This window comes from Vibrio sp. OPT24 (genome assembly GCF_015163545.1).
GTDB classification, from domain to species: domain Bacteria; phylum Pseudomonadota; class Gammaproteobacteria; order Enterobacterales; family Vibrionaceae; genus Vibrio; species Vibrio cyclitrophicus.
The window spans coordinates 342,493-400,163 of sequence record NZ_JADDYI010000053.1 but is presented as its reverse complement, the minus strand read 5'-3'; the positions used below and the strand labels follow the sequence as shown (position 1 = coordinate 400,163).

The following is a 57,671-nucleotide window of genomic DNA, read 5'->3' as shown; positions in this document are numbered from 1 at the left end:
GTTTGGCACTACGAGGGCTCTGTTCTGAGAAATCCATGTAATCAAACTGGTGACAATTACGACACTCAAGTGAATCGTTCTTTTTCAATCGAGCCCACTCGCGTTCAGCTAGATGAGCACGACGCTCTTTGAACTTCTCTTCAGTGTTGATGGTTTTCGCAATAAAGTGTGCATACAATTCTTTAGATGCTTGAACTTTACGAACAATTTTATCTGTCCACTCGTGAGGTACGTGACAATCTGAACAGATAGCACGAACACCCGAGCGGTTGGAGTAGTGGATCGTTTCTTGGATCTCAGCAACAATTGGTGCGTGACAACCAGAACAGAACTCTTCCGTGTTCGTTGCCTCCATACCGGTGTTGAATGCACCCCAGAATAAAAGACCACCCGAGAAACCCAAGAATAAAACAACGCCTACCGCTGCTTTACTTGGCGTCGCCAGTCTTTTCCAAAACGCTTTAAGTAATTTTATCATGTATAGCCTCTCTTACCGTCCGGCTACGATTAACGCAGTGAATCTACAGGTTTGAACTCGTTCTCTACCAATGGTTTAGCATTAGCTTGAGGTACGTGACACTGTAGACAGAAGTAACGACGAGGTGATACGTCTGCAAGTACCGCATCTTCACGGTTCATGTAGTGAGTTACACTTACTTTAGTCGCACCCATTTCTTTTGCGTTTTTCCAACTGTGGCAAGAAAGACACTTGTTCGCGTTCAGAGAAACTTCATAGCTACGAATAGTATGAGGTACTAGAGGTGGTTGGTATACGTAGTCGCTCTCTAACACTTGGTCACGAGGGAACTTTTTGAAGTCATCCGCTGCGCGAGTTGCTTCAAGTTCACTTGCGCCACGTAGAGACTCTACGCCACCAATGCCGCCTGGATTATCAAGCTCAGCTTGAGCTGCACCAGCTAGCAAAAGACCAGCTGATAGTAGGGCAGTAATCAGTTTTTTCATGGTTAATTTCTCCGCCTAAAGGCTAATTCTTTGAGTGGACTACTTCCTTCAAAAAGTGATGAAAAAAGTAGTCGCAATATTAAATACGTTAGATCTTGTATCTAGGTTCCGAAAGCAATTGGCGCTTAAGAAACCTTAGTGATCTTAACTGGACACTTCTTGTAATCCGTCTGTTTAGACAGAGGATCCGTTGCATCCAAGATCAACTTGTTGATCAGAATTCTTGCATCAAAGAATGGTACGAAAACCAAGCCTTGTGGTGGACGGTTACGACCACGAGTTTCAACACGAACGCGTACTTCGCCACGTTTGTTTTCGATAAGAACTTCATCACCACGGCGCAGGCCACGAGCTTTTGCATCAGCAGGGTGGATGTAACAAAGCGCATCCGGTACTGCTTTGTAAAGTTCTGGTACACGACGAGTCATAGTACCTGTATGCCAGTGCTCTAGAACACGACCTGTACATAGCCACATGTCGTATTCATCGTTTGGTACTTCAGGTGGTGCTTCGTATGGTGCGTTGATGATCAGTGCTTTACCATCTGGCTTACCGTAGAAGTCCCAATCAGAACCTTTCTTCGCGTATGGATCTGAACCTTCTTTAAAGCGCCATAGTGTTTCTTTACCGTCAACAACAGGCCAACGTAGACCTCGAACTTGATGGTAGCGATCGTATGGTGCTAAATCGTGACCGTGACCTCGACCAAAGGCAGCATATTCTTCGAATAGACCTTTTTGAACATAGAAACCTTGAGCTTGTGCGTCGTCGTTAAGCTCTTGAGCTTCAGACAATGGGAACGCATCAACGTTGCCGTTTTTGTAAAGCACGTCATACATCGTTTTACCACGGTGCTCAGGTGCTTTAGCTAGAAGCTCTTCGCCCCAAACTTCTTCGACAGTGAAGCGTTTTGAGAATTCCATGATTTGCCATAGATCAGACTTAGCTTCACCTACGGTTTTAACTTGTTGGTACCATGCTTGTGTACGACGCTCTGCGTTACCGTAAGCACCTTCTTTCTCGATCCACATCGCTGTAGGAAGAATAAGGTCAGCCGCTTGAGCTGTTGCTGTCGGGTATGGGTCAGAACATACAATGAAGTTGTCTGGGTTGCGGTAACCTGGCAGACGCTCAGTGTTGATGTTTGGACCCGCTTGCATGTTGTTGTTACACATTACCCAGTACGCGTTGATCTTACCGTCTTTAAGCATACGGTCTTGAACAACAGCGTGAGCACCTGGTTTCGGTGGGATAGTACCTTCTGGAAGTTTCCAGATGTCTTCTGCAATCTTACGGTGTTTAGGGTTAGCAACCACCATATCTGCGGGCAGACGGTGAGAGAACGTACCAACTTCACGAGCTGTACCACACGCAGATGGTTGGCCAGTAAGTGAGAATGGGCTGTTACCTGGAGTAGAAATCTTACCTGTAAGAAGGTGGATGTTGTACACAAGGCTGTTCATCCAAACGCCGCGAGTATGTTGGTTCATACCCATAGTCCAAAGTGACATTACTTTGATGTTTGGATCGGCATATTGCTTAGCCAGCTTGATCAGATCTTCTTGAGAGACGCCTGACATTTCAGAGGCTTTTTCAACTGTGTATTCAGCAACAGAAGCTTTGTACTCTTCGAAAGTGATTGCAGTCATGGCACCTGAGTTAGGGTTTGCTGCTGCTTTCTGTAGAGGATCGTCATCACGAAGGCCGTAACCGATGTCTGTTGTTGCTTGCTTGAAGTTCGTGTGCTTATTTACGAAATCCCAATTTACTGCATCGTTTTGAATGATGTAGTTTGCGATAAAGTTAGCAATCGCAAGATCTGATTGAGGTTCGAAGATGTAACCTGTGTCTGCAAGCTCGAAAGAACGGTGGTAGTAAGTAGACAGTACGTTTACTTTAACGTGTGGGTGGCTTAGACGGCGGTCTGTAATACGAGTCCATAGTACTGGGTGCATTTCTGCCATGTTTGAACCCCACAGTACAAATGCGTCTGCGTGCTCAAAGTCATCATAACAACCCATTGGCTCATCAATACCGAAAGTACGCATGAATGCACCAACCGCTGAAGCCATACAGTGACGAGCGTTTGGATCGATGTTGTTTGAACGGAAACCCGCTTTCATCATCTTAACGGCTGCGTAGCCTTCCATTACTGTCCATTGACCTGAACCGAACATACCAACACCCGTAGGGCCGTTCTTTTTCAGAGAAGCTTTCCATTTCTCAGCCATTACGTCGAACGCTTTGTCCCAAGATACTGGTGTGAAATCACCATCCTTATGGAATTCACCGTCTTTCATACGTAGAAGAGGAGTTTCAAGACGATCTTTACCGTACATGATTTTTGAAAGGAAGTAGCCTTTAATACAGTTAAGGCCTTTGTTTACAGGTGCTTCTGGGTCGCCTTGAGTTGCGACTACTTTGCCGTTTTGAGTACCTACTAGTACTGAACAGCCTGTACCACAAAAACGACAAGGCGCTTTATCCCACGTGATTTTTGTTTGATCAGAGCTAGCAATCAGATTGGTTGCTGTTGCTGGTAGTGTTACACCTGCAACGGCTGCCGCTGATGCAGCTGCGTTTGCTTTCACAAACGCGCGTCTTGTCATTTTCATACTTCACCCTCAAGTTGAGAATTATTGCTTCCAGTTTCTAAATCCGTTTCGTCGAGTTCAGTTTCGATTTGGTGGTAAACCAAAGCTGTCCCTAAAACGTTCTTAATGTTATTTATTGCTTCGATGGTATCCGTTACAAAACCTTGGTTTTCGGTTTCTAGGACCACGATGATCTTGCCTTCAGGGCTGTCTCCGAAAATCTCGGCGTTGTCGAATTGTTCGATTTCAGCTTTGATCTCGTTTAGGTGCTCCGGGCTCACATGCACGACTAAACTTGATATATGCACTTCATTTAGTGCCATAAATTGCTCTCGTTATTTTTGTTTTATGCATTACTCACAAGGATAGCTGAAGTAGGGCAAACTGCTACGCAAGCTCCACAACCGTTACACTCATTTAACTCGATTTTTGGTAGAGCAACACTGCCTGCTCTAAGTTGAAATTGAATGGCCATAGGTTCACACATGTCACCACAGCTTCGGCATTCAACATTTTGTTGGGCTAAGCATTTATCAGAGATATTTGCTTTAGCCAGCCAAGGCGTCTCTTCCTTGGGCTTGAAAATGGGTTCAGGACAAACGTCAGCACACTGATAACAAAACGTGCATTCGTCTTTAGAAAAGTCGACAGTAGGAAAACCACCGTCGCCAACAATGATGATGTGACTCTCGCAACTTTCGATGCATTTACCACAACGTGTACAATCATCTGCGAAGCTTTCTAGGCTTTTTATCCAAGGCAAACGAATCTGGCTTGAATCTACTTTTCGCCTAGAAAATAGGCGGCGTTTCGATAGGTCTACCACTGATTGCCTGCTAATGTTGCTAAGATGTTGTAATTGTAGATCATTGTTTTGTTAATATCTTGTCATTTATCCTCACAAGTAGTGTAGTTTTAGAAATATTTGTATAAATACCCCTTAAGGGCTAAATGGGATCCTATATTGTCTTAGATCAATAAATTACGAAGCGTTTGGTCACATATTGAATGGAGCTCTGTTTTTTGATGTGTGACAATAGGTTTCCGCTAGCCACTAATCTTTACCTAGGACATTGCTTTTGCTTATTAAACCGGTTTCATCTGTAACAAGTACAATAGCGAAATCTCTGCTATTTATATTGCTTCTTTCGGTTGCTACTACAGGTTTTGCAATCTTCACATTGGCGTCTAGTCTCAACGATGCAGAAGCAGTCAACGTGGCAGGCTCTATGCGTATGCAGAGCTACCGTTTAGCGCATGATATTCAAATAGAATCAGTTGATTACGATTCTCACATTCATGAATTTGAAAAATCTTTGTATTCGCCTTCAATGGCTGAATTGGTTAGCTGGGATGTACCAACAGACATAACGGAAGACTATTATTTAATTATTGGTCGTTGGCATGAGCTTAAGCGGGTATTGAATAGTGAAGACAGAAAACATTATTTAGTTTTAGTTGAAAATTTTGTTGCCGAAATTGATGGCTTTGTTTACAAGTTACAAGAGTACTCAGAATACAAATTGATAAAATTGGCGTGGGCTGGGGGAATCGGTCTAGGTGGCATTCTGGTCATATCTCTTTTTGTTGTTCATTTTGTTCGTAAACAAGTTGTTAAACCTTTACACGCGTTGGTTCGAGCAAGTCAGAGAATCAAAAACCGAGACTTTGAGGTTCAGTTAAACATTACGAGTAACAACGAACTGGGTATTTTGACCAAAACCTTTAACTCTATGGCCAAGGATTTAGGTGCTCTTTATCGAAATCTTGAGGATGTTGTTGACGCGAAAACAATAGAACTGCAAAACGCTAACCAATCGTTGCAGGCGCTTTATAATTCTTCACAAGAGTTGACCGTTACGCGTATCGCCCCAGAAAATTTTAGAGCGATTTTGCAGCACCTAGTTAGCCTTGAGGGCATTGAATCATTGAGGCTAGAGATTGTTGATAATTCAGGTCGCTCATTGGTCATGGACGAGGGGTATGACTCGACTCAAGACCATGAAAAGTTCGAAATGAAGCTTGATGATAACGAACTTATTCTCGGTTATCTCTATTGCTCGTATCATCATGGGCATTCTACTAAGGCATTGATTGAGAGCTTTATTCAACTGTTATCGAGAGCTATCTATTATAATCGAGCTCAAAAGAAAGCTGAGCAACTGATTATTATGGAAGAACGGGCGACGATCGCTCGTGAGCTACACGATTCCTTGGCTCAATCATTATCGTATTTAAAGATCCAAGTGACGCTATTGAAGCGTGTTATTGGTAAACTACCCGAACAAAAGCACCGCGAGCAGTCTGAACAAATAGCGTCAGAGATCGGTAATGGCATTGCAGGTGCTTATACTCAATTAAGAGAGTTGCTCACTACGTTCAGGTTAACGATAAAAGAGGGTAACTTTGGAGATGCTTTGAGTACCATGCTTGAACAACTCAGTGAAAGAACGGATGCGAAGATTAACCTAAACAATAATCTTTCATCCATTGAACTTGATGCTCATAGTCAGGTTCATTTGCTTCAGTTGATTCGTGAAGCAACAATAAACGCCATAAAACACGCCAATGCTGACTTGATAGATGTATGCTGTATCGATGAGGGCGGTGAAGTGTTAGTCGTGATTAAAGATAATGGAGACGGCTTTGACTCAAGTAGTTCCAAAATGAACCACTATGGGATGAGCATTATGCAGGAGCGTGCGGCAAGACTGAATGGCGACTTATCGATTGAAGCAGCTCAAGGTGAAGGCTGTACAGTCATATTGAAATATAAAAGTTTGAAGGAAGTTAAAGTTGACGATTTGTAAAGTAATGCTGGTTGATGATCATCCATTGATGCGCAGAGGTATAAGCCAATTACTGAGCTTTGAAGACGAATTCGAAGTGATTGCAGAAGCGAGCAACGGCACTGAAGCAGTTGCTCTTGCTCATGAAGAAGAACCTGATTTGATCCTTCTTGATCTTAATATGAAGGGCATGTCAGGGTTAGATACCTTGAAAGCACTTCGTACTGATGGCTCTAGCGCTAACATTGTCATTCTAACAGTATCAGATAGCCCCGCAGACATCGAAGCTATCGTAAAAGCGGGCGCTGATGGTTACTTATTGAAAGACACTGAACCAGATGAGCTCATTGAATTGCTTAAGCAAGCGCATAGTGGTGATAAAGCCTACAGCAGTGTTGTATCTCGCTACTTAAATGATGCTGAGAGCCGTAACGACATCTTCGACCAACTAACTGAGCGTGAAATGCAGATCCTTCAAGAAGTTGCGAAAGGTTATCGTAACAAGCAGATCGCAGACCATCTGTTTATTTCTGAATCGACAGTTAAGGTACATATGAAGAGCCTTCTTAAAAAGCTGCAAGTGCCTTCTCGTACTGCCGCGACGGTTCTGTATCTAGAACGTTATGGTGAAATGAAGTAGGGCTTATTCTTTTGAAGTAAAACTATTTCAAGCCGTATTGTTTATTTCAAATGTAGGATCAAATAACATGAGCTTATTACGATAATCTCTCACGATACTTCGAATGATATTGAACTGTGACATTAAAAAAGGCGCTGAACTTACTAAGTTCAGCGCCTTTTTATTAGGGCATTTTATATCCAAATAATCATGTCTGTTTTACTGACAATTAAGCTGCCATTGGTACTAGAACAAGCGTACCGAAGATCACCGTGATAAGACCACAGATTACTGGTACTGAAGTACGTTTAACGACTTCAAACGGGCTGATTTTACCCATGCCAGAAGTCGCTACAATTACACCCGAAACAGGAGAAATTGTACGGCCTAAGTTAGACGCTTGAAGCATTGGGATGATTAGGAACGCAGGGTTCAAGCCCATTTTCGCAGCAAGTGACGGAGCCAGTTCTACGAATGCATAGAATGGCGCGTTACCAGAACCTGTCGCGATAGCAGCAGCAACTGTTAGACCAGTCAGGATAAGCATTAATGCGATACCGCCAGCGCCAGCTGATTCAGCAAGGCCGATTAGGTTATCAATTGCACCGATAGACATTAGGCCCTGAGCAAATACACCCGCCGCAACCAACAGCATTACTACGCCTTTAAATGCTTCGGCCATACCTTGGTAGCAAGAATCTAGGTCTTCTAGTGTTTTTTCGCCGTCAAACTTCTTCACAACGTAATCGATAACAGCGCCCACGAAAATTGAACCTACTACGATGGTGTAGATATCAAGTGAAAGGCCCGGAATGGTACGACCGTTGAATAGAAATACTCCAAAAATAGGTAAGAATGGAAGAGCAGCATAAAAAGCCGGCGCATTAGTTTCAATTTCTGAAACGTCTACTTTTTCCATTGGCGTGTTTTCTTTCTTATCTAGGTACTTGTTCCAGAAGAAAGCGGCACCCGCCATCACAATGATTGCACATATTGAAACAGGCAGTACCGTTTGAACAGCAAACACATCAAGAGACATACCTGATTTTTCTGCTGCGATAACCACATCACCCGACGTTGGTGAAAGAATGATTGCTGCAGGTGATGCACAAACCGCCACCGCTGCTGGACGAGAAATACCCATTGCCGTCATCATTGGGAATAGGGTCGCCATCAATAGCACGCCAAGGCCTGTTGCAGAACTTACTGCTAGAGACATTAGACACGCTACGATGTAAGCCGCAACAAGAAGTACGTATGGAGATTTGATAGCAGCAAGCGGTTTAGAGAATTGTTTTACTACCACATTGTTTGCGCCGATATGCGTCATGTAAGAAGCAAAGCCACAAAGAAGCATGATTTGCATGCCTAGGCCGCCTCCACGGTACTGAAGCATGTACTTAACGAATTCTAGTGAGTCGGTAACCATGTTACCTGTTGAAGCGACCTTAGCGGGTAAGACTGTGTGACCTATAAGGCCAGTAATAAGAAGTAGGGCAAGGCCAGCTGTCAGTAATACACCTGCCGCTTTATAGCCTTTCACAATAAAGTAACCAACAGCGATAGTAATCACTAATCCGATCAAGAGCTCTAACATAGAAATCTCCACAAAGTTTAAAAAAATATAAGAAAGTGTTTCAGAATATGACAATGAATGTACAGAAAACTGCACTGTGGCACGAGGCATAGTTGAGGTTGATATGATCTAAGACAAACATTTTCTTTGATGTTAATTGTGGTTGTAAATCATGAACAACTACTGTTGTTTAGATGTTAATAAACAAATTATCTATCTCAATAGAATATAACTTGGATCACCTTTATAGTGAGGAGTTGTATACAAAGGTGTGGATTTATAAATCTATGACTTTTGGAGCCTAACGTGCAGAACTAAAAAGAAGTGTGTATTTTTACATGATATCGGATTAATTTATGAACTGATGCCTACTGGGAATGGAAAGTTAAGTAGGCTTCAGCGAGAGTTGAATTGATGTGGAAATGCATAGGTCCTAACGTATTGGCTTAAGTACAGCTACTGACCGAAATAGTTGATAGTTAAACGATTAGTTAATGTTCAATTCAGGATCTGCATTCGAGTAAGTGGGCAGGTCGGCGCATATCACTTTTTTACAGAAGTGAATCATTCCGCGCTGAGTGACCAATAATAATTCATCATTATTTAGTGGGATATAAGCCATGGCATCTGAAGAAAGCACTGCACCTTCACTGATCATCACCTTTTCGTAAAATGTGAGCTCTCTATTTGGTATGATTTGTTCATGTTGAGTCTCGTCTAAAGAAATGTCGTGTTGGGTTACCACGTAAGTACCTGACGACGCAAAGCCAACTTCTTTCGTAGAGACATATAACAATTCATAGCTGTTATTCTTCTTAAACTCGATATTAACGGCAGCTTGATTATAAATGACTTTTTCTTGTGGGTTGACCACCGAGGCTGTGTTGGATAAATAATGACCTTTAAGATAACTTTGAGGAATAAAGGTTGTCATCCATCCGGCCATAATACCGATTATGGCGATTGCAACGAAGATCTGTTTTTCTTTATTCACAAGTCACTCCTTTAAATTCACTTGGGAAGCTCAGAGATTTTCCTGAATTATCGATGATGATTTTTCTTCCCTTATATTCGTAAAGCGTCACGTTGAATAATTCATTAAAAGTGAACTCGTCGGATTCGATTTTACAAGAGATAAAATGTTGACCCACGAGATCTTCGCCTAGGCTATTTCTATCTAAATAAGAAAACAGATAATGGGATAAACCTGCAGTCACTACAAATAATACAATCAGTGCTAGTACACTAATTGTTTTTTTCTTAGCCGCGGTTGGTGATCTTTCTGGCGCTGTGTTGTCTTCAGGTTGTTTCGTTTCTTGTATTGGTTGTGATTGAATTATACGCAGCGCGCGTTCTTTGTCTTGTGTCACTTGTCCTGCAAATCGGTAGCCTTTACCGCGCTCAGTGACGATGATCATCCCCCTTTTATCTTCTAACGCTTTTCGGCAAATCGAGATGGTTTGCATTAGGCTGCCATCTTCAACGTAGATACCTTTAGACACCCACACCTGTTCAATAAGAACTTGGCGAGTGATCACCTCATTGGGTCTCGAGATAAAAAACTTAAGTAGCTCTGATTCATTAGAGCCTATTGGGTAGGTACGGCCCGTCTTAAAGTGATGGATTTCACTCTCTTCTAAATTGACCTGTATATCATCATTGATAATAAATTCAGCAGACATCTGGGTTCTCATTGTAATAAGCGTTCTAACCTAAATATAACAAATCTCACAACAAACATAAACTTGCTAACTTCATCGTCTTTGATGTTTAAGTGTCTGAATTTATGTCGATTATTAACGTAATTAGATTTCCTTATATACCTTTTTGAGGTTGTTTCATGCGGTTTCAGGTGCTTGCCGTTAGTAGCTATTGGATCATTAACGGGTGACGCTGATTTAGTGGGTGTGGGTTAATTGCTCAAATTTCTTACGTAGTTTTATCAACGTGTCATTCCAACTCTGTGTTGCCTTGCTCTCTACGAATAAAAAGTCGAACTTACCTTCGACTCAATCGGCAACTCAAATAACGATAAATCGCATGACCACACCAGTTAAATGCGAAAGCTACGAAGGAGCTGTTTTGAAAGAATTCAATAAGCCATATATATGTGGACTAATTACGCTTGCCTTACTCGGCTGTCAGTCTGAAGACTCGGCTCAAGATGCCGTATTGATATTAGTTCCCTACAACATTAATGAATTACCAAAACCAAACGATGGGTATGGGTATGACGACGATGGAACAATATCCGGTGTCGGTGAACACGCTGTGACGATGTCATCTAAGAATGACGCCTATTATCAGGACTACAACAATTCATACGCAGCCCTAGACGGCTGGGGACTTTGTGCGGAACCGATTTTAATTCCTCTACAAAGTGTTAATTCAGATAAGCGTTATCCACTCAATAACGAAACCTTAGCCGGGAATGTTGTATTAATTGATGACCTAACAGGCGAAGAAGTTGTCACTCAAATATCCGCTGATGGTTCCAATATAATTATTCAGTGCGAATCAGGATTAAAAGAGGGGACGACTTATTCGATCGTTGTTACTGACGGGGTAAAAACTGAATTTAATGAGCCTTTAAAAGCAGATGCTAGTTTTGATGAGTTGATTTATTCAGACGTCCCATTAAATAACGAAAAAGAAGAAGTCCTTCAAGATCAAGTATTGAGTGCTATTGAATCATATTATGCGTTATATCCAGAGAAAGGTATTCCCGTTTATGCTGCGCAGTTTAAAACACAGAGTTCGTATTCGTCGCTAGATGCAATGAAAAGAAACCATCTGCAATATGGTAGTTCATTCACCCAAGAAGAGCCTGTAATTGTAGAGGAAAAGCGGGGATATAACCTGTATACAAAAGTGCTAAAAATTCCGTCGTACTTACCTTTTACAAAAGAGAGGGAGGCGGAATGTATCGTCGATGAATTTGACCCGAAAGAAAATTGCCCACCACTGTATGAATGGATTACCAACACTTCCGGTAGTTTTCCAACTGCGGAGAATCCAATGCCTCAAAAAACAGAAGACCTTGAGGTGACGGCAGATATATACGTACCAAAAGAGTTTAACTGGAATAGTTTTATAGAGTTACCTGTCGCTATTTTTATTCATGGTGTTACAGCAGAGCGCGGCACTGCTTCTTTAATGGCTGCGGAATATACGGATAAAGGTTATGCCGTGGTTGCGATCGATATGCCATATCACGGTGAGCGGATACGTTATGACTCAAGCCCTGAGCACGTGGAAATTAGTGCCCGAGCAAACAAAGCCTTCTTCATCAATATTGATTCCCCTTTAGCGCTTCGTTCTAACCTCCAGCAGTCTGTTTCTGATTTTCTGGGTCTACGCTATGCGTTGAGCCAAGAACGTTGGGTTGATAACAATAACGTTCATCTAATCGGACAATCGTTGGGTGGGATCATGTCGGTAATGGTGAGTGAGTTTAGTCAAGCAAGCCCTGATTTTCGCTCGGATACTAATTCTAATTTTGAATTCAATACGGTGAACTTTGTTGTTCCGGGGCAGGGGCTAACCAACTTGGTTCTGTCTTCTCAAACCTTAGGCCCTGAAATGTCTGAAGGTGTTAAGAAGTCTCCTGATGTTCAGCGTGGCATTGCTGAAACTGTCATACCAGATACATGCATAACAGAAGCAACGAATCAGCAGTGCATTGAAGCGCTTCGTGATTTTGTCGCACTTTCAACAGATAACGCGCTGCTTGTTAGTCAGCTAGAGGATGACATCTTCGATTTGGTTGTGACAGACCTTAAACAAGGGGTCCAAGCAACAATTGATAGTGCTGACCCTGCGAGCTTTATCTCTCGCCAAGTCGCTGCTGAACAACCAACTCTTTTGTTAGCTGCCGTTGGAGATTGCGGGGAGACTTGTGACGTTGGTGTTGATTATGTCCCAGATAGCGTAATTCCCAATACCGCGCCAGGTAACATTCGTACTGGTACTGAACCACTGATTACTGCGCTTGGCTTAGACCCAATAACAGGCACATCAGAAAATATTAATGAAAAGCGTGGAGCAGTACGAACCACAACCGGCGGGCATGGTACGTATCTGTTCCCCTATGAAGGTCCCGTTGATGAAAATGGCTTACCGGGCACACCAGGTGAAAACATGTCAGACGTTCGTGAAGCTGTGGACACGCAACAAATTGCCGTTGCTTCTATGGTAATGAGTGACGGTGCAGTAGTCGTCATTAATAACGAAGATCACATCGAAACCGAGGTGCCTCAAGATGAAGAATAAATTCTTACTGGGCATTGCCGCTGCTCTTGTCCCTTGCCTGACTAATGCGGCTGGCTTTCAACTTAACGCGCAGTCTGCAACCGGGTTAGGTCGTGCATTCGCCGGTGATGCAGTGATGGCAGATAGCGCGGCAATTGTTGCTAAAAACAGCGCTGCGATGGCTTACATCGAGCAACCAACACTCTCTGTCGGCGCTATCTATATCGATAGTGGTATTGATGTGTCTAGCGTTAGCTACACACCAATGATTGGTGATACTGAAATGTTAGATGACCAGTCATTAGACGCAGGGACATTAGTTCCGAACATTCATTATGTACATCCAATCGAAGGTTCTAAGATCACTCTGGGGGCGACGGTGCACTCTAATTTTGGTACCGACGTAGAATTTGATAACTCGTTCAAAGCGGATGAGTTTGGAGGAAAAACGGCGCTTTCCAGTATCAATGTGGGTTTCGCTGTGGCTTACGAGTTGTCTGAAAAAATCAATTTGGGTGCAGGGCTAGATGTTATCTACGGTGAAGGTGAAATATACCGCCAAAACTTGTTAAACGTAGATGCAGACGGTTTCGGTTTGGGGGCAAATGTTGGTGCGACCTACCAAGTCAATGAACATAACAAGTTTGGTATTACTTACCGTTACAGCCCAGATATCGAAGTGGAAGGTGACATTACTAAAGGTGGTGTCCCTGCCGACAAGATGAATGTTCCCTTACCAGACACACTCGAGTTTTCTGGGTGGCACCAACTCAACGAACAATGGGCTTTCCACTACAGCTTGCAGTGGGTGAATTGGTCTGAATTTGATTCGTTAACGTCTGATTCTTATGACGATTCTATTAAAGAATACCAATGGAAAGATGCGGGACACGTTTCGGTTGGTGGCACTTACACCATGTCAAAAGAGATCATTCTGAGAGCGGGTTATATGTACGACATTTCCCCAACTGATGAACTTACATCGTTATCAATTCCTGATGTTAACCGTCATTGGCTCACGGTCGGAGGGACATATAACTTCACGGCTGCCAGTTCTGTGGACATTGGTGTCGGATTTATCATCGGAGAATCACAAGATATTGACGAAAGCCTGACGACGATCCCAGGAACGAGTTCCAATATAACTGCTGATGTGACTGCCGATGCTCTCTTGATCGGTGTTCAGTATCAGCATCGTTTTTAACTTTTACTTTGGAGTTCAGAACGTAAAAATTTAGGAATCATATAAAAATTGCAGGGCTCGACAGTGAGTTGAGCCCTTTTCTCATTATTAGCTGTTTTAGCATTATTTAAATAGCTGGAAGCTCATTAAGTAAGAAATAGCTGCTTAGAAAAACGTTTTAATTCAGACGAATTCAACGGTTATGGTTATTAAAAATGAAATTTACAAAGCTTAGTAAAACAATCTGTTTGGCACTGTTTGCCTTACATATCTCTCCATCGTTTGCCCAAGACTCAAACTTAATTCCTGTGACTATCGAAAAAGCGCACAAACAAGCCTTCACTTCTTCAATCAACGAGGTTGGCAAAATCAGGGCAACGGATTCTGCTGCATTGACATTTAGTGCCTCCGACAAAATTCTTAATATCCATTTCAAAGATGGAGATCCAGTTAAAAAAGGCGAACTGATCGCCCAGTTGGACAATACCAAAGCGAAAGCCGATTTAGACAAAGCAAGAAGCTCTCTAGCGTTAGCAAAGTCGAAATTAAAGCGTGTACAAGAATTACTAAAGAAACAGCCTGACTCGATGTCTCAACAAGATGTGGAAGAACTGGGCGAACAGGCGAACCTAGCCGCTGCTGATTTTCGTCAGAAAGAAGCGCTGATGAATGACTATTTGTTGGTTGCGCCATTTGATGGGCAGCTAACAAATTTTACCCACTCAGTGGGTAGTAAGATTGATAGCTCAACTGCGTTGGTGAGTTTGATCAAACTCGATCCTGTCGAAGTTCAGTATTCAATTGGACAGTCTGACTTGGGTAACGCAAAACTAGGGCAGAATGTATCCATACAAGTTGATGCATTTATCGATGAAGCGTTTTCTGGTGTGGTGGATTACATTGCGCCAGCAGTGGACGAGAGCTCAGGCCGTGTAGAGGTGCACGCGCACGTGACTAACCCAGAGCATCGCTTAGTTCCGGGTATGTTTGCTAAAGTAAGTCAGATGACCAGCGAAGATTCAACGCAGATGGTGGTTTCTCAAAACTCCGTTCAAGCCAAAGATACAGAGCGTTTTGTTTGGGTTGTGAATGGTGAAAAAATCGAGCAACGCATTGTCGAATTAGGTGTGAATACTAACGATGGTTACGTTGTTGTAGAGAAAGGCTTGAAGCTTGGCAATGACGTCGTGGTGACGGGACAGCAGAACCTCAAGAAAGCGTCGTTGGTTAAGGTCATGAACCCAAATGCTGAGCAGAAAACCGTTGAGCTAGTACCTGAACCACATCCGATTGAACCCTCGGTTGATTGGACGGAAGCATCGAAAGGTGTAGACGAAGCGATCAAGGAAAACAGCGAGCAAGCAGAGACCCGTGCGACTGTTGAGGATTCATCGAGCGAAACTCACAGCAAGGAAACTCACAGCAAGGAAACTCACAGTAAGGACACACTAAGCAAGGAAGCTGTAGCGAAGGAGAATCTGAATGAAGCTTCCTGAGATTTGTATTAAGCACCCTGTGTTTGCGTCAGTTCTGAGTATCGCAATTGTCTTATTTGGCCTGCTGTCATTTCAGAAACTATCGATCCAATATTTCCCTGAACATAAAACACCTTCAGCCACGGTAACGGCTGCGATCAATGGCGCGAGCGCTGAATTTATGTCGCGCAATGTGGCCGACAAACTGATTACTGCTGCAACCGGCCTCGACAGTGTGAAAACCATGACGACGGACTGTCAGGAGGGCACGTGTAATCTAAAAATCATCTTTGAAGATGACATTGATGACGTCGAATACACCAGTTTGATGAACAACCTGCGCAGCAGCGTGGAAGCGATTGGTGATTTCCCGCCAAGTATGACGGATAAGCCAACGGTCACGGATGACTCTTCTGACACCAGTATGCCGAGTAACATCATCACGTTTGTGAATACTGGCAAGATGTCTAAGCAAGATATGTACGACTACATTAGCCAGCAAGTAGTGCCTCAATTTAAGCATATTCAAGGTGTGGGTGGCATTTGGGGACCGTATGGTGGCAGCGAAAAAGCGGTGCGAGTTTGGTTGCAACCGGATCGCATGATGGCGCTCAATATGAGCGCATCAGACGTGGTAGGTACATTAAGTTCATACAATGCGACGTTTACAGCGGGTACCATCAAAGGTCAGGTAAGAGATTTCTCAATCAACCCAGTCAATCAAGTGACCAGTGTTGATGATGTACGAGACTTGGTGGTCCGTGTTGATGACGGCAAGATCATTCGTGTCGGCGATATTGCAGAAGTTAAAATGGGAGAAGAAAGCTTAACCCCGAGTATTCTTCGAGTCGATGACAACTTAGCAATGTCGATTCAGGTGTTACCGCTAAAAAGTGAAAACCCAGTCACAGTAGCGAATAAAGTTAAGAAACAAATCGATGTGATTCAGCCTCAGTTGCCAGAAGGCATTGAGATGAAGATGGTCTACAACCAAGCGGATTTCATTAAAGCTGCAATTGATGAAGGCTTCATGACTTTAGTTGAAGCGATTGTTTTGGTTTCAGCAGTGGTGGTTCTATTCCTTGGCTCTTTTCGAGTCGCTTCAATTCCGATCATCACCATCCCGGTGTGTGTGATAGGCGTATTTGCCGTCATGCATTTACTTGGGTTTAGTATCAACGTACTGACGATTCTCGCTATCATTCTCGCCATTGGTTTGGTGGTTGATGATGCGATTGTTGTGGCTGAAAACTGCTACCGTCATATCGAAGAGGGTGAAACGCCGTTCAATGCTGCAATTAAAGGGTGTCGAGAGATCGTCTTTCCAGTGATTGCGATGACGCTGACTTTGGCGGTTGTTTACTTACCAATTGGCTTGATGGCAGGCCTAACCGCCGATCTATTCAGGCAGTTCGCGTTCACGCTTGCAGCAGCGGTGATCATCTCTGGGTTTGTGGCGTTAACGCTCTCACCAATGATGAGTGCTTACTTAATGAAGCCGGTATCAACCCCGGCGAAGTGGTATCAAAAAGTTGATGCGAAACTGAATATGTTATCGGATTTATACACCAAAGAGCTAGGCAAATGGTTTGATCGTAAGGCTCTGATGAGTGGTATTGCTTTAGTGCTGATCGCTTTATCGGCCTTAGCGGTTTGGAAAATGCCTCAAGTATTGCTTCCAACGGAAGATACCGGTTTTGTTGAGGTGACCTCTACACCACCAACAGGTGTTGGCCGTCAATACCATCTAGATAACAACGCGCAACTTAACAATGTGTTCAAAGGTGATAGTTCAGTAGAAGCGAATTTATCTTACATCGAAGGGACTCCGACCAATCACGTTTTATTGAAATCATGGGGCGAGCGTGATCAGTCAGCTGATGAATTGGTAAACGAGTTTATCGCTAAGGCACAAAGTTCAGTCTCTGCTTACGGCATGTCCTTCAAGGTTCGCTCAGCAGATAACTTGAACATTGCAACCAACATGATCCTTGAACTGACGACGGTTAACCGTGATACCACTGTGTTGTCTGAAACCGCGAGCGAAGTCGTTAAGGCGCTTGAGGATTACGAGGGCGTGACCAACATTAAGAACTCAATGCTGCGTGACCAGTTACGTTATGACTTGTCGATTGATCGCAATGCGATTGTATTGTCTGGTGTTGATTACGGTAACGTAACCAATGCGTTATCGACGTTCCTTGGTTCTGTTAAAGCCGCAGATTTGCAAGCGGACGACGGTTATACATACCCGATTCAAGTTCAAGTGAACCGAAGTGATCTTGGTGATTTCAAGGTGCTCGATAAGCTGTATGTGGATTCACAGTCGGGTCAAAGGCTTCCTTTATCTCAGTTTGTATCGATTAAACAAGTGACGTCGGAATCTAATTTCAAGACGTTCATGGGTAAAGACAGCGCTGAAATCACCGCGGACTTGATGCCCGGATATACGGCGAGCGACGTGAAGGCATACATTGATGACACGGTACCAAGCCTGTTGAAACCTGCTCAGAGCTACGAGTTCAATGGTGTAGTTAAAGATCTGGTTGATTCAACCGCGGGCGCACAAGTGCTGTTCGTATTGGCGTTGATTTTCATCTTCTTGATCTTGGCGGCGCAGTTTGAAAGCTTTGTTGACCCAATGATAATCTTGCTGACGGTTCCATTGTGTATTGTGGGCGCGATTTTGACGCTTTCGGTATTTGGTCAAAGCCTGAATATTTACTCGAAGATAGGATTGCTGACACTGGTTGGTCTCGTGACCAAACACGGTATTTTGCTGGTGGAGTTTGCCAACGAGAAACGTAAATCTGGCGCGAGTGCGAAAGAAGCGGCGATCAGCAGTGCGCGTTCAAGGTTACGTCCAATTTTGATGACCTCACTGACGATGATCCTCGGTTCATTGCCATTGGCATTGGCGGATGGCCCGGGTTCCTTAGGTCGAATCAATATTGGTTTGGTGTTGGTCGGTGGCTTATCGGTCGGAACTTTCTTCTCATTGTTTTTAGTGCCTGTCGCGTATGTCGGTATGGCGAACCTAAAGCAAATGGATTTGTTGACTCGATTGAGAACTAAACCAGCCTAATCTGGCTAATCGATTACGATTAACGTAATTGAAGATACAAAAAAGCGTCCACCAATATTATGGTGGGCGCTTTGTTATTTACTGTATTAGCCGTCTGAATAAGCTAATCCTAATCGAACCGATTAAAACAGAGCGTACTTATCTAGAATGGAGCAAAGTTATCAGGCACAATCGTAGGGACAGTCCAACGCTGATGAGCGTCTACCGATTCCAACCCTGAGTTGTGCTGTGGAATCTGTCCACGGTCGCCATACAACCACAATACCAAGTTCGAACGTTCACCACTTGTTATCGGCAGTGCCGCATGGGCAACGTTTCCTCTATGAATCATAGCGACACCGGGTGTGAATGTCGTTTCGTTCATCTTACCCGTAGCAGGATCATAAAAGTTAAGTTCTGACCCTGAAAACTCTTCATCTGGCATATTTATATTAATGTTGAGCGTGACAGAAGACGCATCAGTATGCAGGCGTAAAGAGGTATCTTTGTTCGCTTGATACTGAATCGAGAACCCAAAAGTTTGCGTATCGTAACCCATGATTTCAGGGAACAATAAGCGAGCGATAGGGCGCATGTAACTGTCGAGTAAATCTCGGTAAAACGCTTGGAAACTTGGCGCGGCTAAATAACCTTCAGATCGGCTGTCTAACATTGCTCCACCACGGTTAAGCACTATGCCGTATGGTGGGCGCAGCGGGATTTGAGCGTTAGAGACCGCTTCCAAGTAATCACGCAACTCAGCGAGACGTTCAGCATCAAAGAACTGAAACTTAAACACCCCAGGAGAGATCTCTTCGAGTAAGTCTTTTACCGCGATTTCTTTCTCTGGATCTTGCCAAGCTTCTCTAACAGCTTCACGCAGGCGGGCATCTAACAGCGAATCGTCGAAACCCAATTGACTGCCTTCCGCGCTTGCTTCCCATTCTTTCCAAGCCTCGCTGAACAAGCCCTTATTGTTGTCCCAAAACTGTTGTACAGAAGGAGCTCGTTGAAGCATCGCTTCTCGTGTTGGTAAATCGATGGCACGTGCGCGCTCTAGTTGATTAGATAACATAATGTGTTCGCTCCTTTTGTTTGCTTGCAACCAATCTATTACACCAAGGTTTGTAGATAAACGGGCCGCTGGGCAAAACAGAATTAACGTTTTCTATATAATCAGCGTGAAGGAGGGGTTACTTTAAGAAGCTTTCAGTCCTTGCTTAGGCGAGGTCATTTGAACGCAAGTTTAACTTAGCGAGTTGCGATGTCGTGGGCGTATCAGTGATAAAACAGCGTATGGATGAGATACCCACACGCCGTTTTCAAGTATCAGTAGTGATTTTAGACACAACTGATGGGGTGACATTCTATCTATGATCAATATTGATCTTCGAAAAGCTAACCGAGAATACTTGACCAGCAAACTCTCTTGAAGGCTTTATTTGGGCGTAAAGACCGGCTTTAAAGTAGTACTCTTCCTTTAACCATGCTTTTGACAACGTAACCTTGTTACCATCACGATCTTCTGTTTCGATGCCCCAAGGTAAGAAGCGCTCTGATAATTCGTCATTAATGAGTGTTGAAAGGTAAATACCTTGCTCATCGAGGCGAATCGTGTAATCCCAATCCAGGTTTGCAGGTGCGACTCCTAGGTTGACACTGAATGGCTGACAGTCGCTACACATTTTGTTTCCTGGTAGAAATGAATCGTTCAGAACAACACGTACCGGCTTATTTTCACCATCCCACTGCAATTTCACTAGCGCTTGTTTAATGTCTTTACCATGAATTTGGCCGAGAACGACTTTTGGGTCACTGCCTGTCACGTCTTTATTCGGGAACTGATCAACGCTCACTGTCGCTTTAAGTTCATGTGTCCCTGTTACCGCCCAGTTTTGGTCTTTAGTGCTGCATCGATTTTCGGTATTGAACTTATACAATTCACGAAGTTCCGAACGAGCGTATTTTGTGTTTGCTGTAGTTGAAACTTGACCACCAAGATCAACGGTGAATTTTAGACGTTCTTCGCCATTAACAGACTCACGAGAGAACCAAGGAAGATGAGTGTCGTTGGTTAAGTACTCTTTACCATTACATTCTTGGGGAATGAGCTCGGCTGCGCTGCTACGGCCATTGTTGTAGTAATCGTCACCACTGACTGGAAGGGTGATTTTCCATTGCTCGATGTTCCAATTGCAATCTGTGCATGTTTTAAGCTCTGCTTGTTCGCTTTTAGCATTAGCTTCACAGCCAGCGAGTAATAATCCACTAGAGATAAACGCAGCAACTTTGAGGTATTTTAAAGGTTGTTGATAGTTGAACATAAAAATAATTTGTAATACAAAAGGTGAGCAAACTTTATCGATAAACCATGAGGTTTTCATTGGCTAAAGAGCGGTTTTACATTTTGTTGACAGAGCTTTGAGCTACCGATCCCAAAAACACATCTCAATACAATTTTTCTAGTTATGGAGCTAGAGCTAGAGTCAATGAGGTTGGTTTTCGTATACGGCTTAGTAATGATTCTCTGAACGATCATGCAAATCCTTTTGCATGTTCGATGGGGAAGCGTAATTTAGAAATCGTAGTTGAGGTTCATTGAGCTGTAGATTTCGGCGTTACTTTGGTCTGATGCGACAGTGGTGTTGTAGATGTATTCGGTATCAAAAGTCAGAGCTAAATTGCCCATCAATATGTTCTTTAGATAGCCTTTGAGGTTGTAATTGGTGTTCTCTTCACCGTAAGCCATGTTAGCCGTTGCCCCCATAGAAAACGTTTCTGTGATCGTCAGAAAGCCATCAACACTGGCATTCACGATCAGTTCATAGTTCTCTTTGTTCGGGAACTCTTCATCGGAGGATTGCCGTTGACTGATTCGGTAACCCGGACCAGCAGAGCCTTGAAGTTTGATTCTTTCAGTATCATAAAAGTGGCGACCCAATCCTGTAGCCGTTATAAATTGCTTACGATAAGTACCAAAGTGGTCGTGTTCAAAACGTGTTGTTGCGACCAAATAGGTGACTTCGTTCAAGTCATAGCTGATGCCATAGTTGGTGGTATAGCGATTGGTGCCGTCTTCATCGTTTTCAGCATCGGTATAGTAGGTATCAAACTGAACTCGTTGGCCCCAGTTCTCTTTTTTGTATCCAACAGAGATTCCAGAGTTGATCGACAAAGATGAGCTGGTGTTTTGTGAGTAGATAAACCCGAGTTTGGTCAGGGTTGTAAAAGGGGATTCTTGAGCTTCTTCTTGTAAGTCAGAACCTTCGCTTAATACGACGTCGCCCTCGAGTTCTACTTCTTCAACTTCTTCGGCAAATACGGGCATAGAGATAGCGATTAGAACTAAAGGTAGCTTTATTAAGGATCGTGTGTATGAAACTGTGTTGGTTAATGGGCGCGTTGTTTGTGAGATAGCGTGTGTCGACATAATGGTTTGGTATATAAGGTGATTGAACACGATGAACGCAAGGTTAGTCGTGAAGAGTCGTCAATGATTGAATCGAAAATGCGAGTGAGTTACGACGCAATAGGCAAAGGCGAAAAGATCGTTTTTATCGCTGAGAACCCATTACCTCGATGAGGATTAAAATCTTCAATGTGGACAAAGAATTCAAGTGTCTCAGAGGGTTTATCGTCTTCGATTAATAAGAACTCGAGTAGTCCTTGTTCTACATGGCATGAAACGATGGTTTCGCTCGATTGATCTGCTGAAATCTGTTCAACGTTGACCAAGACGCTCGTCTCGGGTAAGACATTGAAAGCATCTTGCGCACATTTAAGAATACAGCTGCACACGTACTCACGATATAAGGTATTGCTTTCAGAAAGAGACATCGTTTCAAGCTTTACTTCGCCTTGGCACAATACCTTTTTTTCTTTAGGGATCACGTTGTGCTTATTAACCTGAATGTTGATTTCTAACAGGTGGCCATTCTTATAGGTATTGAAGTTATGGTTAATCAGTTTGGTGTCGACCACCGCTACGTTCATCAGGTTTTGCTGAGCTTTAGAAAGGGCAGACAACTTTGCTTGGCTATCGTTATTCAAAACGCCTTTCGATAACTGATTGCTTTTTACCCAGTAGCTGTAGTTCTGAACCCAATGTACAAATTCCGTTTTATATTGCTCTATGTCTTTTTCTGCTGCTCGCTCGACATTGCTTGTGAGGGTGTGAAACTTAGACTTGTTACCCAACAGAATATCTAGCCAGTATGGTTTGTATTCATCAAGCGCTTCTATGGCTTTGACTTTATGATCGAAGCGAACCGTTGGCATTGCAGGCGCAGGTTCCATGGCAATCGACTCCCAATTTACTTTTGGTGTCGGAATGGTATGGACGGATTGGATTAAGTGGAGGTGCTGATTGAATAAGCTTACTTCACTAACCGCGTTCTCAAGTTGTTTGGTATTCATCTACATTCCTGTCGACGGTTGTTCTTGTCATTTGGCGCCTAGTTTATGGTCAAAGCGCGAGAACAGTATTTAAATGAATGTGAATGAACTTTCGTGAGATTACTTGATATTGATTTAGGAATATTTGGGGGGAGAAAGTTGGGTTCATTATTGAGCTAACAGCACAGAAACACAGAGAACAAGGCGCTCTCTGTGTTGGTCATCTACTGTTATAGAAACTTGCTGATGAGTATTATCTCTGGCGTCTTGCGACCAAAGTAAATCTGTAATCGTTAGATGTGAAGTAGTTACGGCTGTACTCGAACACCGTGTTATTGGCGAGGTAACCTCGAGTACGTTTTTCAATGATAGGCTGAGTTGGGTCAATCCCTAACTGTTTAGCAACGTCTTCAGGCGGAAGAATCGGCACCAGTTCTTGCTCACTTCTATCAATCACCATGCCTTTGGTGTTCTCAATAAAGTCGTACTTTGATGTCTGCATCACTTGATAGGTGAGATCTGGGAATAGGGCAACAGGTAACCAAGTTTCTTCAACCGTGATTGGATTGTTGTCTATGAAGCGAACACGCTTTACGTAGAAAACTAATTCGCCTTCTTTAATATCTAGATGTTCAGACATCGCCAAAGAACAGGGCTTCATTTCAAAGGCTAGAACATCACTGTGTGTAACCACATCCAAATGCGCCCACTTTTCTTGAAAGCTCGACTGTTTGTAAATGTCGTAATTGATTTTGTTCTCTTTGACATAAGTGCCGCTGCCTTGAACGCTTTCGAGTTCATCATTTTCGATCAGGAGCTTGAGCGCTTGTCTAACCGTTACACGGCTTACAGAAAAAACTTCACGCAGTTGCGCTTCTGTTGGGAGTGCTTCTCCAACCTTATACTCACCAGAACTGATCTTTTCTCTTATTGCATCTGCGATTTGGCGATACATCGGGAGTCTTGCCATTTTTGCCTCGTTTGTGCGCTAGAACAACTAGACTTTGATTAACAACCTGTACCTTAAATACGTAAATTTGCTCTATATAAGCCTTGTTTTACAGGTTAGTGTGAGCGTCGTATCGGCGTTTTGTAGTACATATAATACAAATTAAACGATACATAACAAGCTTTCTTAAAGGATTTACCAATACGATTTAAATACAAATTAAATACAAATATGTATTGGTGAGATCGTGATCACGGATTAAATGTCTTGAAGTTGTATTATCACTATCGTCGGCAGGGACGACTGTCGTACTAATCCGTGACTATGGGACAAAGGTTATGAAACTTACTACTCTAACGAATAAGTCGCTCGTAAATCTGCAAACTACGTTTAGCAGTCGAGAAGAAGCGATTTACGCACTTGCTGACCAACTGGATCAGCAAGGCAAACTGCATAACAAGCAAGAGTACCTTGATGCAGTATTTGCTCGTGAAGAGCAAGGCCCGACAGCGCTTGGCGAAGGCTTAGCAGTACCGCATGGCAAGGCTGACGCGGTTAAAGAAGCTGGCTTCGCTGTAGCAACGCTTAAAGAAGACATGAAATGGAAAGGCTTGGATGAAGACGAAGATGTAAATCTTATCTTCCTAATTGCGATTCCAAATGCAGAAGCGGGTTCTACCCACATGCATCTGCTTACTGCATTGACAACTACATTGGTTGATGACGATGTTCGCGAAGCTGTATTAAAAGCGACAACCGCTGAAGAAATCTTTGCGCTTCTTGATGGCGACAATCAACAAGAAGAAAAACAAGACAAATTAGATACAAATGCGCCGACAATTGTATGTGTTACTGCTTGCCCAGCAGGCATTGCTCACACCTATATGGCGGCTGAGTACCTAGAAAAAGCGGGAAAAAAGCTTGGCTACAAGGTTCATGTTGAAAAGCAGGGCGCAAACGGTATTGAAGATCGCTTAACTGCGGAACAACTTAACAATGCTGTGGCGTGTGTTTTTGCTGCTGAAGTTGCGATTAAAGAATCTGAGCGCTTTAACGGCATTCCTCGAGTTGAAACACCAGTTGCAGAACCGATTAAACACGGTGAGCGCATTCTTAATGAAGCGATTGAAGAGTCGAAAAAAGGTAATGGTGCAGAACGCACAGTGGCTACTGACAACAAGCCTAAAAAGTTGCCACTGAAAACTGAGCTTAAACAAGCACTGCTTTCTGGTATTTCTTACGCAGTTCCTCTGATCGTTGCTGGTGGTACTGTTCTTGCGGTTGCTGTTCTTATCGCACAAATTTTTGACCTGCAAGATCTTTACGCAACAAAAGATTCTTGGCTATGGATGTATCGCAAACTAGGTGGCGGCCTACTGGGTACATTGATGGTGCCAGTACTGGCGGCTTACACAGCTTATTCACTAGCAGACAAGCCCGCACTTGGCCCTGGTTTTGCCGCAGGTATTGCAGCAAACATCATTGGCTCTGGTTTCCTAGGCGGTGTTGTTGGTGGTTTGATTGCTGGTTATGTGATGCGTTGGGTAAAAGAGCATGTTCGCTTAGGTCCTGCGTTTAACGGATTCCTTACTTTCTACCTTTACCCTGTGATTGGTACTTTGGTAGCGGGTAGCTTGATGCTATTTGTTATCGGTAAACCGGTAGCGTTCCTAAACCAAGGTCTAACGGATTGGTTGAACGGTATGTCAGGCACCAATGCGCTGTTATTGGGTGCGATTCTTGGTCTGTTTGTGTCATTCGATTTAGGTGGTCCGGTAAACAAAGCCGCTTACGCATTCTGTTTAGGTGCGATGGCGAACGGTGTTTATGGCCCTTACGCAATCTTTGGTTCAGTAAAAATGGTATCGGCGTTCACTGTAACGGCTTCAACCATGATTGCTCCACGCCTATTCAAAGACTTTGAGATTGAAACCGGTAAATCGACATGGCTACTTGGCCTTGCGGGTATTACCGAAGGTGCAATCCCAATGGCGATTGAAGATCCAATCCGTGTAATCGGCTCATTCTTACTAGGATCAGTGGTTACAGGTGCGATGGTTGGCGCGGCAGGTATTGGTCTATCGACTCCGGGTGCAGGTATCTTCTCTATCTTCTTGTTACACGATTCAGGTTTGGGCGCATTCTCTGCTGCTGCAATCTGGTTCGGTGCTGCGATTGTCGGCACAGTGATTTCAACTGTTACTCTTCTGATGTGGCGTGGTCACGCTGTAAAAAAGGGTAAGTTTGAAGCAAGTACTGCAACACAGAACTAACTGAATTTTGAGCTAGCTTCTAGCTCGCAATTAAAACACCGTATAAAAAATAACGAACAACTTGGCTGTCCTAAATGCCTGTGCTCCTAACGGTTTTATTCACACAGATTCTGGGCGTGGTTTTCTGCACCCTAAATTTAGTGGCAGCCAATTTTAACCCCTTGAAAAACTTTAATTTAGTCGTATTTGGGTTCGAACTTTAGTTTTACTCGAAGCGACACATTTAGGTAAATGATTATGACTACATCACGCGTACACATTACTCCTCACATGCACTGGGATCGTGAATGGTATTTCACAACAGAAGAGTCTCGTATTCTTCTTGTGAACAACATGGAAGAAATCATGAACCGTCTGGAGAGCGATCCAGAATACAAATATTACGTTCTAGATGGTCAAACCGCCGTTCTAGAAGATTACTTTGCTATCAAACCAGAAAACACAGAGCGTGTAAAAGCATTGGTTGAAGCGGGAAAGTTAATTATTGGCCCTTGGTATTCTCAAACCGACACAATGCAAGTTTCTGGTGAGTCAATTGTACGTAACATGATGTATGGCATTCGTGACTGCATGAAGTTTGGCGATGCAATGAAGATTGGTTACCTACCAGATTCATTCAGCATGAGCTCACAGCTGCCAATGATCTACAACGGCTTCGACATCACGCGTGCAATGTTCTGGCGTGGTTGTTCAGAGCGTCATGGCACCAACAAAACAGAATTCTTATGGCAGTCTAATGACGGCAGTGAAGTGGTGGCACAAGTGCTTCCGCTAGGTTACGCGATTGGTAAATACCTTCCACAAGACGAAGAAGGCTTGCGTGCTCGTTTAGATAAGTACTTCCCAGTGCTAGAAAAGCCATCGGTGACTAAAGATATCTTGCTACCGAACGGCCACGATCAAATGCCGATTCAAAAAGATATCTTTGAAGTAATGGACAAGCTTCGCGAAATCTACCCAGATCGCGAGTTCTCAATGAGTCGCTTTGAAGAAGTATTCGAGAAAGTAGAAGCAGCGCGCGACCAACTCGACACAATCAAAGGCGAATTCAACGACGGTAAATACATGCGTGTTCACCGCACGATTTCGTCAACACGTATGGACATCAAACTGATCCATGCGGAAATCGAAAACAAGATTGTAAACATCCTAGAACCTCTAGCGTCTATCGCTTGGACATTAGGTTTCGAATATCACCACGGTTTGATTGAGAAAATGTGGAAAGAGAGCATGAAGAACCATGCTCATGACTCTATTGGTTGCTGTTGTTCAGACAAGGTACACGCTGAAATCCTAAACCGTTACATCCTTGCGGACGACATGGCGACAAACCTAATCCACTTCTACAAACGTAAAATCGTTGACCATATGCCGGATCGCGAAGGTTGCGACAAACTGGCGATGTTTAACCTTTCTCCGTATGAGCGTGAAGAAGTGGTGAACACAACCATCACTATCCGTGCTCAAGAATTTTCTATCTTTGATGAAAACGAAAACCCAGTTGAATACTTCATCCAAGACAAGCGCCAAATCGACCCAGGTAAAGTAGACCGTCAAATCGTTCACTACGGCAACTACGACCCTTTCATGGAGTTTGATATTCAAATCAAACGCACTGTGCCAGCGATGGGTTTCACCACGTTACACATCCAAGGTAATGAGAAGGGCGCAGTTAAAGTCGCAGAGCAGAAAGACTACTTGCTAGAGAACGAATACTACCGAATTAATGTAAACGACAACGGTACTCTGACTATTTTCGATAAAGAGACAGAGCAAGTATTCGACCAAGCACTTCGTTTAGAAGATGGTTCTGATGACGGCGATGAGTACGATTACTCTCCATCTCGTCAAGAGTGGCTGTTGTACTCTGATGAATTCCCGGTAGAAACATCAATTGACCACCAAGGTTTCCAATCGGTAGCAAACATCGCTTTCCGCATGAACGTGCCAGCAAACCTTACAGAGCGTGAAGAACGCACGGGTCAAAATGGATTCGTTGAAGCGCAATGCCAAGTGGTATTGAAGCAAGGTTCTCGCCGCATCGAAGTTCGTATGGAATTGGACAACCAAGCCGACGACCACCGTGTACGTGTATTAGTACCTACGCCATTTATTTCTGAAACTGTGGTAGCAGATAACCAGTTCGGTTGTATTACTCGACCAACCAATGACCCTGCAATGGCGGTTTGGGAAGAAGAGAAGTGGAAAGAAGCACCGGTTCCTGTGTATCAGTTAATGAACTTTGCTGCGCTAGAAAACGGCAAAGCGGGTATGGCTATTATGTCGAATGGTCTGCGTGAATTTGAAGTGATTGCATCTAAAGGTGACGAAAATAGAGATACCTTCGCACTGACACTATTCCGTGGTATTGGCGTGTTGGGTAAAGAAGAGCTATTGCTTCGTCCGGGGCGTCCTTCTGGTATCAAGATCCCGACCCCAGATTCACAAGTGCGCGGCAAGTTAGTGTGTGAATTCACACTGTGTGGCTTCTCGGGTAACCACATTGACGCGAACATCATGGCGCAAGCACGTGACAATGTCACTCAAATCGAATGCTACAACAAGATCCCTTACAACGCGATGAAGCTGAATGTGGGCGAACAAAACCTACCAATGAGCTTCAGCTTGCTATCGAAGCAACAAGCGGGTGCGGTATTAAGTGTGCTTAAGAAAGCTGAAGACGAAGATGCGTTGATCATGCGTGTCTACAACCCAGCAGAAAGTGGTTCAGTATCGGACTCAATCTCTTTCACTCAAGCGGTTTCAAGCTGGAAAGAGACAAGTATGGACGAGCGCGTTCGTGAAGGTGATGTAGCAATTGAAACCTTTGGTGACTTGTCTTTTGGCGAATTATCTTTTGGTGAATTGGCATCTTGCCAAGCGAAAACATTCCAAATCAAATTCTAATTTCAATGACCCGCTCACCTTAGTGGGCGGGAATGGTGAACGACAATGAAAATTGTAATTGCCCCCGATTCATTTAAAGAATCACTCGACGCCCATCAAGTAGCGTCTTGTATTGAGCGCGGATTTGCTGACGTTTTCCCTCACGCAGAGTTTGTGAAAATGCCACTCGCCGATGGTGGAGAAGGCACCGTAGATGTGTTGTTAGCGGCGCTCAATGGCAAGAAGCAGCAGTTGCTAACGACGGATCCAATCGGACGGGATTGCTCGGCTTACTGGGCATCTTTAGAACAGACAGTTGATGGCGACAACGTAAAAACTGCTTTGGTGGAATTTGCTCAAGCATCGGGTTTAGACCGATTAACAGTAGAAGAAAGAGCACCGCTAATCGCATCTTCGTTTGGTACCGGGTTATTGATCAAAGATGCATTAGATCAAGGTGTTGAACAAATCATCATTGGTCTGGGCGGCAGCGCAACTAATGACGCGGGTGCTGGCATCTTACAAGCGTTGGGAGGCAAGTTATTCGACAAAAAAGGCAACGAGCTATCTGGTGGCGGCGCCGAGTTAAGCCAGTTAGCAAGCATCGATCTTGATGGACTGCACCCTAGATGCAAAGAAGTGACGTTCGTGGTCGCATGTGATGTGAATAATCCACTGTGTGGCGAAAGCGGAGCAAGTGCCGTGTTTGGTCCACAAAAAGGGGCTTCACAAGCTCAAGTTGAACAACTTGATACTGCGATCGATCACTTTGCCGATATCGCTCAAACACATACAGGTACTAATCACCGCGACACCGCTGGTTTTGGTGCGGCTGGCGGTACACCTTTGGGGTTAAGTCTGGCATTCAATATCCAAATTAAAGCGGGTATTGAGATGGTACTAGATGCTTTGGATGCAGATAAGGTTCTTGAAGGTGCTTCACTGGTCTTGACCGGAGAGGGACAGATGGACAACCAAACCCTGCAAGGTAAAACACCTTTTGGTATAGCTCAGCGCGCTCAAAAACTGAATATTCCAACCATTGGTATTGCAGGCTCTTTGGGTAAAGAGGTTGAAAAGCTTTACGGCTCAATGTCTAGCTTGTTTGGAACCGTACGTTCTCCTCAGTCTTTGTCTCAAGTGCTTGGTGAATCGGAACAAAACCTGATTCGTACCTCTCGAAACGTCGCAGCGACTCTGCAATTAGGCCAACAAATTTTATCTACTCCAACGCCCATGCAAAGTAAAGGCGATCAGTTAGCAATAAAAGACAACAGTGAGAATTACTATGCAAACTAATCTATTCAAGCTTGATAACGTTATTCAAAACTATGTTTGGGGCAGCCAAGTGGCGATGAATGATCTGTTTGGTATCGAAAATCCAAACAACGAGCCACAAGCTGAAATTTGGATGGGTGCTCACCCAAATGGTTGCTCAAAAATTGCTGAGAATGGCGAATTGCTTTCTGATTTGATCAAGAAAGATCCTATCTCAGTATTGGGTGATTACACCGTTCAGCGCTTTGGTAATCTTCCTTACTTGTTCAAAGTTTTGGCAGCTGATAAAGCACTGTCGGTACAGGTTCACCCTCGTAGAGATAAAGCACAGATTGGCTTCTCAAAAGAGAATGACTTAGGTATTGAATTAGGTGCTTCGAACCGAAACTACCGCGACGACAACCATAAGCCAGAGTTGGTTTACGCGCTGACTTTCTACAAAGCGATGAACGGATTCAGACCTGTTGCAGAAATTATTTCTTTATTTGAACAGGCGAACATTGTAACGCTTAACGAAGATCTAGACGCGCTTAAAGCTCTCCCAACATCCCAAGGTTTGAAACAGTTCTTTACTGTGGTGATGAGCCTTTCTGGAGAAAAGAAAACAACCGCGTTAAACGAGCTAAAAATCGTAATGGAACAACGTCCACGCACAGCAAAAGCACGTGAAGCCTTTGATCTGATTAAGAGCTTCGTTGACGAATATTCAGATGACATCGGCTTGTTCTCACCATTGATTCTTAACGTGATCGAGTTAGAGCCGGGTGAGGCGATGTTCTTGCATGCTGAGACGCCACACGCGTATGTACAAGGCACTGGCTTAGAGATCATGGCGAACTCAGATAACGTACTTCGCGCGGGTTTAACACCTAAGCACATGGATGTGGTTGAGCTGATTGATAACACCAAATTTGAGTCTATCAATCATGAAGACTTACGTTTGGCGCCGACTAAAATGGACGGTAAGTTAGGTTACGCAATCCCAGTCGACGACTTTGGTTTTGAAGTACTTGAGTGTGTTGAAGGAGAAAGCCGTTCGCAGTTTGTTCGAAGTGCAGAAATCTTATTCTGCATGACAGGTGAAGTATCAATTATGTGCGGAGAGAAAGCCGTGAAATTGAAAGCCGGTGAGTCTGCGTTCGTTTGCCACAGCGCAACCAGTTACCAATATCAAGGGAGCGGCACATTGGCTCGTGCGTTTAATTAGTCCCCCCGACATTAGCGCATTAATGTAACGCTTTATTGGTAAATCTCAGAGTTTATGTTCTCTGATTTGCCCATAGGTTCTCTGACCTATGGGCTTTTTTGTTGCTAGTTAAAATCGAGTAATGATTTTAGCTTAGGGGTGGTACGCAGCTACTTTGAAAAGCCTACTTTTACCCAGATCATACGGTGGTCAGATGAAACATCTTTACCGTTACCATAATCACCAATTCGTGAGTCATTGAATAACTGACGTCCTTCTTCATATGAAGCTGACCAATAAACACCAGATTCAATAATACTTAATGTGGCTGATGGAAGAGCGTAATCAACCGCAAGTCCAAATGTTGAAGTGATACGGTTTGGTTGTGGGTGAGATGACGATTTATCCACGGCATGTTCAGCTGCACCATAACTGGTCGGGTATAAATGACCATTGGTGACTTCTTGATTAACCAGTGCATCGTTGTGCAAGTCTTGCATTACAGAACTAATACCGTCTCCATCTACTGGGTCGAGGTTTTGATCACCCATCATGACAAAGTGCTTGCCTTGTTCTAGGCCACCCGTTTTTCCAGAATCATCATAGATGAACGATTTATTTTGAATGTATTGGTGCCAGAAGTCGACTTCTGCTGCGTTTTGCTCAATGTTCTTACCCACATCAAAAGCCGGAGGAGTAGGGTGAGACATCAGCAAGTGAACGGTTTCTGTCCCGTTTTTAGTTGGAATAAGGATCGGTGCATCAACGTGGTTTTTTGATGATAGACGAACTTCTTCCCACTCAGCAGTTGTGTACCACTCTTCGCCACAACCCATACCGACAGGGAACTTACTAGGATCATCACACACTGTGATTGTTGGGATGGTTGAACCTTCAAGATCTTTCCATTTAAATTCTTGAAATGTACGAGTGTTTGCCGTGTCGATTTCGTATTTAGACATCAAAGCAAACGCGTATTGACCATGGTAGAAACCGAAACCCCACGCATCTCCGGGTAGTGTCCCAGGAGTACCATCATTGTCTAAATCAAAGCCAAATTCGTTCAATAAGCCGGTGTTGGTTGAGTAGCTTTCAAAGTATGGGTATGAGATTGGCTCTAGGTTAGCATCGCCGCCTGCACCTTCAATACTTTGAGCGACAGAAAGGTAGTTTTTCTGGAAGCCTTCTAGCGCCGATTTGTCGGTGCCAGTACCGTCATTGTTAAACTCAGCCATCATAAGTACGTCAGGACGATTCTTTTGAATCACGGCTGCTACATTACGGATCTGAATCACTTTGGCCGCTGTCTCTTTGTCTGCAGCACCAATCGTGTTATCCAAATAATCGGATACTAGCGTTGCCTGAACACTTGGTTCGATTTGCATTTCTGTTACAAGAGCTTCAAAGGTTGTTCGGTCAAAAGACAGGTTGTAAGTTGCGATTTTGACTTCTTCAGGTTGAACATAATCAGTGTCGCTGCTGCAACCAATTAAAAGAGCTGAAGAAATGGCGAAAGCGATAGATGTTTTTAACAATTTCATAAAATGGATCCGCTAATTGCATGAAAGAATTGTGGGATGCAAATGTTATGGAATGAATATCGTTCTGTAAGTGATAGTCGTCACAATGAAAGTTGATGATCGACATGGTGTTACATTGAAAGTGTGATATTTGGAACTAACCTTTGTTATTTTAGTAAAGACAAAAATTTCATATATTTAATTAGAAGCGTAAATTAAAAAGCCCTCATAGTAATATGAGGGCTCTTGAGTTAGAACTAAACAACGTTGTTATAGGGGTGTTAAGCGTATTGTTTTACTAAGCATATTGCTCCACTGTCATTGCCCAATTTCTCTTTTGTTGTTCAAAATTCATTTTGATCTGCTGGTATCGAACTTTAAGTACTGAATGCTCGTACTTTTTCACGACGTCTTCACGTTTGCTTTCAAGTAGCTGCTTTTTAACTTCATAGTACTCATTCATATTTGATACAAGTGCATCGAACTCTTCCTGAAGCTTGTCTGCTATTTGTTGCTTGTCGGCACGGTGCATGATCTTTTGCTGCGTGCGTTTCAATAGCATTGATGCTTCCGCTTTTTCAATACGAGCTTGAGGCGTTTTCTTAAGTTTACTTGCTAGACCCATCAATGAAGCGCTTTTAATCAACCATTTAGTGGGATCGTATTGCCACCAGTAAATGCCGTTACGGTAGTCGTTTTCAAAGATATGATGGAAGTTATGGTAGCCTTCTCCAAAAGTAAGAACCGCTAACACACCGTTATCACGTGCTGTATTTTTATCTGTGAAAGGTTGGCTACCCCAGATATGAGCAAGTGAGTTAATAAAGAAGGTTGTGTGATGGTTAAGCACTAAGCGTACCGCACCCACGATTAACAACATGCCAATCACATCGCCGTAAATCACACCTAATGCGATAGGGACTCCAAAGTTCATGAGAAGAGCAAGTAACACGTAGTGCTTATGTTGCCACATCACGATTTTATCTTTTTTAAGGTCACGACAGTTTTCGTAATCGGTGTACATCGCAGTGTTGTAGTTACGAATCATCCAACCGATGTGTGAGTACCAAAAACCGCGCTTGGCTGAATAAGGGTCTTTGTCGTTATTGTCGACATGTTTGTGGTGCACACGGTGATCAGAAGACCAATGCAGTGCGCTATTTTGGAGAGCAAATGCACCACCCAAGGCAAATAGAAACCTGAGGCTTGAATGCGCTTCAAACGCTTTATGTGACCAGAGGCGGTGGTAACCTGTAGTGATTGACAGATTGCAGAAAGTAAAACAGATCGCTAGCCATATCCAGTGCTCCATACCATAGCCAAAAAAGTAGCCATAAATGGGAGCTGCGACAACAGCAAGCAGCATACTAAAAGAGAATACAAAAATATTGAGCCAGATTAATGGCGGCTTTTTTGTTGATGATTTGTCGGCACTATTCATTAGCAAATTTCCATTGGGCTTACATCTGTACGCTAGAATATCAGCGTACACGTGTAAGTCAATATTGAAAGTGTAAACGTGTATTAGTATGTTTTGCTTAAATATTGTATAAAGGTAGTATGAAATGTAGTAGCAAGTCAGAAATGGAAGTACTAAGGGCTAATAAATGGAAATTAAGGTAGCTGAATATAAAGATTATGAGCGGATTGCCCAATTACATGCGGATAGCTGGAAGCTATATTACCGTGGGATTCTCGCTGATGATTACTTGGAAAATGATGTTTTGGAGGACAGATCTGTTATTTGGCAGACTCGTTTGATTAATCCTCCTTTTAACCAACATGTATTATTGCTTGAAGAGGGTGGTTTACTGGTTGGTTTTGTCTGTGCGTTTGGCAATCACAACTTTGAGCGTGGTACGTTCATTGATGCTTTACATGTGGATAATGCCTATCGTGGCCGTGGTGTAGGCAAGCGCTTGTTGTCTGAACTATCTAAGTGGTTGCAACAATATTATTCGGATTCGGGACTTTATCTAGAAGTGATGTCTGAAAATCACCAAGCTATTGCTTTTTATCAAGCGATTGGTGGAAAAGAAGAACTGGAACAGGTTTGGAATGCACCATGTGGAAGTCAAGTGACCGAGAAAGTAATCTCTTGGGAATCTCCCGTAGAACTTGAGCAGAAGACAGCGAGTGCTGTGTATTCTTAGTCGCTTCTCGTTGTGAAATTGTTCCTTACTAAATAATAAAGTTCAACCAAAGCTCCTTTAAAGCTTAAGAATAAAAATAAAAGCCCCGAGCATTAGATTGTTCGGGGCTTTTTTGATTAGGGTAGATGTTTCTAATGATTGTGCGTTTAGTCGCACCAAGTGATCTGGTTTCTACCGTTTTTCTTCGAAATGTATAGCGCTTGATCGGCGTCGTTGATGAGTTGCTCAACAGACCCAAGAGCTTGAGGCGAATGTTTCACACCAATTGAGATGGTAACTTCCAATCTAAGGTCAGAGGGAGACTCTAAAAGAGAACCAACTAATGATCTGATTGAGGCTTCGGTTTCGCCTTGCACCATGATCAAGAACTCTTCACCGCCATACCTAAAACAGTTACTGCTGCTCGGTAGTCTTTGTTTAATCTCGTTCGCCAATTCTTTGATAACCATATCACCCATTTGATGTCCGTAAGTGTCGTTAATCGACTTGAAATGGTCTATATCGATCATGATTGATGTAATGGATAACTGACGGTTAATACTAGGTTCTATGACTTGATGAAGATATAGACGGTTATAACAACCTGTTAGCGCATCTCTATATGAAAGCGCTTCGTATTGGCTAGATTGTTTACGCAGTTGGATGGCTTGTTTTCGCAGTTGTTCCGATTGAATAAAGCGTTTATGTACTTCAAAATCTCGTCTTAAGCACGCCGCCGCTATAAGGATGTAGGCGGATATGTAAACAGAAATCGTTTCAATTTCATGGTTAGGTTCAGCCGCGTACAGATAAGGGGATAAACCAATAATGTAGCTTAAAAATATGAAGGTGAGCGCGGTTATACTGTAACTCGCTGACAACCTTGAGAAGGTTCCGACATAGATCATCACAATGATGATGCCACCTTGGTAATCAAAATCCCCAAGCTCAATAGCGAAACGACCAACATAAACTAGAAATAGAGCACTGATTATTAAGAAAGCCGCTTCTAATTGTTGTAACGAGCTGGGCTTGTATTTAATGCAGTAAGATGCAGTAAACCACATGGCAATAACGATTATGGCTCTTAGTAGAGCTGGGATGATACATTCAGCACCGAAGTGTATGAAATCGGTGATCATAAACGCAAAAAATATTGTGATTGGAATGTAGATGGATTTTACGTACGGCAAATAAATTTCATTATCGAAATAGGTTTTAAATCTCTGATTTTTGAACCCAGAATAAGCGCGCATTAAGAAGTTAGCCGAAATTGATACACAATAATTTGCGTAGTATGTCACAGTGTTTCAGATTGTAAACGGCAGTTTCTATTGATTCGTCAGTATGTTAGCTAGATCAAAAAACGTAGAGTGAAAACATTCACGTTCTACCGAAATAGAACGTGAATAGCTTAGAGGCAGGAGTAAAAGTGAAGAACAGCGATTAGCGTTTGTTTTTTAAGTAACGCTTACGACGTTCTTCTTTCTTCTTAATTTGTTGTTCTGCTTTTAGCGCAGCCGCAGCTTCAACTTCGATCAGCTCTTTTGTTATCATTTCTGGCAGCTCAAGCGTTACTTTACCTAAAGTGCCGCTACGAAGTTCGTGAAGTAAGATTTCAGAACATTTATGAATATCGATATGACCCCCTGCTCGAAGTGCTCCACGCTTGCGACCAATCGCTTCCATTAATTCAATGTCAGACTCTGGTAGCTCTTCAATTTGGTAGCGTTCTTTAAGTAGGTTAGGGTACTGTTTCGCTAAGTATTCAACTGTATAAAAAGCAACTTCGTCGTATTCCATTGCTGTATCTTTAACTGCACCAGTTGCTGCTAGGCGAAAACCACTATGTGGGTTTTCCACTTTAGGCCAAAGGATTCCAGGAGTATCAGAAAGGATTACGCCATTTTGTAGGTTGATACGTTGTTGGCGACGAGTTACTGCAGGTTGGTTACCCGTTACCGCAATTGTACGCCCAGCTAAGCAGTTGATGATGGTCGACTTACCTACATTTGGGATACCCATAATCATAGTTCGGATGTTTTTGCCCATCTGTTCACGGTGAGGTGCTAGCTTACGCACTAGCTCCATTACGTGATTTACTTCTTCTTTTACGCTAGTGGTAATTGCAATCGCTTTAACGCCTTGTTCTTTCTCAAAGTGCTCAATCCAAAGTTGAGTGAGTTCCGGATCGGCAAGGTCGCGTTTGTTTAAGACTTTGACACAAGGCTTATCGCCGCGCAGTGAAGAGATCATTGGGTTTTCGCTACTGAACGGAATACGAGCGTCCAATACTTCGATGATCACATCAACCTGTGGGATAACTTCTTCGATTTCTTTGCGGGCTTTATGCATGTGACCCGGAAACCATTGAATAGACATAGAGATAAACCTTGATAAATATATTTGCTGCACATTGTAAGGGTTCGATAGGGCGTGTAAAGCCATATCTATATAGTGATGATAAAGATATGAACTTATCGCCACCTCACAATGATTTCAGTCGATGCTAGCTTCACTCGGGTTGATATTGCATGGGTAAGTCTTCATTTTTCCAACAACTATTGATGACGCTTGAGAATTACGCCCATCTTCTCGCCGAATGCGAGGGTTAAATACATGAATATTTCATCGTCATCGACCGCCCATGACTCACCTGAAACTAAGCTGCCCGTCTGCGGTAACTCACGGTTTAAGTAAATTTCAAGCGCTTCCTTATTGGTGTAATTCAGTTCAGTTAATGAGAAGGTGACTTTTGAGTCGACTCGTCTTTGCACTTGTATGTTGCTGGTAACGCTGGTTTGAAAAGGCGTAGTAACATCGGATTTGGGTTCGAATGTGGTAATTAAGCGAGCACTTTCTGATTCAGGGCTATCGATGATCAGTTGTGTGTTGATAAGCAGAGAGCGTTCGCCATAATTAACGACCGAGTGTCCGCTCCAAAAGCCAGTAAATGGTTTCGTTGGCGTGTAGCTGAGTTGGAATAAGAGAAAACCAACGACCACACAAACGGTCCAGATTACGAGAACTTTATGATGTTTGGATTTTAATCGCATAAGGTAACTTGCTCTTGATAAGTGCAATGAACGGTTACTTCATCGTCTTTTAAATATATAGCCTCAACCTGGCGGTTTTCATCTATTACTATTGTAGGCGTTTGGGATAGGGTATCGATGTGCTGGTTTTCTGCTTCGATTATAGAAACTCGTTCTAGATATCGTATTGGTGGGGTAAGCAAAGAAGCTAACCGGTAGCCAATCGCAATCGCTAGTAAACAACCAATCACGACAAGGGCTCCAAAACGTTGTAAACGGATTTCGTCTTGCTGTACGATTTTATGCGACTCTAAAGGCTTGGATTCTTCTGCTTGAACTTCCAATGGTAAATGGTTGGCAACGGGAGCTATGAATGCTGCTTCCACTGAGCAAGTCTCAGTGTTGTTTTTGACTAATTTCGGTTCGATAGCCAACAAATAACCTGTCTTGGGGATCGTACGAATCAATGAACGTTTATCATCACCCAGAGCAGTTCTTAATCGTTTGACCAATTGGTTGATCGTTACGTCTGTGGCATACGTGTTTTCGTAAAGTTCCTTAACGATGTTTTCTCTAGATAGTACATCAGGAACTCGTTTGATCAACGCATTCAACAAAGCCGATTCTTTTGCTCTTAATTGAGTCAGAACTTGGTTTTTGGATAAAACTCCTGAGGTTGATGAGTACAAGTATTCACCAATAAGGTACACAGGTGGCTCTAAAGTGAGTTTGGTCATAAATTAATAATAAGTGGGCAAATTGCGGAATAGAAACTTATTTAATTATGGCACTTTAGTCGTCATATCGTCATCAAATTTATAGGTTTTAGTACCAGTCAGTATTTCGCTAAGGCGATCGTGATACTAACTGATAAGTGAACCAACTTGTGAAACCGATCAGAAGGCGTAGTTTAAAGAAGCTGACACTAACCATTCTCGATGTGTAAAGAAGTCTATGTTTGAGTGGTTCTTTCGAGTTCCGGTAAACGTCGCGATGCTCCAATTTTCCCAACTTCCAAGATCTTTGTACTCATAAGCGATGAATAATCTATAACTATTGTCGGTTCTGCTTTGATCGAATATTGGATTATCTGCACGGTAATCGCTGTGAGCGTAGTTACCTGTGATAGCTACAGCATACGATGAAAATACAAAGAAGTACGATGCTTCAATACCATATCTGTTGTGTTGATTTGCTTTGCCATAAGCATCATGGAACGTGTAGCTTAAACCGTAATTGATGCCCGATTGACGGCTTAACATCGAAAGGTACTGAGCTTTAATGAAGTACGCCTGGCTATCTCGCTCTAGAAGCTGACTAGGGACATTGTCTTCCTCTACGTCTGCGTAGGCGTATGCCATATCTAGCGAAATATTCGTTTGTGAAAGGTTACTTAATTTCATGCGTACAGCACCGCCATCAACATCGGTTTTCGTGCGGCTTTCGTCGATTTCATATGGGTTAGTCCATACTTCGCCTGGAATTACGGTTGGCAAGTAGGCCACATCAACGGTTGTGCCCGAGTCTAATTGTTTTTGGTAACCAAACTCGAATGCCAGCGTACCGACCGATAAATCATCACGAGATGTACCCACATATAAACGGTGAGTTCGATCTGCACCGAAATCAAAATTCAAATTTCCCAGAGGAGTAAAAATGGCCTTGTCACCATAGTCGCCGCGGTTTGATTTTTTACCTAAATTTGGGTTGCCCTCGGTGTAGAGATTTGAATCTGAGTGTGTGTAGAGAGTAGCGAAGAGTATTTCGCCGCTGAGTTGATCCCACTCTACCGCATGTACAGTCGCTGTTACCGAGGCTGTAAGTATAGCTGTCAGGGCAATTAAAGACATTTTTGTCGCGTTCATAACAATCTCAATATTAGGCTTACCTTCAACTTTCCTTGTCGTATGGTTAGAAATCCGTTCTATTAAATCAATTCAAAAACATGCGATTCGACCTGAGGTGATTGGATTGCTGGTATCGACATCACATTAGAGAGTTCGACGTATTGGCTTGAACTCATGAATGAGAGGTGAATTATTCATGGAACCGGAAAATAAGGCTAATGACAAAAAATGACTTTATGGTTTTTAATTAAGTTATTGATATTTAATAATTATTATTAAATATCACTTTTGTAGGGTCGGTGGGATTACACATATTTAGAGAGGATTTAGTTGTTTTTAGATGTTTGGTTTCAAAAAATCGTTACAATCGACTCTAGAATTAATTCTTAGTAGGGAGGTGAGGTAAAGATGAATTCATGTCTGTTGTGACGCTTAAGTAACAGCAACATCTTTAAATTTTGTCCAACTTTGACTTAGTCGAACCTTCATTACGTCAACGTATGAATTTGTGAGTTAGCGGTTTTTATTCCTTTCTAGCAAACTTTCTGAGGAATGCTTGTTTAAGGTAAAATAGTGAAGCGTCTGATGAATTGGAAGATTAAGGCTTCAATTGATTTTTATATCTATAGTCATGCCTTGAATTTTACATCTGGTTGTATAATAGATTCTAAACTATTGATAAAATTTGCTTTTTTTATTGCTTCTTTTCGATTAGTAACATTGATTTTCTTATATATGTTGTATACATGTGTTTTTACCGTGCTTTCTGAAATAAACAGGTCGCTTGATATTTCTAAATTTGAATCACCTCTAATGACTCGTTTAAATATTTGAATTTCTCTTTTTGTTAGGCTGGACAGTATTACCTCCGACTTGACAGTATACGAGCGTGCATTGGACAAAATATGTGACATCAGCTTTCTCGGTAACCATAAATCATCGTCACATACTGTTTTCAAACAACGTGTAAGGTGATCGATAGGCGCATCTTGATAGATTACCCCTTTTAAATTAAATAAATTGAATAATTGCATTACGGTAATGCTTTGTCCTGTGATATCTTCAGGAACGTCATAGACCACCCACTTACTGGACTCTAGGTTTGATAGAGTGACGTTGATATCTTTTATATCGGTCAACAATAAATAGCTAATGATAACGACATCAAATTCTTTATGATTAAGTGAACGTTCAATATCTAAAATACATTCCCTATTAAAGGAGAAATCACTGTATTTTTCTATTTCTCGTTGGATAAACTGGTTGTTAATACCGTTGTCACCAATTAGGAGTATGTGTTTTAAATTATTCTTATGGTCATACATAACTTACTCCGCAACTAACAATTGATTTTTAATTTTATGATGTTGGATTTTATATAATTGGGTGCAATGTCTCATTTTTTATATAATTACATATTTACGGTTGTTGTGAAAGGCGAGGTTCAATAGAAATTTGTAATGTGTCGTCATATTGCCCTCCTGGTTTATTCTCTGTTTCTCCAATGACAAAACTCAAAGGAATAGGCTGACCAATTGTCGAAGCAAGACGTTGGATTCGTGCATCCAACTGATCAAGGTTTACTCTGTCATTATCTAGGGAGAGTTGATATGGGATGTCCCATTTAGTGTCATTTGATTCATGGCGTAACTTTCCTTGATAAGCTGATTCCAAAACAATGGTATAGCCTGTATTACTTTGAACCCACAAGTTAGGTGCAGAACGAATCACTTTATTTGAATATAATGTACCGAGATCAAGGTCATAGTGTTGTTGGGTTAGCCCATAAAAGTGAATTTTTGCAGCGGGTGGGACGTTAACTGAAACAGGCAGTGAGCTTGGGCTGATTTCTATTTGTTTGTTGTCTGAAGTATAAGAAGGCGAGACCTCTAAAAGTCCTCGATAGGTTCCTGACTCTAACCATTGTTTGCTTGGAAAGCGCATTTGTATCGTTGCGGATTGTTGACTGTCGGTTAATGACAGATGCCACTGATTAGCCACAGGCATGCCAACGAACCCACTCCATTCAAAGTTGAGCCTGTCTTGGTTTGACCCTTTTAACGACCGACTTGTATCGCTAAGTTGTAAAATCAGGCTCAACTCACAGGGTTCGCCGATTATGTTTGCATCTATACGGTAAGTATTTATTGTCGCAAAATTCCCTGCGCTGAAAACGTCATACTGTGATTGTGAGGAGACGGGTTGAATAGCCAATGCACTAGCTTCACACGCAAATGCAGAAGAAACATGGCTTATGGCGATGAGGCTTAATGCTCCACAAAGAAGTTGTTTATTCCACATACACATCTCCTAGTCTTATCAAGTTGTCACTGCGTTCACTGAGGGTGATGATGACTGATTCCTGTCCTTTGGTGTCGAGTACCAATTGATATTTACCTGGCTTTAATCCAGAGATTGCAAAAATTCCGTTACGATTAGTAAAGAAATCAATCGGTAATTGTTTTGCTTCACCAAGGTAATGTGCTACGCCTGCGACAAGTGAAATAGGGTTGTTACTTTGACGATCGAATAGCTTGCCAATAACGGTTAAGACAGCATCGGAGCCTATCTGTAGTTGGTAGCCCTGTTTATAACCAGGCTTAACCCAGAACGCACCATCACCTAAGTCATACCCAGGCGGTAAGTTATCGACTTCGTAACCGATCACTTGGCCATTATAAGCAACAAGATCAGGGACCATAGCATTGCCATCTCCTCTAAGATAGACACGTGCGTACTCAGCATCTTTTGTCGGGTCGATAGCTAGATCATTCTCTTTAAGGCTTTTATGTTTGCTAACAATCGCAAATGCTTCACGAACTGGTCTGCCGATCGTCACAGATGAACCTGCAAAAGCAAGTGCGCTGCTGATCGTCACGTCTGTACTATGGTTTCGTGTTTCACCACTAATATCTTCAAGCCGTGAAGCGTGAGTCGCATTCAATTCATAACGGTTGGCCGTATAGTTAATACCGGCATCCATATCTGCATCTGTTTCTTCGTTAGTTACAATACTTGCAAAGCCTGATATACCGCCGGTGTTACCAATATTATTTTGATAACTGTAATCTAATGCTGCTTCGTTGAGCTCTGTTGTGTAACGACCGACTACGCGAGTTTGTCGGCTAAGAGGCCAACTTATTGTGACTGTGGTACTAATGTCATCGTCTTCGGTTGCGTTATGTTGATAGCTCAAGCGTGCACTCCATGTAGCGGGAGTATCAAATAGCCCTGCTGATAGGCTCGGACTGATCAACCAATAATCGTTCTCTTCATCGACTCCTGTTCGGTAGTTGAGGGTCATAGCCGCGCGTAAAGACTGGCCTAGATAAATGGAGCCGAATGCTGAGGCAAAATGGGTGGTTAAGTTTATATCGACATTGGAAGCATCAAATCCTGTCACACCCGTAAAGTTATTGGTTAGATATTCGTAACTTACACTTAGTTGTGGGGTCAGCGTATTTGCACTGGAAAACTCTGCATCGAAAGCAAATTTATAAGCATCGCCAGTTCCAAATGTAGGGTGTTCGCTACGTGAAGCATTGAATTCAGTGACACCCCATGTAGAAGCAACTAAGGCGGTGGCACCATATTGGTATAGATCTTCACGGGATTGGAAATTAGTGCCTAAAGTTAACCAAGGGTTAATACCCACATCGATATAACCATGCAAAATGCGTTCGTCGGTTAGATACTCGATTTGCCCATTCTGTAATTCAGATGGTGCTCCATACATAATGCTATATTCGAACTCGCCGCTATTGAGCAAGTCGTTACCTGTCGCAATCGAAAACTCGATGCGTTCTTCATTACCCGAACGATCGGTGATGACCAGCACAATATCATTACTACCTTGCGCAAGAGGGATATCACTAAGGTTATAGCTACCGGCCCCTAGGGTTAACCGTTGAACTGCGATCCCATCAATATAGACATCGACATTAGATGCTCTTTGTAGTGTGAATGATTGATTAGCTCTTGGACGCGCGTTTCTAGTTGGAATAAGGGTGAAATCTCGAGTTAAGCCAATACCAAGAATGTCGGTGCTATCTTGAAAAGATTGACCGCTGTTGTACATATCGCCTAGTACCAGTCGTGTACCTTGTTCGGCAAAATCAATGTTTAGGCGAGAGCCTTCTCTTATGTATCTCGATTCTTGCGATGAGCCGTTTTCTAAATAGGATTCATACTCAAAATTTAGAAAGCCAATGTTAAGAGCGGAGTCGAATTGGCTACGATAAAGATCCTGTCTTGAGGAGTTTTGATCGATATATTGACTCTCGTTCGCGGAGAGGGCCAAGTTAATGTACCCACTGAACATACTTGGCTCTGCATAATTATAAAAATCATTCGCGCCATTCATCGACAGTTGCTGTGTTAAGCTAAATTCAGGCGGTACCGTCACGATACATTCTAATGACGAAAAGTCGAAACTAAGACCTAACCCTACGAGTTCAAATTGATGTTGAGACAACATCTCGTTATCTGTCGTGTTACTCAGTTTATTGATACCTTCTTGAGTCACCACTGAAGAAAGGAGAGTGAGAGTGCTTTCTTTAGGCAGCAATATCTCATTGTTAGCGGTAATGATAATATCCGCTTCACCCAATATAGTGTCACTTATTCTTAGTAACGAGGTGAGTTGAATGTCTCGCCCTGTCGGATTCAATACCATTTTTTGACTCCAAACGTTAGGAATGAAGGCGGCAAAATAAAAAAGTATCAATACCAAGATATACAAAAAATGCCATGTCTTGTGATAGGTTCTAGTTTTCATACCCATGGTAAGTGCCCACTGGTAAGTGATTTAAAGAAGAAGGCAAAGTTATAGTTGAGCGCGGTGGGACAAATTGTTCACCTAAAGCTTCGTGTACTTTTTGGTTTTGAGATTCAAGCCCTGTAAAATTAAGTAACGATGTGTAGGTAAACCGCGTCCCTGTATTGGTCAATGTGAGTTGCCCTTTTTCACCTATGTGCAATTTCACGTCTGGCTCAAGCGAAGAAGAGTGAATATGCAATAGCGCATTGTAATGAACTTGTAAGTTGATACCCGTAGCTAAACCTGTCGGCATATCAAATTTGGCGTTGTTCTGGCTAATATTCGCGGTACTAAAGCGAATGAAGTAACTCTGAGACGTTTTGAGTAATCTATTGCCCAACCATTGTATACGGAATACTTGACGCTCCCCAGGTGCTAGCATTGCAGCCGGAGGAAACACAAACATTTCTTCATTCGACAGTTCCGATGTTTCAAATGTGCCATCGGATAAAAAATTCAAACGGCGAACGTTGGCTTCAAGAGGGAGAGTCTGTGTCGAATTATTAGTCACAACCAGCTGTGATGTTGCTCTATGATCAGTGTTGAGCTCAATGACGGTTGGAAATAGTGTTATGCCAAACGTCTGTGCACATAAAAAGCAATAAACGAGCCCTCCGAAAATACAACGTCTCATCACTACTGATCCTGTTCTATTTCAATCGATAGGGTCTTAAAGTCATAATTTTTAAGTGGCATCATTTCAAAAAAACGCGTGGAATACGGAAGCACTAAAGTTCCTGGAATGCGCTTGGCGATTTCTACGCCTTTCAAATACGTTGAGTGTGTACCGTCTGATACTTTCCATGTTGTATTCGTTAATCGACCATAACTATTACCACTGTTAAGCACTTCTAGAACCCATTTGTTGTTCTTGTCATTTTGCTCGATACTTTTTATCTCTAACTGAGAAGTCGTGTTTTGTGGTCGTACGTTGATCAGCGTATTAAACTGAAGCAAGAGACTTACTTGTCCTTGGTTGCTACTCGCTCTCTCTACCTTCACCTGTTTAACAGCGATACGATACGCTTTTGATTCTGTGATGGAAGGATCACCTAAATATCGCACCATAATTGATTGCGATCGTCCAGGCTCAATAATCGCGGTCACCGGAATTACTAATAGCTCGTCATCTGCAGGCGTCGTAGTTTCTTTCCCGTATTCGTTCATCGTCATAAATACTGGAGACAATTCCACTGTTAGTGGTTCGGTAGATGAATTATCCACTCTCATTGTCATTTGAGCCCTTTTACCAAGCGGTGTCATTTCCATAGACATCGGCTCTACCTTGAACGCATGGGCAGATAAACACGTAAATGACAATAAAAGAAGAACAATCCATTTCTGCATGATCCATTTATACATATCGAGGAGCTCCAAACTAAACTTATGTCGGTAAGGTTTAAGATTCAGATTAAGTCGGAGGCCAACTAGTGGCCTCCGACTTACTGACCTCTAATTTGAGGTAATATTTACGGTTAATGTATCTGAGTAGCCACCTGCCCATGGCGAGGTTTCTGTCGTAACAATATCAATGGTCGCGGCAACACCAGTAGCTAATGCACCAGAACCACCATAAGAGTTACTCACTGAAACATCATTTTGACCTGGGCCCCCAGGAGCATTAAGTGTGAAAGGAGCTAGGCCCGAAGGGCTAAATGTTGCATCGTAGGTAAGAGCGTAGTCTTCGCTATCGTCTGACTCTAGACCACCTTCAGCACTTGTTAGTGTCACAGTTGCACCATCGACGTCATTACACTTCATGTTCAGACCGCCAACAGAAATGTTTTGAATTTGAGACACGTTACCAAAGTCCATGAGTTGTGTTGAAAGGCCGGTAACTTCACATACAGGTGAAACAAAACCAACTAACTGGACGTCACCAGGAGCGGCTTGAACTTGAGCACCAAAAATAGCAGTGGCTGTTGCTGCGTAGATTGTTAGCTTTTTCATTAGAAATTCCTTTATCTTAAATGATTGGCTCAAATACTGCTGAGCATTTGTTATTCTGCAGATACATTGCAGAGGTCTTACTTTGTCACGCTATGAATCGAGGGATAAACTTCGATTTCAATCACGTCTTTATAATAACCTGCGAAGTGCAAGCTATTTTCAAGTGCAACCCTAAGGCTCCCTTGTTGAGAGAAAGGAATTACACCAGAACTGTCTATCATTACAGGTGATAAGAGTTGACTGCTGTGTCGACTTTCGTTAAGACGAAGCTCATCTATTTGTAATGACAAATTATAAGTTTCAATAATATCAACGCCTTGTTGTTGATATTTTAGGCCACCGTATTTGGAGTTAATCGTTATACCCAATGGGCGGTTACAATACACATTAAAAGGTAACGATTGAACATCGAGATGTTCGGTAAATTTCATAACGTTGCCAGAGAAAAAATTTATTTCGCATCGATCTTTGATCTTGCCGTTAATTCCTAACGTTAAAGTATTGGCGCTGACATTAAATGAAAGTGACAACCCCAAAATTAACGTGGAGAGAGTGAGGCTATGAAGAAACCAACATACTTTGTACATAAGCTCACCTCTCCCTAATCGAATGTAACGTGTTGCTTGGTTAACAAAACTATAAGAGCTACAAAAAATGGCGAAGTAGTAAAAAAAGTTGATTATTATTCAGAAGTATGAGATTTCGTATGATTTTGAGTTGGAAGAGTGATACAAAAATTTAGATAACAATTTCATATTCAATTAGATACATAGAATTTACCTAAGTACCAGTTTGATTGAGAATTTTTATTGAATTGATAAAATTTAAACTATGGTCTACGCGTTTGTTTAAAGTCTTAGATTATGGTGACTTTACCTAAATAACTCTATTAATGTGATGGTCCTAAAAAATAAATACAACGTCTAAAATGTTTGTAGATAAATCCAATGGAGCGAAGTGAAATAGCAATGAAGGATGATGAATTATTAGAAATTGAAAATTATTTTCTATTTAAATTAACACCTTAAAATACAGCTTATAAAAGAAATATGTTAACCACTAATTACCGTACGAATGACAGTTAAATATAGCGAAGTTGTTCTGAGTGCATATTTTGGTTTTTTTCATCACCAGCCTAACTCTATTTAACGCACGGGATATCGCTTGAATTTGGGAGGAAAGGGCACCCTGCTATGTTTGGATGATTTATTAAAGATATTTATATAGGACAAAACGAGATTTAGTTTTGTTGGCGTTAATGTGGTGTTTTTTAAGACATTGAGGCTGGTGTAAAGGTGTTATTTTCCTTATAGGAACGGTTGATGACTCTTTTTAAGACGAAAAAAGGCTCCCCTTTGAAGAGAAGCTTCATCATTAATAGTTTATCGATGACAAATTAACCTAAAGTTAAAGTACATTTTCCAATTTTTGTAAGAAAGTCACGATATCTTCTGCGCTAATATCTCTATGGGTGACAAAGCGAACAGGGTTGCCTGGCGACATTGTAATGCCTTGTTCACTCAGCTCACTTGCGATGCGGTTAATATCAACAGACTCATCTAATTTAGCAAACACGATGTTGGTTTGAATGAAGTCAGGATTGACAGAGAAGCCTTCTAGCTTGCTTAGACCAATCGCTAGATTTTTTGCGTTCTCGTGATCGACTTTTAGTTGAGCAACATTTTCTGTTAGTGCCATTTTGCCTGCAGCGGCAAGAATACCGGCTTGACGCATACCCCCACCAACCATCTTACGCAGACGACGTGCTTTAGCGATGTACTCTTTGTTGCCCAATAGCAGTGAGCCGATCGGAGCGCCTAAACCTTTTGATAAACAAATCGTCATCGAGTCGAAGTGCTGTGCGATTTCTTTCACGTGGACATTTAAAGCGGCTGCCGCGTTGTATACACGAGCGCCATCCAAGTGCATTTGTAAACCATATTGGTTTACGAACTCACGAGCGTTAGCTAAATATGACATTGGCAGCACTTTACCATTGATCGTATTTTCTAGGCTCAGAAGTTTAGTGCGCGCAAAATGACTGTCGTCTGGCTTAATCGCAGAAGCAAGCTTTTTAAAATCTAATGTGCCGTCCGGGTTGTTCTCTATTGGTTGAGGTTGAATAGAGCCTAATACTGCAGCGCCGCCAGCTTCGTATTTGTAGTTGTGAGCTTGTTGGCCACACAGATACTCGTCACCACGCTCACAGTGCGCCATTAAACCGAGAAGGTTGGCTTGAGTACCCGAAGAAGTGAACATTGCAGCTTCAAAGCCTGTTTCAGTTGCGGCCCATTGCTCTAGTTCATTTACGGTAGGGTCATCTCCGTAGACATCGTCACCTACATCTGCGTTTGCCATTGCATCACGCATAGCTTGTGAAGGTTTGGTTACGGTATCAGAACGAAAGTCCATGTTTCTCTCCTAGAGTTTTATAAATAGCCACATAGTTGTGCTTTGCTCAAACAAGCGATGGTTTTGGTATCGGTAATTTGATCGCAGCGAATTTTATCGTGCAGTTCTTTTAAGCTAAGTTCGATGACCTCTATTACTTCATCTTCATCACACTCAAAGCGAGTCGTATGATTGAGGTCTTTTGCGACGAATAGGTGTTGTATCTCATCACAGAACCCTGCAAGTGGGGTAACTTGCCCTAAGCTTTGGAATGATTTGGCACTGTAGCCTGTTTCTTCTTCGAGCTCGCGTTGTGCACATTCAAGTGGTGTCTCATTAACTTCCATCGTTCCAGCTGGTAGTTCTAATAGCCATTTTTTGAGTGAAGGACGAAACTGGTTAATGAGGATAATCTTTCCAGACGACGTAATAGGTAGAATAACAGCCGCGCCAGGGTGGTGTATTGTTGTATGCTTTACCACGACGTTCGTAGGGAGCGTCACGTTCTCTTCTACTAGAGAAATACTTTTCCATTGATGGATAACTTTACTCATGCAGTCTTGCCACATTCCTTGTCAATTTATCGCGTTACTGAAGACGTGCACCACCTTAACGTCTATGGTGTCGAAAATAAAAGAAAATTTAGGCTCAGTTACCGATTTAGTTTCACACCGTTCGTGAGGTTACTCTCATATTTGGAATCTATGATTGCGCCAAAATTACGACCGTAACCATCTGATATAAATGCAACTCAATAATAAAATACACTTGTAACAAAGTGCTAACAAATGTATAAAAACATATCTACACTCTCAATTGTTCAAAGATTTTCGGAGTAACGCATGAACCCTTCTATTTCTTCACATGCTGACAAGGCGCTACTCTCTGAAAGAATCAATAAATTAGCGCAAGCTCTGTCTGACGGTGTCTATGAAAGAGAAGACACGATTAAGCTTTGTTTACTGGCTGCTTTAGCGGGTGAAAGTGTGTTTTTACTCGGTCCTCCGGGTATCGCAAAAAGCCTTATCGCTAAGCGTCTCATACAGGCTTTTGACAACAGCAGCTACTTCGAATATCTGATGACGCGTTTCTCTACTCCAGAGGAAGTGTTTGGCCCGCTAAGTATCCAAGAATTAAAAGACAACGGACGTTACGTAAGACTGACTGAGGGTTACTTGCCAACCGCGCAAGTCGTATTTCTTGATGAGATCTGGAAAGCTGGTCCTGCCATCCTAAATACGTTACTTACAGTAGTTAATGAGAAAACATTCAAAAACGGTAGTGACATTGAACGTGTGCCGATGCGTTTATTAGTCTCGGCATCCAACGAACTTCCAGATGAAGATAGTGGCTTAGAAGCGCTGTATGACCGGATGCTAGTCCGTGTGTTTGTAAACCGTATTCAAAACAAGCAAAATTTCAAATCAATGCTGACGACTGGTACATCTCAAGAAGCCGTGATTCCAAAAGGTTTAGCGATTACCGACATTGAATACCACCAATGGCAGAAAGAACTCGATAAGTTGGAATTGACAGATAATTCCTTCAACAAGCTGTTTGAACTAAAAACCATGCTTGAGGAGACAGTTAAGAAACAAGGCTCCTCTTCAGAATCAGATCTGTATGTGTCAGACAGACGCTGGAAGAAAGCCGTCAAACTGTTGAAAGCGAGTGCGTTCTTCAGTGGCAGAGATAGCGTGAATCCATTAGATATCATGCTCCTGCAAGATTGCTTATGGCATAGCCCAGAGTCGCGTGATGTGGTTCGTAGTGTTGTAAAAGATTTCGCACTTAACCGAGCATTTGACCAACAAGAGTCGAAAGCTCAAATCGAAATGTCTCGTGAAGAGCTAGAAGAAATTCAAGATGATGTTGAATCGACGTTGTCGGTTTCGTTATCGATGGAATCAACCAGTGGCTTGTTACGTAAAGACGTGTATCAACATGATATTAAGAACGCGAAGATGTACAGCGTAGGTAGTGCTTACAATTTAGTGAAACTGGTCTTACTGCAAAGCAACATGTCGGTATCTGAATCAGAGAAAGGTGACAGCCGCTGGGTATACGTGGCGAAAGATGATTTTGACCGTGTTCTTAAAGAAGGGCACGGTGATATTTACGGCTACGTCAACGAAAACAAAAATCTATGTCGTCTAAAGTTGGATCTTGATGCCTCTAATCAGCTCGTTATCAAAGATATTGCGAACCGCTCTGTGTTGGTTAGCGTTGTAACGACTGATGGGTTAGATCAAGAATTGTATAACAAATGGTTAAGTGGCGCTGAGAGAGCACTAGAACAGTTGACTGAAGCTGAGTTCAAGTTAAAGAGAGTCCGCACCGAGTTCCACGACGCATTACCTCATAACTACATTGATCCAGAGCTACCAAAAGCGATGGAATCAAGCTTACAAGCAGTAACTCAAGACCTTGAAACGACAAAAGTGAAGAGCAGTAAGATCGCTCAACGCATCAAGTTCATGAGTCAGTACTTCGAGTAAGGGGAGACAAGTATGTTAGGAGCAGATGGCTTAAACCTTGCTTTGATGGTTGCTGATTCGGGCATCATTGATACGGCGATGAATGATCTCATCGCTCGTTCTCAAGTTATGATGGCTGCTGAGAACAAAGGCGTCAAAACATCGGTAAAAAACCATTTAGTTAAATGGCGCGGAAAAGTGAAAAAACGCGTGACCAAAGTGTGTGAGACCGACCGCTTCCAAGAGGAAATAGCACTTTATCAAGAAGTGATTTATTGGAATGAAGGCCAGTTTTTTGATGACATAGACGGAGTCATCAAAAAGTTGGAGTGGCACTCTGCGTTCTATCTACAAGCACGACGTTTAATGGAAAACAACAAAGGCGTTTATAACGCTATGTTTCCACATTACTTTTGTGATCAATGGTATCAGTCGTTATCTGAAGCCATTAAGCAAGCTCAAGTAACCGAACTTGAAACAAGCAAAGAAAAAGTCTTAGCGGATCTTTATCAGCGCATGGAAACCATGAAGAACATGGACAAAGTGACTGAGTCAGGTGATGAAGGCAGCGTAGGGCGCTTGTGGGATATGGCTTCAGCTAAGTTGAGTAAAACTGACCTAACCGTAATGAAGCGTCATGCAGAGTTCTTAAATAAACATAAAGGCCTGCAAGAAATAGCTGAAAAACTCGGCCGTATGGCGGGTGAGGAAGACGATCCTTCGCTACACAAAGCCCCTGTAGAAGAGCTACAGATGGTTGAAGAGAAAAGCGATGAAGCGGTAGATGATATTGTCGGGATTCACGAGAGTGATGACTTGAACAAGATGCTACCAAACGAAACTATGTTCTTAGCTTATCCTGAGCTCGAAGTTATCTTTTATAAACATCTGGCGGACAAGCGCTTACTGAGTTATCAATCTCAAGGTAAATCTCGTACTTTACGCAAAGTGAAAGCGCAAAAGCCAGATAGTAAGAATATCGATATTGAAAAAGGACCGTTCATCGTTTGTGTGGATGCTTCAGGTTCAATGAGTGGATTTCCAGAGCAATCTGCCAAAGCAATGGCTTATGCCCTGATGCAAATCGCTCTCGCGGAAGAGCGAGACTGTTACGTGATTCTGTTTTCTTCTGAGCAGATTACCTATGAGTTAACAAAACAAGATGGTTTACGTGAAGCGAGTGACTTCTTAAGCTACTCATTCCACGGTGGTACTGATCTAGAACCTGTTTTGATGAAGTCAATTGATTTGATGACCGGAGATAAATACAAGAACGCAGATTTGATTGTGCTTTCTGATTTTATTGCACCAAAACAATCTGACGAAATGATTGCTCAAGTCGAAAAATTGAAAGAGCACAAAAACCGTTTCCACGCGGTAAGCCTATCTAAGTACGGCAACCCACAACTTATGACCATGTTTGACCATTGTTGGGCTTACCACCCAAGCCTTGTTGGCCGTTTTATGAAAAAGTGGTAGCGTTCGACCACTCCAATTAAATCCCTTTTGCTGTGTGTTTTTTGACTCAAGAGATCGAACATGCAGCAATTTGATTTAAATGTCAGCAAACGGAATTTAAATTCACTTTTTTGTTTGACTATCTTCCCTCAATCCGTAAAGTAAGCACCCGAACACAGGGGTAGCTTATTTAACTCCCTAAAGTGTTGATGTAAGAAGGCGCCTTGGCAGAGTGGCTATGCAGCGGATTGCAAATCCGTGGACCTCGGTTCGACTCCGGGAGGCGCCTCCATTCTCTTCTTCTTTTTGTTTAGACAAAGGGATGAGCAGAAGAATGACAATGCGATACTAGCTCAGTTGGTAGAGCGCAACCTTGCCAAGGTTGAGGTCATCGGTTCGAACCCGATGTATCGCTCCAAATTTTGTAATGTTGATTCATTTGACATTAAGATGGTGTTTTACTTTTCAGTAATCGGCATCGCAATAAAGAATTGCGTGCCCTGGTGGTGGAATTGGTAGACACAAGGGATTTAAAATCCCTCGGCGTTCGCGCTGTGCCGGTTCAAGTCCGGCCCGGGGCACCATCTATTTGATTGCTACTTTTGGTAGAAATCACAGAGTAGTTCTCTTAAAACACTCATTGAAGGCGCCTTGGCAGAGTGGCTATGCAGCGGATTGCAAATCCGTGGACCTCGGTTCGACTCCGGGAGGCGCCTCCAATCTTCAGAAAAAACCAGTCCTAGTGGCTGGTTTTTTCGTTTCAGATATACCACCGAACAACCTGCCTTCTAGCCCACTTATTTAACAACTCAATCATTATTCATGTCACCTGTTTCGCACTTGTGCCATTATTTACCATTACTCTGCGTTACTTTGAGTTTGTCGGCTGAGTAATATGTAAATAAACAGAAGTCACAAATTATTACTGTACTCAATTTGTTTCATTTATATGAGTGTTAACTCTCTTTAATTCATATATATAGGTGAGAGCATAGAACTTTATATTTCTTTAATTGTTCTATAAGAGGTTCTTAATATGCAATTTAGTCTAAAGAGAAAAATGGTTTTCTCTGTAGTTTTAGCGATTGCTGTTACATCTGCCATCCTTCTTTTTATGGGTTATAAGACTTTTCAAAGTAACAGTTGGCAATCAATAGAGAGTGAGAGTCGAAACACACTCCAAGCGCATGCAAAGGGCATCAGCGATTGGTTTTATGATAAGAAACAAGCAGTACACGGACTAAAACAACAAGTTCAACTTAACCCGTCATTAGATATAGTGCCACACTTACGTCAAACCCTTGTGTCTGGTGGGTTTGGGTTGAGTTACTACGGTAACAAACAAGGTGAGATGTTTCGCCACGATCCTTCATTAAATAAAGCGGGCTATGACCCTAGAGCTCGAGGTTGGTACAAACAAACTTTAGCAGAAAATCGCGCGGTCACTACTAAGCCATATGTAAGCGTCACTATGCAAACCTTAGTGGTGACCTTAACTGATCCTGTGACCGAAAATGGTTCGATTATTGGTGTGGTGGCGTCAAATCTCGCATTAGACAAGCTTATTGACGATGTCTTGGCCATTCAGGTTCCAGGTAATGGGCGAGCGATCCTAATAGATAAGCAAGGTACGGTCGTTGCCCATAAGAATAAAGATTTCATCCTTAAGCAAGTCAAAGAGATAGCACCAGAATTAAGTGTTGCTGGATTAAATAGTGCCGCACAAAACTTAACGACAATTTTTACAAAAGTTGATGGTTATGAGCGCGTCATCATGGCTGAGCCTATTAAAGGCACCGACTGGCTTCTTGTGATTGAAATGGACAAAGACGTATTAGAACAACCGTTGTTCGATATGCTGATCAGTCAGGTAACGACAGGATTGATCGTATTGATCGTTATGGCTGCGGCAACGTCGTGGTTTGTCGCTCGTCAATTGGTGGAATTAGGACGAGTGAGCGAAGCTTTAGCTGATATTGCTGAAGGGGAAGGAGATTTAACACAACGCCTCCAAGTATCGAGTCAAGATGAAGTCGGGCAACTTGCCGATAAGTTCAATGTGTTTGTCGATAGGCTACATGAGATGATGAAAAATGTTACCCAAGTTTCAACTGCCATGAATAACGGTGCAGAACATGCGAACACAAGCGCATTGAAACGTAGCGATAGCGTAAGCCGACAACAAGACGAGATCACTATGGTAGCAACAGCTGTAACCGAAATGGCGACAGCAACCTCTGAAATCGCGTCTAATGCAGACAATACAGCAAAAAGTGCAAGTCATTCTGTTGAGTTAAGCGAACAAGGCTTCCAACAAATGGCGAAGAGTCAATCATCAATCAATGAGCTGTCTATTGAGTTAACCAGCGCAGTCTCTATCATTAGTGAGCTTGAAGAACACGGTCAACAAATCGCGTCAATCTTAGCGACAATACGTGAGATCGCAGAGCAAACTAATTTGCTTGCACTCAATGCGGCAATTGAAGCAGCGAGGGCCGGAGAGCAAGGTCGTGGTTTTGCGGTGGTTGCTGACGAAGTACGAGTATTGTCACAACGTACTCATGCTTCAACGGAAGAGATTGAAGACAAGATCAAGCGTTTACAACAAGCGACTAGCGGTGCTGTTAAAGTAATGACACAAAGTCACGATATGGCAAAAACTAGCGTACGCGATGTGGATATGGCCGGAGAAAGCTTGGCTCAAATACGCGAAGCGATTCAGATGATCAGCGACATGGCGACTCAAATTGCCTCAGCCGCAGAAGAGCAATCTTTAGTGACCGCGGAAATCAACGCCAATACTGAGTCGGTGCGTGAAGTAAGTGACGTGATGGCGCTTGATGCGTCAGATGCAGTCTCGCAAGCCGACCAACTCAGTCACTTAGCTAACGATCTCAAACAGGAACTCTCTAGATTTAAATTATAAGTCCAGTTACAACCATACAGAGCACAAGTCGTTACAAGCTTGTGCTCTTTTTTAAGCAGCTAGCGTCAACTTGATTTGCTGTCTCAGTGTTTATCGAAGAAATCTTTATTACGGATATACTTACTCATAAGGTGATAAGAGAAAGGCCGAATCAACCAACTAAAGATCGAGCGACCAAGGCGAATGAGTGTTGGGGTGTTTTCATAGATTCTACCGTTGTAGAGCCAAAGCACTTTTCCTGTATGCCAATACATTAAAGGTAATGGCGGCATGAAGGTTACAATGTCTATGTCACAACAGATGCGGTAAGTTTTCTTGCTTAAACGGTAGTTCTTTTTAAAGCTCCAATCACCAATTGCAGGCTGGCCAAACGTGACGACTCGTTTGATGCAACCGGGATACTTTTGGTCTAGGTAGTCAGCAAATACACAACCAATAGCGCCGCCAGATGAGTGGCCGGTGATGGAAATTTTTTTTCCTTCTTTTAACAAAGGTATGAGCGTGGCTTCTAAACGTTCTATAACGGTTTGCCCTAGCTTATCTTCGTTACGACTTGGTTGGCTTTCTTGAAACATGAGATGATAGAAACCAGCATGAACACGATAGTTCAGTCCAATCCTTCTACAGCTTCTGGTCCATAATGCGAAGGTGAGTAGCCAGTCAGAAATACTGTGTGATCCCTTGATAACCACGACTACCTCATCTTTGTTGCTGCTCCATAAGACTCGAATCATGGTTTTACCAAACTGATTCTTTATGATGCGTTGTCCATTAGGGTCAAACCCGTAACGAGTTTGTTTAAAAACTCTAGGGTAAGCGAGGTTACATAGGACGGCATAACGCTCATATTGGTATCGTTTTAGTGGTTTCACATTTTCACTTCGTAATAAGAGTTACTTAAAACTCTAGAGGTTGAATGTGAAACGTGCATGAAAACGACGTTGTCTTTCTTACGCTACAGATAACCAGTGGGAAGAACTGACTTCAAACGATAATGTCCAGTCTATAAATTGAATTCCCCACCTGTGGTGATGCCATTGAAACTTAAGAACTATGTATAATAACCATACAAGCTGCAGTAATTTAAGCCTGTAAAGTTCGATATTTAATCACTTGAATTAAAAGATAAAATTTATTGTTGACGAATTTTTTCCATCCGTTAAAGTACACCTCGTTCTCACGGCCTAGGTCGCTGAGAGATGGTGTTTTACTTTTCAGTAATCAGCATTGCTTAATTGCGTTGCCCTGGTGGTGGAATTGGTAGACACAAGGGATTTAAAATCCCTCGGCGTTCGCGCTGTGCCGGTTCAAGTCCGGCCCGGGGCACCATCTATTTAGTTTCTACTTGAGAGTAGAGTGATGAACAAAGAGTGGTTCTCTTTAAACACTTCAATATATTTTTTATGTTGATAAGGCGCCTTGGCAGAGTGGCTATGCAGCGGATTGCAAATCCGTGGACCTCGGTTCGACTCCGGGAGGCGCCTCCATTTTCTTTCTTCTTTTTGTTTAGGCAAAGGGATGATTAGAATAATGACAATGCGATACTAGCTCAGTTGGTAGAGCGCAACCTTGCCAAGGTTGAGGTCATCGGTTCGAACCCGATGTATCGCTCCAAATTTTGTAATGTTGATTCAT

44 protein-coding genes and 7 tRNA genes (1 of these 51 running past the window's edge) are annotated in these 57,671 nt (G+C 42.6%); 21 read left to right on the top strand and 30 right to left on the bottom strand.

All coding sequences use genetic code 11. The features are described from left to right. From IQO02_RS15480 to napF, 5 genes are all read right to left on the bottom strand, one after another. A protein-coding gene (locus IQO02_RS15480) for a NapC/NirT family cytochrome c (protein ID WP_010430100.1) crosses the window boundary here: on the bottom strand, window positions 1-478 show its 5' portion. 104 nt of this gene lie to the left of the window's left edge; 478 of the gene's 582 nt are visible here — the first part of the coding sequence; its start codon is at window positions 476-478; its stop codon lies off the left edge, out of view. Window positions 479-507: 29 nt separating this feature from the next. Beyond that, window positions 508-963, bottom strand: a complete 456-nt coding sequence (locus IQO02_RS15475; RefSeq protein WP_010430099.1) for a nitrate reductase cytochrome c-type subunit — start codon at window positions 961-963, stop codon at window positions 508-510. A 125-nt stretch (window positions 964-1,088) separates the two neighbouring features. Beyond that, entirely contained in the window at window positions 1,089-3,578 is a 2,490-nt protein-coding gene (gene napA / locus IQO02_RS15470; protein WP_016785308.1) for a periplasmic nitrate reductase subunit alpha, read from the bottom strand. Beyond that, a complete protein-coding gene (locus tag IQO02_RS15465; RefSeq protein ID WP_010430075.1) occupies window positions 3,575-3,880 on the bottom strand; it encodes a chaperone NapD in 306 nt (101 codons plus the stop codon). Before IQO02_RS15465 ends, napA begins: the two co-directional genes overlap by 4 nt. Window positions 3,881-3,903: 23 nt before the next feature. Continuing rightward, window positions 3,904-4,383 (bottom strand): ferredoxin-type protein NapF, encoded by a 480-nt coding sequence (gene napF / locus IQO02_RS15460; protein ID WP_010430072.1) that lies wholly within the window; start codon window positions 4,381-4,383, stop codon window positions 3,904-3,906. 253 nt (window positions 4,384-4,636) lie between these two features. On the opposite strand from napF, the gene narQ reads away from it, so the two are divergent. Together narQ and IQO02_RS15450 are read left to right on the top strand one after the other, a co-directional pair. Continuing rightward, a complete protein-coding gene (gene narQ / locus IQO02_RS15455; RefSeq protein ID WP_016785307.1) occupies window positions 4,637-6,367 on the top strand; it encodes a nitrate/nitrite two-component system sensor histidine kinase NarQ in 1,731 nt (576 codons plus the stop codon). Further along, window positions 6,354-6,986 carry a response regulator gene (locus tag IQO02_RS15450; protein WP_010430067.1) on the top strand — a complete coding sequence of 211 codons (633 nt, stop codon included), beginning with the start codon at window positions 6,354-6,356 and terminating at the stop codon, window positions 6,984-6,986. Before narQ ends, IQO02_RS15450 begins: the two co-directional genes overlap by 14 nt. A 208-nt stretch (window positions 6,987-7,194) precedes the next feature. Here the strand turns inward: IQO02_RS15450 and dcuC are convergent, their stop codons facing one another. From dcuC to IQO02_RS15435, 3 genes are all read right to left on the bottom strand, one after another. Next, window positions 7,195-8,562 carry an anaerobic C4-dicarboxylate transporter DcuC gene (gene dcuC, locus IQO02_RS15445; protein WP_016788598.1) on the bottom strand — a complete coding sequence of 456 codons (1,368 nt, stop codon included), beginning with the start codon at window positions 8,560-8,562 and terminating at the stop codon, window positions 7,195-7,197. A 466-nt stretch (window positions 8,563-9,028) separates the two neighbouring features. Beyond that, on the bottom strand, window positions 9,029-9,535 hold the full coding sequence (locus IQO02_RS15440) for a hypothetical protein (RefSeq protein WP_016794621.1): 507 nt from the start codon (window positions 9,533-9,535) through the stop codon (window positions 9,029-9,031). Then, window positions 9,528-10,223, bottom strand: coding sequence for a winged helix-turn-helix domain-containing protein (locus IQO02_RS15435; RefSeq protein ID WP_016796302.1), 696 nt, complete (start codon window positions 10,221-10,223; stop codon window positions 9,528-9,530). The genes IQO02_RS15440 and IQO02_RS15435 overlap by 8 nt, the downstream gene beginning before the upstream one ends. Window positions 10,224-10,581: 358 nt before the next feature. Between IQO02_RS15435 and IQO02_RS15430 the strand changes: the two genes are divergently transcribed. From IQO02_RS15430 to IQO02_RS15415, 4 genes are all read left to right on the top strand, one after another. Beyond that, complete coding sequence (locus IQO02_RS15430) at window positions 10,582-12,813, top strand: lipase (protein WP_016796303.1); 2,232 nt, start codon at window positions 10,582-10,584, stop codon at window positions 12,811-12,813. Then, entirely contained in the window at window positions 12,803-13,996 is a 1,194-nt protein-coding gene (locus IQO02_RS15425) for an outer membrane protein transport protein (protein WP_016794624.1), read from the top strand. Before IQO02_RS15430 ends, IQO02_RS15425 begins: the two co-directional genes overlap by 11 nt. 194 nt (window positions 13,997-14,190) lie before the next feature. Further along, window positions 14,191-15,471, top strand: a complete 1,281-nt coding sequence (locus IQO02_RS15420) for an efflux RND transporter periplasmic adaptor subunit (protein ID WP_016794625.1) — start codon at window positions 14,191-14,193, stop codon at window positions 15,469-15,471. Next, window positions 15,458-18,535: an efflux RND transporter permease subunit gene (locus IQO02_RS15415; RefSeq protein WP_102282424.1), complete on the top strand. Its 3,078-nt coding sequence runs from the start codon at window positions 15,458-15,460 to the stop codon at window positions 18,533-18,535. Before IQO02_RS15420 ends, IQO02_RS15415 begins: the two co-directional genes overlap by 14 nt. A gap of 142 nt (window positions 18,536-18,677) precedes the next feature. On the opposite strand, the gene IQO02_RS15410 is transcribed toward IQO02_RS15415, so the two are convergent. The 5 genes from IQO02_RS15410 to IQO02_RS15390 form a co-directional block, all read right to left on the bottom strand. Next, window positions 18,678-19,589 (bottom strand): 2OG-Fe(II) oxygenase, encoded by a 912-nt coding sequence (locus IQO02_RS15410; protein ID WP_016793386.1) that lies wholly within the window; start codon window positions 19,587-19,589, stop codon window positions 18,678-18,680. A gap of 292 nt (window positions 19,590-19,881) precedes the next feature. After that, window positions 19,882-20,898: a polysaccharide lyase family 7 protein gene (locus IQO02_RS15405; RefSeq protein WP_016793384.1), complete on the bottom strand. Its 1,017-nt coding sequence runs from the start codon at window positions 20,896-20,898 to the stop codon at window positions 19,882-19,884. 191 nt (window positions 20,899-21,089) lie between these two features. Beyond that, window positions 21,090-21,842, bottom strand: a complete 753-nt coding sequence (locus tag IQO02_RS15400; RefSeq protein ID WP_102282423.1) for a DUF481 domain-containing protein — start codon at window positions 21,840-21,842, stop codon at window positions 21,090-21,092. Window positions 21,843-22,033: 191 nt separating this feature from the next. Then, window positions 22,034-22,930 (bottom strand): hypothetical protein, encoded by an 897-nt coding sequence (locus tag IQO02_RS15395; RefSeq protein WP_016768100.1) that lies wholly within the window; start codon window positions 22,928-22,930, stop codon window positions 22,034-22,036. A gap of 232 nt (window positions 22,931-23,162) precedes the next feature. Continuing rightward, entirely contained in the window at window positions 23,163-23,879 is a 717-nt protein-coding gene (locus IQO02_RS15390) for a GntR family transcriptional regulator (RefSeq protein ID WP_010430026.1), read from the bottom strand. Between the two features lie 317 nt (window positions 23,880-24,196). Between IQO02_RS15390 and mngA the strand changes: the two genes are divergently transcribed. The 4 genes from mngA to manA all read left to right on the top strand — a co-directional run bounded on the left by mngA (window position 24,197) and on the right by manA (window position 31,502). Next, window positions 24,197-26,131: a PTS 2-O-a-mannosyl-D-glycerate transporter subunit IIABC gene (gene mngA / locus IQO02_RS15385; protein WP_010430022.1), complete on the top strand. Its 1,935-nt coding sequence runs from the start codon at window positions 24,197-24,199 to the stop codon at window positions 26,129-26,131. A 237-nt stretch (window positions 26,132-26,368) separates the two neighbouring features. Next, a complete protein-coding gene (gene mngB, locus IQO02_RS15380) occupies window positions 26,369-29,038 on the top strand; it encodes a mannosylglycerate hydrolase (RefSeq protein WP_010430019.1) in 2,670 nt (889 codons plus the stop codon). Window positions 29,039-29,083: 45 nt separating this feature from the next. Further along, window positions 29,084-30,316 (top strand): glycerate kinase, encoded by a 1,233-nt coding sequence (locus IQO02_RS15375; RefSeq protein ID WP_010430017.1) that lies wholly within the window; start codon window positions 29,084-29,086, stop codon window positions 30,314-30,316. Further along, window positions 30,306-31,502: a mannose-6-phosphate isomerase, class I gene (gene manA, locus IQO02_RS15370; RefSeq protein WP_102282422.1), complete on the top strand. Its 1,197-nt coding sequence runs from the start codon at window positions 30,306-30,308 to the stop codon at window positions 31,500-31,502. Before IQO02_RS15375 ends, manA begins: the two co-directional genes overlap by 11 nt. 149 nt (window positions 31,503-31,651) lie before the next feature. Here the strand turns inward: manA and IQO02_RS15365 are convergent, their stop codons facing one another. Together IQO02_RS15365 and IQO02_RS15360 are read right to left on the bottom strand one after the other, a co-directional pair. Further along, on the bottom strand, window positions 31,652-33,022 hold the full coding sequence (locus IQO02_RS15365) for an endonuclease/exonuclease/phosphatase family protein (RefSeq protein WP_016793379.1): 1,371 nt from the start codon (window positions 33,020-33,022) through the stop codon (window positions 31,652-31,654). Window positions 33,023-33,299: 277 nt separating this feature from the next. Beyond that, complete coding sequence (locus IQO02_RS15360) at window positions 33,300-34,442, bottom strand: acyl-CoA desaturase (protein WP_010430014.1); 1,143 nt, start codon at window positions 34,440-34,442, stop codon at window positions 33,300-33,302. 166 nt (window positions 34,443-34,608) lie between these two features. Here IQO02_RS15360 and IQO02_RS15355 point away from each other — a divergent pair, with 166 nt between their 5' ends. Beyond that, the gene (locus tag IQO02_RS15355) at window positions 34,609-35,154 is read left to right on the top strand and encodes a GNAT family N-acetyltransferase (RefSeq protein ID WP_010430012.1); all 546 of its coding nucleotides are present in this window, start codon (window positions 34,609-34,611) and stop codon (window positions 35,152-35,154) included. A gap of 146 nt (window positions 35,155-35,300) precedes the next feature. Here the strand turns inward: IQO02_RS15355 and IQO02_RS15350 are convergent, their stop codons facing one another. From IQO02_RS15350 to IQO02_RS15285, 14 genes are all read right to left on the bottom strand, one after another. Then, window positions 35,301-36,326 (bottom strand): GGDEF domain-containing protein, encoded by a 1,026-nt coding sequence (locus IQO02_RS15350; protein ID WP_010430010.1) that lies wholly within the window; start codon window positions 36,324-36,326, stop codon window positions 35,301-35,303. Window positions 36,327-36,579: 253 nt separating this feature from the next. Beyond that, complete coding sequence (gene ylqF / locus IQO02_RS15345) at window positions 36,580-37,515, bottom strand: ribosome biogenesis GTPase YlqF (RefSeq protein ID WP_010430008.1); 936 nt, start codon at window positions 37,513-37,515, stop codon at window positions 36,580-36,582. 179 nt (window positions 37,516-37,694) lie between these two features. Continuing rightward, a complete protein-coding gene (locus IQO02_RS15340; RefSeq protein WP_010430006.1) occupies window positions 37,695-38,189 on the bottom strand; it encodes a hypothetical protein in 495 nt (164 codons plus the stop codon). Further along, window positions 38,180-38,905: a winged helix-turn-helix domain-containing protein gene (locus IQO02_RS15335; protein WP_016768095.1), complete on the bottom strand. Its 726-nt coding sequence runs from the start codon at window positions 38,903-38,905 to the stop codon at window positions 38,180-38,182. The genes IQO02_RS15340 and IQO02_RS15335 overlap by 10 nt, the downstream gene beginning before the upstream one ends. 159 nt (window positions 38,906-39,064) lie before the next feature. Further along, window positions 39,065-40,033, bottom strand: a complete 969-nt coding sequence (locus IQO02_RS15330) for a DUF2860 family protein (protein ID WP_016793377.1) — start codon at window positions 40,031-40,033, stop codon at window positions 39,065-39,067. Window positions 40,034-40,644: 611 nt separating this feature from the next. Beyond that, complete coding sequence (locus tag IQO02_RS15325; RefSeq protein WP_010430000.1) at window positions 40,645-41,340, bottom strand: helix-turn-helix transcriptional regulator; 696 nt, start codon at window positions 41,338-41,340, stop codon at window positions 40,645-40,647. A gap of 94 nt (window positions 41,341-41,434) precedes the next feature. Continuing rightward, window positions 41,435-42,316, bottom strand: coding sequence for a hypothetical protein (locus IQO02_RS15320; protein ID WP_010429997.1), 882 nt, complete (start codon window positions 42,314-42,316; stop codon window positions 41,435-41,437). Next, the gene (locus IQO02_RS15315; RefSeq protein ID WP_010429994.1) at window positions 42,306-44,690 is read right to left on the bottom strand and encodes a fimbria/pilus outer membrane usher protein; all 2,385 of its coding nucleotides are present in this window, start codon (window positions 44,688-44,690) and stop codon (window positions 42,306-42,308) included. Before IQO02_RS15315 ends, IQO02_RS15320 begins: the two co-directional genes overlap by 11 nt. A 91-nt stretch (window positions 44,691-44,781) precedes the next feature. After that, on the bottom strand, window positions 44,782-45,468 hold the full coding sequence (locus tag IQO02_RS15310; RefSeq protein ID WP_010429992.1) for a molecular chaperone: 687 nt from the start codon (window positions 45,466-45,468) through the stop codon (window positions 44,782-44,784). A 2-nt stretch (window positions 45,469-45,470) separates the two neighbouring features. Beyond that, window positions 45,471-46,196, bottom strand: a complete 726-nt coding sequence (locus IQO02_RS15305) for a molecular chaperone (protein ID WP_010429989.1) — start codon at window positions 46,194-46,196, stop codon at window positions 45,471-45,473. 90 nt (window positions 46,197-46,286) lie between these two features. After that, the gene (locus tag IQO02_RS15300) at window positions 46,287-46,784 is read right to left on the bottom strand and encodes a hypothetical protein (RefSeq protein WP_010429987.1); all 498 of its coding nucleotides are present in this window, start codon (window positions 46,782-46,784) and stop codon (window positions 46,287-46,289) included. Between the two features lie 77 nt (window positions 46,785-46,861). Next, entirely contained in the window at window positions 46,862-47,371 is a 510-nt protein-coding gene (locus IQO02_RS15295) for a hypothetical protein (protein ID WP_010429985.1), read from the bottom strand. A gap of 820 nt (window positions 47,372-48,191) precedes the next feature. Then, the gene (gene ltaE, locus IQO02_RS15290) at window positions 48,192-49,196 is read right to left on the bottom strand and encodes a low-specificity L-threonine aldolase (RefSeq protein ID WP_016768093.1); all 1,005 of its coding nucleotides are present in this window, start codon (window positions 49,194-49,196) and stop codon (window positions 48,192-48,194) included. Between the two features lie 17 nt (window positions 49,197-49,213). Further along, the gene (locus IQO02_RS15285) at window positions 49,214-49,729 is read right to left on the bottom strand and encodes an NUDIX hydrolase (protein WP_016768092.1); all 516 of its coding nucleotides are present in this window, start codon (window positions 49,727-49,729) and stop codon (window positions 49,214-49,216) included. A gap of 288 nt (window positions 49,730-50,017) precedes the next feature. Here IQO02_RS15285 and IQO02_RS15280 point away from each other — a divergent pair, with 288 nt between their 5' ends. From IQO02_RS15280 to IQO02_RS15250, 7 genes are all read left to right on the top strand, one after another. After that, window positions 50,018-51,673, top strand: coding sequence for an ATPase RavA domain-containing protein (locus IQO02_RS15280; protein WP_010429979.1), 1,656 nt, complete (start codon window positions 50,018-50,020; stop codon window positions 51,671-51,673). A gap of 12 nt (window positions 51,674-51,685) precedes the next feature. Next, a complete protein-coding gene (viaA, locus tag IQO02_RS15275; RefSeq protein WP_016793375.1) occupies window positions 51,686-53,131 on the top strand; it encodes an ATPase RavA stimulator ViaA in 1,446 nt (481 codons plus the stop codon). Between the two features lie 197 nt (window positions 53,132-53,328). Next, window positions 53,329-53,402, top strand: a tRNA-Cys gene (locus IQO02_RS15270). 50 nt (window positions 53,403-53,452) lie between these two features. Then, window positions 53,453-53,528 (top strand) — tRNA-Gly (locus IQO02_RS15265). A 79-nt stretch (window positions 53,529-53,607) separates the two neighbouring features. After that, a tRNA-Leu gene (locus tag IQO02_RS15260) sits at window positions 53,608-53,694 on the top strand. Window positions 53,695-53,755: 61 nt separating this feature from the next. Further along, window positions 53,756-53,829, top strand: a tRNA-Cys gene (locus IQO02_RS15255). A gap of 341 nt (window positions 53,830-54,170) precedes the next feature. Then, window positions 54,171-56,036 carry a methyl-accepting chemotaxis protein gene (locus IQO02_RS15250; RefSeq protein WP_016793309.1) on the top strand — a complete coding sequence of 622 codons (1,866 nt, stop codon included), beginning with the start codon at window positions 54,171-54,173 and terminating at the stop codon, window positions 56,034-56,036. Between the two features lie 83 nt (window positions 56,037-56,119). Here IQO02_RS15250 and IQO02_RS15245 read toward each other — a convergent pair whose 3' ends face one another. Beyond that, on the bottom strand, window positions 56,120-56,908 hold the full coding sequence (locus tag IQO02_RS15245; protein ID WP_010429969.1) for a lipase family protein: 789 nt from the start codon (window positions 56,906-56,908) through the stop codon (window positions 56,120-56,122). A 370-nt stretch (window positions 56,909-57,278) separates the two neighbouring features. Here IQO02_RS15245 and IQO02_RS15240 point away from each other — a divergent pair. From IQO02_RS15240 to IQO02_RS15230, 3 genes are all read left to right on the top strand, one after another. Continuing rightward, window positions 57,279-57,365: transfer RNA gene (locus IQO02_RS15240), tRNA-Leu, on the top strand. A gap of 84 nt (window positions 57,366-57,449) precedes the next feature. Further along, a tRNA-Cys gene (locus tag IQO02_RS15235) sits at window positions 57,450-57,523 on the top strand. Between the two features lie 51 nt (window positions 57,524-57,574). Beyond that, a tRNA-Gly gene (locus IQO02_RS15230) sits at window positions 57,575-57,650 on the top strand. Window positions 57,651-57,671 lie beyond the last annotated feature (21 nt).

Bases quoted from the DNA above. Each gene is read 5' to 3' on its own strand.
- IQO02_RS15475 (WP_010430099.1), bottom strand. From the start codon at position 963: ATGAAAAAACTGATTACTGCCCTACTATCAGCTGGTCTTTTGCTAGCT.
- napA (WP_016785308.1), bottom strand. From the start codon at position 3,578: ATGAAAATGACAAGACGCGCGTTTGTGAAAGCAAACGCAGCTGCATCA.
- IQO02_RS15465 (WP_010430075.1), bottom strand. From the start codon at position 3,880: ATGGCACTAAATGAAGTGCATATATCAAGTTTAGTCGTGCATGTGAGC.
- dcuC (WP_016788598.1), bottom strand. From the start codon at position 8,562: ATGTTAGAGCTCTTGATCGGATTAGTGATTACTATCGCTGTTGGTTAC.
- IQO02_RS15435 (WP_016796302.1), bottom strand. From the start codon at position 10,223: ATGTCTGCTGAATTTATTATCAATGATGATATACAGGTCAATTTAGAA.
- IQO02_RS15430 (WP_016796303.1), top strand. From the start codon at position 10,582: ATGACCACACCAGTTAAATGCGAAAGCTACGAAGGAGCTGTTTTGAAA.
- IQO02_RS15425 (WP_016794624.1), top strand. From the start codon at position 12,803: ATGAAGAATAAATTCTTACTGGGCATTGCCGCTGCTCTTGTCCCTTGC.
- IQO02_RS15420 (WP_016794625.1), top strand. From the start codon at position 14,191: ATGAAATTTACAAAGCTTAGTAAAACAATCTGTTTGGCACTGTTTGCC.
- IQO02_RS15415 (WP_102282424.1), top strand. From the start codon at position 15,458: ATGAAGCTTCCTGAGATTTGTATTAAGCACCCTGTGTTTGCGTCAGTT.
- IQO02_RS15410 (WP_016793386.1), bottom strand. From the start codon at position 19,589: ATGTTATCTAATCAACTAGAGCGCGCACGTGCCATCGATTTACCAACA.
- IQO02_RS15405 (WP_016793384.1), bottom strand. From the start codon at position 20,898: ATGAAAACCTCATGGTTTATCGATAAAGTTTGCTCACCTTTTGTATTA.
- IQO02_RS15400 (WP_102282423.1), bottom strand. From the start codon at position 21,842: ATGCCCGTATTTGCCGAAGAAGTTGAAGAAGTAGAACTCGAGGGCGAC.
- IQO02_RS15395 (WP_016768100.1), bottom strand. From the start codon at position 22,930: ATGAATACCAAACAACTTGAGAACGCGGTTAGTGAAGTAAGCTTATTC.
- IQO02_RS15390 (WP_010430026.1), bottom strand. From the start codon at position 23,879: ATGGCAAGACTCCCGATGTATCGCCAAATCGCAGATGCAATAAGAGAA.
- mngA (WP_010430022.1), top strand. From the start codon at position 24,197: ATGAAACTTACTACTCTAACGAATAAGTCGCTCGTAAATCTGCAAACT.
- mngB (WP_010430019.1), top strand. From the start codon at position 26,369: ATGACTACATCACGCGTACACATTACTCCTCACATGCACTGGGATCGT.
- IQO02_RS15375 (WP_010430017.1), top strand. From the start codon at position 29,084: ATGAAAATTGTAATTGCCCCCGATTCATTTAAAGAATCACTCGACGCC.
- manA (WP_102282422.1), top strand. From the start codon at position 30,306: ATGCAAACTAATCTATTCAAGCTTGATAACGTTATTCAAAACTATGTT.
- IQO02_RS15365 (WP_016793379.1), bottom strand. From the start codon at position 33,022: ATGAAATTGTTAAAAACATCTATCGCTTTCGCCATTTCTTCAGCTCTT.
- IQO02_RS15360 (WP_010430014.1), bottom strand. From the start codon at position 34,442: ATGAATAGTGCCGACAAATCATCAACAAAAAAGCCGCCATTAATCTGG.
- IQO02_RS15355 (WP_010430012.1), top strand. From the start codon at position 34,609: ATGGAAATTAAGGTAGCTGAATATAAAGATTATGAGCGGATTGCCCAA.
- ylqF (WP_010430008.1), bottom strand. From the start codon at position 37,515: ATGTCTATTCAATGGTTTCCGGGTCACATGCATAAAGCCCGCAAAGAA.
- IQO02_RS15340 (WP_010430006.1), bottom strand. From the start codon at position 38,189: ATGCGATTAAAATCCAAACATCATAAAGTTCTCGTAATCTGGACCGTT.
- IQO02_RS15335 (WP_016768095.1), bottom strand. From the start codon at position 38,905: ATGACCAAACTCACTTTAGAGCCACCTGTGTACCTTATTGGTGAATAC.
- IQO02_RS15330 (WP_016793377.1), bottom strand. From the start codon at position 40,033: ATGAACGCGACAAAAATGTCTTTAATTGCCCTGACAGCTATACTTACA.
- IQO02_RS15325 (WP_010430000.1), bottom strand. From the start codon at position 41,340: ATGTATGACCATAAGAATAATTTAAAACACATACTCCTAATTGGTGAC.
- IQO02_RS15320 (WP_010429997.1), bottom strand. From the start codon at position 42,316: ATGTGGAATAAACAACTTCTTTGTGGAGCATTAAGCCTCATCGCCATA.
- IQO02_RS15315 (WP_010429994.1), bottom strand. From the start codon at position 44,690: ATGGTATTGAATCCGACAGGGCGAGACATTCAACTCACCTCGTTACTA.
- IQO02_RS15310 (WP_010429992.1), bottom strand. From the start codon at position 45,468: ATGAGACGTTGTATTTTCGGAGGGCTCGTTTATTGCTTTTTATGTGCA.
- IQO02_RS15305 (WP_010429989.1), bottom strand. From the start codon at position 46,196: ATGTATAAATGGATCATGCAGAAATGGATTGTTCTTCTTTTATTGTCA.
- IQO02_RS15300 (WP_010429987.1), bottom strand. From the start codon at position 46,784: ATGAAAAAGCTAACAATCTACGCAGCAACAGCCACTGCTATTTTTGGT.
- IQO02_RS15295 (WP_010429985.1), bottom strand. From the start codon at position 47,371: ATGTACAAAGTATGTTGGTTTCTTCATAGCCTCACTCTCTCCACGTTA.
- ltaE (WP_016768093.1), bottom strand. From the start codon at position 49,196: ATGGACTTTCGTTCTGATACCGTAACCAAACCTTCACAAGCTATGCGT.
- IQO02_RS15285 (WP_016768092.1), bottom strand. From the start codon at position 49,729: ATGAGTAAAGTTATCCATCAATGGAAAAGTATTTCTCTAGTAGAAGAG.
- IQO02_RS15280 (WP_010429979.1), top strand. From the start codon at position 50,018: ATGAACCCTTCTATTTCTTCACATGCTGACAAGGCGCTACTCTCTGAA.
- viaA (WP_016793375.1), top strand. From the start codon at position 51,686: ATGTTAGGAGCAGATGGCTTAAACCTTGCTTTGATGGTTGCTGATTCG.
- IQO02_RS15250 (WP_016793309.1), top strand. From the start codon at position 54,171: ATGGTTTTCTCTGTAGTTTTAGCGATTGCTGTTACATCTGCCATCCTT.